The organism is Rickettsia endosymbiont of Urophora cardui (assembly GCF_964030725.1).
In the GTDB taxonomy this organism is placed as follows: Bacteria; Pseudomonadota; Alphaproteobacteria; order Rickettsiales; family Rickettsiaceae; genus Rickettsia.
Genome location: NZ_CAXIPY010000004.1, coordinates 403,701 through 461,371, shown reverse-complemented (window position 1 = coordinate 461,371; position 57,671 = coordinate 403,701). Strand labels below are relative to the sequence as shown.

The window sequence follows — 57,671 nt, the reverse complement described above, 5'->3', positions numbered from 1 at the left end:
TTTCCAACTTACCGTGTTTATTACTTTTGCGTATTACTGGTGCAAATGGTTTGACCTGATGATTATTTCTAATATTTCTATGATCTGGTATCCCTCTGGATACAGACTTTTCTAATATTTCTTCAAGGGCAATTTGTGGCATAGATCTATAAACTTCACTTGGAGACAACATATTGCTATTGATTTTTTTATCCCATGCCCTTACTTTTCTTGCCTTAACTGAAGATTGTGCATGATACAATATGTTGTACGCTAGCATTACGAATAACATATAATCCTCATCTTTATTTGGATCATTCGTTTGAAATTTATCCATCAATAATTTTGACTTACCAAATTTAAAAAAATGCTCAATATCAAACCTTTGTCTATAGTATTCATATACTTCTTTACCACTGATTTTATCTTTTTGTTGGCCAGAAACACATAACCATAAATCTCTGTTATATTTCCTATTTCCTGATGCATCTAACACCTTAACCTGAATAAAATTCAGCGGTTTATCAGACATGATATGCTGTTTCTTACCCTTGATTAGATAATTCTTAAATAGTGAAATACTAATTGATATGTCACCATTTTTTGTAGCCTTTACTACAGTTTCTTCTGTATCTGGAATCAGTAAATTATCAGAACTACTACAAGAAATCTTAGCTCCATAAGATCTTTTACGACCTCTTGTTTTTTGCTCCTCTATATATATTTTGTAAATACTGCGAATGATGCTCCTCGCAGCAGAGCTACGAGGTATCTAAAAAAGTTTTAGTTGTTTCTTATGATATCACGAAGCAGAGCTTCGGGGAATTAAACCCTGAGAGATTAATTCTTTGGCGGGTTATTGTTACCGTATTTGCTTCATTGTGCAGCGGGTGAATAAAAGATAGAGCGCTATAACCTGCATCACCTACTGTTATATTTAGAGCCTTTTGTGGTATTTGCTTAACAATTTTCATTATTTGTTTGCTACCTTTGCTATACTTATTCTCATCTGATTTTACTCTATTTATAGATATTGGTACAGACCATTTAGGCTGAGCACCGATGCAAACTACACTATATTCATAACCCGCAACTGGTCGGTTATTAGCATTCTGTCTAATATATGTACGATCAATTGCTTTCTTGGAATCTTTCTTGCTACTCACTGTAGTATCTATTTGCAGTAAGTTTTTACCCTCATTAATCAGTTTACTTATTAAGTATTTTTCTATATCTTCTCGAGTCTTAAAACGTTGCTCATCTCTTATATTTAATGATTCATCACGAGCACAGTAAAAATTCTCTATAGCTCTGTATACACTTGACCAACTACGCTGAAAATATTTATTAGTTGTTAATTCAACAACAGATCTTGCTTTAACGCTATCATTAGTTACTAGTGATAGTATTAATTCTAAAACCACATCTTGATTATAGGGGGAAATTTTTTATTTCTTGCAACATTTCTTGCATAATCATACACACTAAAAACCATTTTGTATTTGAGCGTATTTATATCATACTTTATAAGTTTGGTTATCTTTTTGTCAAAACTTCAGATTCCTCGCATTCTCAGTTTCAGCTCTATCATACTTGCTATAACCTAAATGTTCTGACATCTCAGCATGCAGTGCTCGCTCTAAAATACCCTTGGTTAATTCCTTAATTAATCCATTCTGACTTAGTACTGTTTTTAAATCTACTCCACCTTCTATCAGCAAATCTATTGCTTCATTTATTTTTTTATTCTTCTCTATTTGCATTTCTGTTACCTATATTTTTAATTACTTCTAATATAGGCTCAACAAAAATTTACACAATCATTGCAAAAGACTCCTATTTTTGGAAATTAGTGACACAAGTGATATTTTTTAGAGTTTTGGCGGAGGGACTAACTATTATCTTTTGATAATATTTGTTGTGATTCGTCTGATAAAACTTGTTCCTCTTCTTCATCTATTCTTGCGTTTGCTATACTGCCTGTTGCTACAGATTCAGAATATGAAGATTCATCAGATTCGGAAGACGAGTGAGATGCTACTTCCCAGTCTAAAATATCCGAATGACTTACACCTGCACCAAGCACAAACAAATCATCAGTACTAGTACTAATCTCTACTTGTCTTGCTTGCTCACTATCACTTTCTGTTTGCGAAAAACTATCGCTTAATTGAGTTGGTACAGTTTGAACTTCCGCATTACTACTTAATATATGTGTCTGCGTAGCTACTTCAGTAACAGGTATTACTAGGCTATCTGTTTGAACAGATACTACAGACATGTTACTTGAAGCCTGCACACCAGCGTCCCGCGTGCTGCTCTCTGTTTGCGTGCCTTGTGTATTTCGCTTGAGTATTTCTGCAGCTTCTTCGTATCTACCTAATACCTCTAAACAATATCCTTTGTTTAAGTACGCTTCGCCAAACTCTTCGTCTAACTTTGTTGCTTGGGTGAACTCTTCTAACGCCTCCTGAAATTTTCCTATTGAGGCTAAACTCCTGCCTAAGCTGTTGTAAATTTTTGCGTCTTCTGGCTTTAGTGCTTTTGCTATTTGGCTATCGGTGACGGTAGTACCTTTCTGATGCAAAGCGTCTGCAAAATCAGGTCTTTTCTTAATACTGAAGTTTTGACAAAAAGATAACCAAACTTATAAAGTATGATATAAATACGCTCAAATACAAAATGGTTTTTAGTGTGTATGATTATGCAAGAAATGTTGCAAGAAATAAAAAATTTTCCCCTATAATCAAGATGTGGTTTTAGAATTAATACTATCACTAGTAACTAATGATAGCGTTAAAGCAAGATCTGTTGTTGAATTAACAACTAATAAATATTTTCAGCGTAGTTGGTCAAGTGTATACAGAGCTATAGAGAATTTTTACTGTGCTCGTGATGAATCATTAAATATAAGAGATGAGCAACGTTTTAAGACTCGAGAAGATATAGAAAAATACTTAATAAGTAAACTGATTAATGAGGGTAAAAACTTACTGCAAATATAGCTAACGCGGAAAGGTTTTTACCATAGTTTTTGTATTTACTCACATATTCACCAGATCTAAATCCTATTAAACATTGCTGGACTAACTTTAAAAACTGTTTACGTAAAATTATTGATCAATGCCTAAGTTTTTCCTAATCTGTGGTAGAAACATTTCCGTGTTAGCTATAGATACTACAGTGAGTAGCAAGAAAGATTCCAAGAAAGCAATTGATCGTACATATATTAGACAGAATGCTAATAACCGACCAGTTGCGGGTTATGAATATAGTGTAGTTTGCATCGGTGCTCAGCCTAAATGGTCTGTACCAATATCTATAAATAGAGTAAAATCAGATGAGAATAAGTATAGCAAAGGTAGCAAACAAATAATGAAAATTGTTAAGCAAATACCACAAAAGGCTCTAAATATAACAGTAGGTGATGCAGGTTATAGCGCTCTATCTTTCATTCACCCGCTGCACAATGAAGCCAATACGGTAACAATAACCCGCCAAAGAATTAATCGCAGTATTTACAAAATATAATAGAGGAGCAAAAAACAAGAGGTCGTAAAAGATCTTATGGAGCTAAGATTTCTTGTAGTAGTTCTGATAATTTACTGATTCCAGATACAGAAGAAACTGTAGTAAAGGCTACAAAAAATGGTGACATATCAATTAGTATTTCACTATTTAAGAATTATCTAATCAAGGGCAAGAAACAGCATATCATGTCTGATAAACCGCTGAATTTTATTCAGGTTAAGGTGTTAGATGCATCAGGAAATAGGAAATATAACAGAGATTTATGGTTATGTGTTTCTGGCCAACAAAACGATAAAATCAGTGGTAAAGAAGTATATGAATACTATAGACAAAGGTTTGATATTGAGCATTTTTTTAAATTTGGTAAGCCAAAATTATTGATGGATAAATTTCAAACGAATGATCCAAATAAAGATGAGGATTATATGTTATTCGTAATGCTAGCGTACAACATATTGTATCATGCACAATCTTCAGTTAAGGCAAGAAAAGTAAGGGCATGGGATAAAAAAATCAATAGCAATATGTTGTCTCCAAGTGAAGTTTATAGATCTATGCCACAAATTGCCCTTGAAGAAATATTAGAAAAGTCTATATCCAGAGGGATACCAGATCATAGAAATATTAGAAATAATCATCAGGTCAAACCATTTGCACCAGTAATACGCAAAAGTAATAAACACGGTAAGTTGGAAATTACAATAAAATCAAGTTTTGATGGAAGTAACCAAATTACCAAAACCTCATTTAATAAAAAGCTAGAATTACCAAATAATATTAGTAAGTATAAACCAGCAATATTAGACAAAATTGCTACAGTTTTTGACACATTATGTACCCAAATAGAATAAATAAATTTTGTTATTAGATAGTGGACTAATGGTATGGACCTCCTGATATAGAGAATGAAAAGCAGTTGCTAATCTTCTAGGGTTAATATTTAACATATTAAAACAACAATTAAGGAGGTCCATATGGAGGTTACTACAATTGGTATAGATATTGCAAAAAGAATTTTTCAAATTCATGGTGTAGATAAAAATGGCAAGACAGTATTAAAGAAAAAATTGATGAGAGATCAGGTTTTGACATTTATGGCTAATTTACCACAATGTTTAGTAGGGATGGAAGCTTGTGGTGGTTCTAGTTATTGGGCAAGAGAAATAACTAAATTAGGGCATGAAGTAAAACTAATGGCACCGCAATTTGTCAAACCATATGTTAAAACTAATAAAAATGATCAAGCAGATGCTGAAGCGATATGTGAAGCCGTGACAAGACCTAATATGAGATTTGTTGCAATTAAAACTATAGAGCAACAAGAAATTTTATCAATACATAGGGTAAGAGAGAGATTGGTAAAAAATCGTACAGCACTTGCTAATGAAATTAGGGGGCTACTACATGAGTTTGGTTTTATTGTTCCTCAAGGCATTAATAAGGTTATCACAAAATTAATTGAGATTTTAGATGCAGGGAAATTAAGCCAGTTAAGTTATCAAACATTTAGTGAACTAAAAGAAGAATTCTTAGATAATAACAGAAAAATAAAAGAGATAGAAAAACGATTAACAATGATAGCAAGTAACCTAACTCAATATCAACGATTAAGAGCTATACCTGGTCTTGGTTTAATTACTGCTACTGCTTTAATAGCATCAATAGGTAATGCTACAAGTTTTGAGAATGGCAGGCAATTATCGGCATGGCTAGGATTAGTGCCAAGACAACATTCAAGTGGTGGGAAGGATAAGCTGCTGGGAATTAGCAAGCGAGGTGATGTATACTTACGCACTTTATTAATTCAAGGGGCTAGAGCTGTACTAAATGCCAAGATAAGATTTACATCGGAAGAACAGAAATCTAAAAAAGATTTTAGCCAATTTACGAAATGGATGTTTAATTTATCTGAGCGAAGTAGCCATAATAAAACGACAGTTGCCATAGCTAATAAGTTGGCAAGAGTGGTGTTTGCTGTACTAAGATCAGGAGATGATTATGTAGAGAGTAAAGTTTGTAGCTAAAGAGTGTGTAGCATAGCACTTATAAGTAAAATAAATGGTGATTTATATAATGAATAGGTAAAAGCAAAACAATATGTAAGAGATTCCAACCCGAAATATGCTTGAGATAATTAATATTGATGGTAAATAAGACAAACCTTAGCTTACAAAAAAACTGCGTTTTTCAGTGGCTCTTTTAGAAGCCGATGGACTGATAAGTATATAGTTTGTAAGCCAGCGAATTCCATCAGGGCTGTAGAATAAATTAGGTTGATTTATCAGCTATAAGCCGGATACATGACTGCATTTGTTTGTTTTTATTATTGATGTTATTTTTTTCTTGCATTCTACAGGAGGTCCATACATGAAAAATCAAGACAAAAAAATGAGTAGTATGTTTTCCTAATTTTTCGATTATCAGGCAGCAATTTGCTGATAATTTTGCATATAATTCAGATATACATTCATAGGCTTTTTATAACCAATACTTGAATGAAATCTGTGATAATTATATTTATTCAGATAATGATCAATCCCCTCTTTTAACTCTTTAACATTGTTAAAATCATTAATAAAGATACAATTATATTTTAAAGTTCTAAAAAACCTTTCTATTACTATATTATCAATACTTCTACCTTGGCCATTCATTGAAATTTGGATATCATGCTCCTTGAGAATATTTATGTGGTCATAACTGGTATATTGGCTACCTTGATCACTATTAAATATCTGTGGAGCGTTATACTTACTGAGAGCTTGTTTCAAGACATCAGTTACAAGAGATGCATCCATAGAATTTGACAGTTTATAGCTCAATATGGCCTTGCTATGCCAATCTATAATAGCTGCCATATACATAAAGCCACCATTAGTTCTAATGTAAGTAATGTCACCACTCCAAACCTCATTCACATTAGGCACATACACTTGCTTTGTTGAGCCAGATTTAGTCCAATATTGATCAAGTAAGTAGCTATAGATCTTATGCTCACTATCGTTTCGAGAAGTAGATTTTTTCTTATGTGGGTAAATAGCTTCTATACCCATCATCCTCATATATTTCAGTACTCGATCTTTACCGACAATAAAACCATCTTCTAGTAACTGTTGATGAATATAGCGATAACCAAATTCAGGATTATCTGTATATATTTCATCTATTCTATTTAAAATACTTAATTTATTTATACTCATCTCCTTGGATTTATAGTAGGCTGTAGATCGACTAATCTTTAATAGTTCACACTGTCTTGATTTTGAGAGTTGATTTAGCTTGGAGTGTACAAGACTCTTTTTATTTGATAAATCCAAGCTTTTGAGCTTTCCCACGGCCCAGTCCCTCTCAACTGTGATTCTACCAAGAGCTTTAGCAAGCTCATCATTTTGCTCTTGTAAATGATTTATTTGTTCTTGATATTCACTCAAAACTTTAGCTGGTTCAAAAGCTAATGCCGCATTACCTAAAAACTGTTTTTTCCAATTTTGAATTGTTTTAACACTTATTGCATATTTTGAAGCTAACTGACCAAGTGTCGACTCCTCTTTTATTAATTCTAATACTATCCCCGTTTTTTCTGAAGCACTGAAAATTTTTACTTTATTTTTCTTCATCTTTCCTCTTAAGTTTATTGCTATTTATTCTAACTTATTGCGGAAACACACTCCTTCATTTTTTTGTCCAATTTTTTTAGTCCATTATACCCATCGCTTTACATGCTGATGATATACTACCAAGGCTCTTAGCTAATTCAAGTAAACCTCATTTTGGTTTTATTATTTTTTGATTTAAGTTCATTCTTTATCTCCATTTAATAATTAATTTATTTTACTAAATGTAAGATATAATCTTGTATCTTAGTATTGTCTTTAGTAAACAACTATAAGATACTTAAGGGCACTTAAGTAAGAAGACTAATATGCCGTATTAAATCTTAGGGCTATGTAACCCTGTAGTTGAGATCAAACAATTAGTCTTCACATACTCATTAAAGATCGGACGGTATTCTTAGGTCTTGAAATTAATCAATGAACCTGTATTTACAAGGTTGATCTTTGGGTATTCTACTTATTATTAACATAGAAGGTCAAATATGAGTAGCATTATTTTGGGTATAGATATTTCTAAAGCAACATTTGACGTAGCTTTATTAAATGATAATAAAATCAAAACCAAAAAGTTTAATAATACTGCAAAAGGCTTTGCTGCACTAAAACAATGGTTAGAAAAAAAGGGAATAGATACTGCTCACGCTTGTATGGAATCAACAGGTGGTTACGAAGTTAGGTTAGCTCAATATCTTTATGATAATACATTTAAAGTTAGTGTCGTAAATCCAGCTCGCATCAAGGGCTTTGCAATGAGCAAGCTTTCAAGAGTTAAAACTGACAAATCTGATTGTGAATTGATAGCTTCTTTTTGCAAGGCTATGCAACCTGATCTTTGGCAACCAACCCCTATACATATTAAAGAATTACAACAATGGGTAAGACGCTTGGATAGTTTGATTGCTAATAAAAATCAAGAAAATAATAGATTGAGCGGAGCAAGTAAAGCAGTTGCCATTAACATTATGATTCATATTGAATTTCTGGATAAGCAAATTAAGGAAGTAGAAGAACTTATCTCTAATCATATTAAAGGACACAAAGACTTACATGATAAAAGTAAACTTCTTGATTCAATCCCTGGTATAGGAGAAAAAACAATAGGAGTGATACTTGCTTTTCTTGTTGTAGAAAATTTTAATTCTGCAAAACAACTAGCTGCGTTTGTTGGTCTTAACCCAAAGCCAAAACAATCAGGCACTTCTGTCCATGGAATAGGAAAAATATCAAAAACAGGAGATGCTAATTTACGTAAAGCTTTTTATATGCCTGCCATAGTTGCTATAAAACATAATCCGATTATTAAGGATTTTAGTCAACGTTTGAGCAATGTTGGAAAATCTAAAATGGTTATAGTGATTGCTGCTATGCGTAAGTTGCTTCACATAATTTATGGTGTTCTTAATAACAAAACATCTTTTAGTGCAAATATAAAAACCCTGTAAAATAAAATTGAGGTAAAATAATGAAAAAGTTGTTGACACTCAAGACGGTATCTCAACTATTACAAATAAGCATCTGATCTTCAAACACTGTAATATAGCGTGATCACTATAGCGTCTAGGTCTTCCTCGTTTCATTTCCTCTCTGTAATCAGCATACCAGCCAATCGCCAAATCACTGGCAATCATAAAATCTATGCGACCCCTATTGCGTAAAAAATTATTATATTCTGACCAATTCGTTATTTTATATTTAGAATACTTGCGTGATTTACTAAAAGGGGCTTTCTTCCGAGATCTCATATAATCTGGATTATTTTTAATTCAGGACATCTTACCAGATTATCACCACTCTTGCTCTACAAATCTTATTTATGCAACAAAGCCAATACTATCCCCGTTTTTTCTGAAGCACTGAAAATTTTTACTTTATTTTTCTTCATCTTTCCTCTTAAGTTTATTGCTATTTATTCTAACTTATTGCGGAAACACACTCCTTCATTTTTTTGTCCAATTTTTTCATGTATGGACCTCCTGTAGAATGCAAGAAAAAAATAACATCAATAATAAAAACAAACAAATGCAGTCATGTATCCGGCTTATAGCTGATAAATCAACCTAATTTATTCTACAGCCCTGATGGAATTCGCTGGCTTACAAACTATATACTTATCAGTCCATCGGCTTCTAAAAGAGCCACTGAAAAACGCAGTTTTTTTGTAAGCTAAGGTTTGTCTTATTTACCATCAATATTAATTATCTCAAGCATATTTCGGGTTGGAATCTCTTACATATTGTTTTGCTTTTACCTATTCATTATATAAATCACCATTTATTTTACTTATAAGTGCTATGCTACACACTCTTTAGCTACAAACTTTACTCTCTACATAATCATCTCCTGATCTTAGTACAGCAAACACCACTCTTGCCAACTTATTAGCTATGGCAACTGTCGTTTTATTATGGCTACTTCGCTCAGATAAATTAAACATCCATTTCGTAAATTGGCTAAAATCTTTTTTAGATTTCTGTTCTTCCGATGTAAATCTTATCTTGGCATTTAGTACAGCTCTAGCCCCTTGAATTAATAAAGTGCGTAAGTATACATCACCTCGCTTGCTAATTCCCAGCAGCTTATCCTTCCCACCACTTGAATGTTGTCTTGGCACTAATCCTAGCCATGCCGATAATTGCCTGCCATTCTCAAAACTTGTAGCATTACCTATTGATGCTATTAAAGCAGTAGCAGTAATTAAACCAAGACCAGGTATAGCTCTTAATCGTTGATATTGAGTTAGGTTACTTGCTATCATTGTTAATCGTTTTTCTATCTCTTTTATTTTTCTGTTATTATCTAAGAATTCTTCTTTTAGTTCACTAAATGTTTGATAACTTAACTGGCTTAATTTCCCTGCATCTAAAATCTCAATTAATTTTGTGATAACCTTATTAATGCCTTGAGGAACAATAAAACCAAACTCATGTAGTAGCCCCCTAATTTCATTAGCAAGTGCTGTACGATTTTTTACCAATCTCTCTCTTACCCTATGTATTGATAAAATTTCTTGTTGCTCTATAGTTTTAATTGCAACAAATCTCATATTAGGTCTTGTCACGGCTTCACATATCGCTTCAGCATCTGCTTGATCATTTTTATTAGTTTTAACATATGGTTTGACAAATTGCGGTGCCATTAGTTTTACTTCATGCCCTAATTTAGTTATTTCTCTTGCCCAATAACTAGAACCACCACAAGCTTCCATCCCTACTAAACATTGTGGTAAATTAGCCATAAATGTCAAAACCTGATCTCTCATCAATTTTTTCTTTAATACTGTCTTGCCATTTTTATCTACACCATGAATTTGAAAAATTCTTTTTGCAATATCTATACCAATTGTAGTAACCTCCATATGGACCTCCTTAATTGTTGTTTTAATATGTTAAATATTAACCCTAGAAGATTAGCAACTGCTTTTCATTCTCTATATCAGGAGGTCCATACCATTAGTCCATTATATTTTTGATACATTATGTACCCAAATAGAATAAATAAATTTTGTTATTACTGAAGTTTTGACAAAAAGATAACCAAACTTATAAAGTATGATATAAATACGCTCAAATACAAAATGGTTTTTAGTGTGTATGATTATGCAAGAAATGTTGCAAGAAATAAAAAATTTTCCCCTATAATCAAGATGTGGTTTTAGAATTAATACTATCACTAGTAACTAATGATAGCGTTAAAGCAAGATCTGTTGTTGAATTAACAACTAATAAATATTTTCAGCGTAGTTGGTCAAGTGTATACAGAGCTATAGAGAATTTTTACTGTGCTCGTGATGAATCATTAAATATAAGAGATGAGCAACGTTTTAAGACTCGAGAAGATATAGAAAAATACTTAATAAGTAAACTGATTAATGAGGGTAAAAACTTACTGCAAATAGATACTACAGTGAGTAGCAAGAAAGATTCCAAGAAAGCAATTGATCGTACATATATTAGACAGAATGCTAATAACCGACCAGTTGCGGGTTATGAATATAGTGTAGTTTGCATCGGTGCTCAGCCTAAATGGTCTGTACCAATATCTATAAATAGAGTAAAATCAGATGAGAATAAGTATAGCAAAGGTAGCAAACAAATAATGAAAATTGTTAAGCAAATACCACAAAAGGCTCTAAATATAACAGTAGGTGATGCAGGTTATAGCGCTCTATCTTTCATTCACCCGCTGCACAATGAAGCAAATACGGTAACAATAACCCGCCAAAGAATTAATCGCAGTATTTACAAAATATATATAGAGGAGCAAAAAACAAGAGGTCGTAAAAGATCTTATGGAGCTAAGATTTCTTGTAGTAGTTCTGATAATTTACTGATTCCAGATACAGAAGAAACTGTAGTAAAGGCTACAAAAAATGGTGACATATCAATTAGTATTTCACTATTTAAGAATTATCTAATCAAGGGCAAGAAACAGCATATCATGTCTGATAAACCGCTGAATTTTATTCAGGTTAAGGTGTTAGATGCATCAGGAAATGGGAAATATAACAGAGATTTATGGTTATGTGTTTCTGGCCAACAAAAAGATAAAATCAGTGGTAAAGAAGTATATGAATACTATAGACAAAGGTTTGATATTGAGCATTTTTTTAAATTTGGTAAGTCAAAATTATTGATGGATAAATTTCAAACGAATGATCCAAATAAAGATGAGGATTATATGTTATTCGTAATGCTAGCGTACAACATATTGTATCATGCACAATCTTCAGTTAAGGCAAGAAAAGTAAGGGCATGGGATAAAAAAATCAATAGCAATATGTTGTCTCCAAGTGAAGTTTATAGATCTATGCCACAAATTGCCCTTGAAGAAATATTAGAAAAGTCTATATCCAGAGGGATACCAGATCATAGAAATATTAGAAATAATCATCAGGTCAAACCATTTGCACCAGTAATACGCAAAAGTAATAAACACGGTAAGTTGGAAATTACAATAAAATCAAGTTTTGATGGAAGTAACCAAATTACCAAAACCTCATTTAATAAAAAGCTAGAATTACCAAATAATATTAGTAAGTATAAACCAGCAATATTAGACAAAATTGCTACAGTTTTTGACACATTATGTACCCAAATAGAATAAATAAATTTTGTTATTACTAAAAAAGTATAAAAAAATTGGAATACATTTCTCCTTATGGAAAGGATTTTGTCAAAACTTCAGTATTACTAAAAAAGTATAAAAAAATTGGAATACATTTCTCCTTATTGAAAGGATTTGTAATAGTTGAGATTATATCTTACATTTAGTAAAATAAATTAATTATTAAATGGAGATAAAGAATGAACTTAAATCAAAAAATAATAAAACCAAAATTAGGTTTACTTGAATTAGCTAAGAGCCTTGGTAGTATATCATCAGCATGTAAAGCGATGGGATATAGTAGAGATAGTTATTACAGATTTAAAGAACTGTATGAAACTGGTGGCGAAGAAGCGTTGTATGAAATTAGTCGAAGAAAGCCAATAATAGCGAATAGAGTTGATCCTGCTGTAGAGAAAGCAGTACTAGATATGGCAATAGAATATCCAGCATATGGTCAGCTAAGAGTATCAAATGAGCTTAAAAAGACAGGTGTACTTGTATCACCTGGGGGAGTAAGATCAATTTGGTTACGTAATGATTTAAACAACATCAGTAAAAGACTTAAAGCATTAGAAGCAAAAATGGCTCAAGATGGTATTGTGCTTACTGAGGCACAATTACAAGTGCTAGAGAAGCGTCGTAATGAAAAAGAAGCTCATGGAGAAATTGAGACACAGCATCCAGGGTATCTAGGATGCCAAGATACATATTATGTAGGCAACTTTAAGGGTATAGGTAAGGTTTATTCTCAGGTATTTATTGATAGCTACAGCAGAGTAGCTGATGTTAAACTATATACTGATAAAACAGCTTTAACTGCTGCTGATATGCTTAATGACCGAGTGTTACCATGGTATGAGACTCAAGGGATACCAATACTTCGTATTCTGACAGATCGTGGGTCAGAATATAAGGGGAATATAGAGCATCATGCTTTTGAATTATTTCTAAGTATCGAAGGTATAGAGCATACTACTACTAAAGCATATTCTCCTCAAACAAACGGTATGTGTGAGCGTTTTAATAAAACCATGAAACAAGAATTCTTTGATACAGCTATGCGGAAAAAGATTTATACAGCTCTTGATGACCTACAATTAGATCTTGATATCTGGCTAGAGTATTTCAATAATGAAAGACCTCATTCTGGTAAATATTGTTATGGAAAAACTCCTATGCAAACTTTTAAGGATAGTAAGAAATTAGCTGTTGAAAAGAATAATGAAATCTTGTATCTTGAATATGTATCTGACAGTCAAAATTTAACTGACAATCAGGGGCAAAATTTATAGTGTCTGTAAGATCAAATCTTAACTTCTACAAAGGATTTTGTCAAAACTTCAGTAAACTGGAATAGTCACATTTTGTCTAGACCGCCTTTACAAGACGCTTACTTTAAAGATTTACTTTTAGTTTTAACACTCCTTGATGAGACTTAAATCGCTTCTGCCTTGTATGGTCATATAGAAGCTCTAGCTTGATATTCTTGAGGCTTGCGATTAATCCAATCCCAGTATTAAAACTTGTCTTTTGGTGCTGCGGGTTAATAGACAAAGTACTAGCACCTATCTCTTGACCTACTCCGCCATTGCCTTGATATGTTAAATGATATGGACTATTTACTCCTCTGCTGCCTATTCTTCTCTCTACTGAAAAATGTGCAGTTGGTGTTATTGATATTGTTGATGCTGTAGTTTTAGATAGTGTGATGTTAGACGTACCATTTGCATCTAGCTTAATGGGAGCAAATATTACTCTGCTGCCTATTTCACCGCTTATGGCTTGATAGCTCTTCTTAGCACGCGCTATGGAAACATTGCCACCAATTTGCTCTTGATAGGTTTTTGATCTCTCATACTCATACTTAAAGCCTATGTGAGGTATTAATGTAACGTTTTGTGGTAATGCTATTTTGTAGTGCAAGTGTGACTCAAGACTTAATAGCTTTGATCTTGGTTTAGGACTGAACCCAGCTGAGCCTATTACTCCAAAAGTTAGATTTCCCTTAACCAGACTAGAGCCGTAAAAGCTTGCTATATAGGTATTAAGCTTTTTAGTTACTTTTTGACTTGCATGCTTAATGTTACTTCTGATCTTGCTAAAACTGCTACCGACAAGCAAATCATTCTCAAAATTAATATCCGCTCCAATAGTACCTCCTAATATTTTGCTCCTGTAACCATGCAAGGTGTTACTTGCTTTTTGTTTTGCCGAGCCAAATGCTCCGCTGCTCCATACGCTGTAACCTAATATTTGAGACTGATCTGATTCGCTTTCGTCACCGCTAGCAACCGCAACAAGCATGTCCCGCACAAACATACGCTGTTTGATATGATTACTTGCTATTTTACTTGCCTGACGTGCTTGAGTGCTACTTGATGCTATAGTAGATGCTTTTTTAAGTAGCTCTTCTTGGTCTCTAGCAGTCGATTGTTCTTGTGGCTCGATGATTGCAGTATTCCTTAAGTTAGCAGATATATCTTGAGGTAAGTTATCTTCTTCTGTGTTTTTCTGATCTAGTATCTCAAGAACGCTTGCTGCAGTACTTTCATCTTGTGTATCTTCTGTAATATCTTTGATGTCTGCTACAACGCTGACTTCTTTGGTCATTTTTTGATTAGTAAAGCTTAAAGGTATATCTGATGCTTCTAAAATATCTGTAGCTTCTGCTTCATCAGGATTTGATACCTTGGAATACGCACTTAGCTCTGTAGGTTCTGTAGTATTGTCTAGCTCAACAAGTGCCCCTAGTGCTGCCCACTCCTCTTCTGGTGGAGGAGTCGGTAACTCATCCTTGTCGCTCCTATCGTCAGAAAAGTCCGTGTCCCATTCTGAGTTATCATCGTTAGAATATTCGCTGCTGCTACTCGTATATACAGTGTCATAACCGTTAGTGGTGGTAGCACTTTCCTCATCGCTACATTCTTCAGAGAAATCTGTATCGCTCTGTAACGATGCTAAACCTTGTTCTATATCGCGGTAGCTATATCTTGCTCCTGCTCCTACTGAGCTTGCATTCCTTGCATTGCGTGTTCTTAGTGTTTTAGATTGTGATGCTAAAGGTACATTCTCATAGCTTCTTATTTCTGCTTCTGTATCATACAGGAGTTTCGCACTTAGCAAATAATATGCTAATCTAGAGAAAAATAGTTTTAGATAAAAATGACAAGATCAAAATGTAGCAAAGATTTATATAAATCATTCTTACAAGCAAGTAGTGTAAGATATACTAGCAAAGCATTATCTGAAGTAAGTCCATTAGATCTATCGCACGATAGTGCAAGTCGATGGTTAAAGAGTAAGGATTTTCGCCCTAGCGAAATCTATAGCAAAGTGTCAAAATATATTGATCTGGAAGATCCTTGTTTATTAGTGGGAGATGACACCTTATAGCTAACACGGAAATGTTTCTACCACAGATTAGGAAAAACTTAGGCATTGATCAATAATTTTATGTAAACAGTTTTTAAAGTTAGTCCAGCAATGTTTAATAGGATTTAGATCTGGTGAATATGTGAGTAAATACAACAACTATGGTAAAAACCTTTTCGCGTTAGCTATATTGTCAAAGCAATACAGTAAGAGGATCGAGCTTGTAAATTATCAATATTCTGGGGCTGTACATGATGTTATACCTGGTATAGGAATGGTAAACTTACTGCATTACAATACTCAAATTGATCAATCTACTCCTGTAGATTATAGAATATATGATAAAGAAACTGATGGTAAAACAAAGAACGAGCATTTTTGTGATATGCTTACTTTAGCTAAAGAAAGAGGTATCAAGCCTGATGCTATAGTTATGGATGCTTGGTATAGTGGTTTGGATAATTTAAAACATATACGTAATTTAGGTTGGATATGGGTTACCAACCTAAGAAAAAATAGAAAAGTTAATCGTAATGTTAGCTTGGAAACTTTAGAGATTCCCGATGAAGGGCTAAAAATTCACCTACGTGGATACGGTTGGGTTACGGTATTTAAGTTTGTGGCAAAAAATGGTCGCATTGATTACATAACAACTAATTTAGAGAATCCTACACGTGAGCAAATAGAGAAAATTGTTAAGGCGCGTTGGTCTATAGAAGTTTATCATCGAGAATTGAAACAAACTTGTGGTATTGAATGCTGTCAGGCACGCACGGGTCGAGCTCAAAGAAATCATATTTGCCTTGCTGTATTGGCCTGGCTTGATATGAACAAAAGGAGGATAAATGAAAACATTACTTTATATCAACAAACTTGGGAAGTTATAAAAACATCAATTCAGAACAACATTAAATGGCTTCTAACTAATACACAATTTTGCTAAGTGCGAAACTCCTGTCATATTCTGTGCTACTGGTATCAGAGCTTAAACAATTACTAATATCTGTGTCATCTCCTCCACGAAACCCTACTTCATTAGTAGGACTGTTAGAGATAGAATTACTATATCCGCTATCTTCTATTGCCTGATCTATCAGCTCTATTGCTTCTAGCTCTTCTTGTCTGAGCTTAATATCTCTTCTCTCTATCCTTTCGCCTGATGAAAAACTAGAGTACGCCGATAGTGGTGGTGCTGATGGCTCAAATCTCTGTTGCTTCTTTGATGTGCTAAATTCAATCTCAAAAGCTTCACCTATCAGAGCATCTGGATCTTGCCATGGCTCTTCATACTGCGTACTACTACTTGCTATACTAATAGCATCTATTGGCTTGCTGTATATAGACTCTTTAGAAAAAATATCCTCGGCTCTTCTGCTCTCTAATATCTTCTCTCTTAACGCTAGTGATTTCCTTAATGCTTCAGCAAGTCCTGATGTCTTGTCTCCTCCAGTAGCTCCTCTCCCAATAGTTGCATCCATAGACTCACCATATTCAGCAGTGTATAGCTCTTTCCACTCTTCCATGCTGATCTCAGCTTGCTTATGATATGGTGATTCTGTTGTTTGCGTATATGGGCTTGTACTTGTATTAGAATTTGGCTTGCCGCTGCTAAATCCTAAACGCTTTGCTGTCTTGTGTGCTGCTCTTGTAAGTAACGACTTTTTCTTTGGTTGTTGCTGTGATGATTGGAAGCGTACCTGCTGCTGGAGCGGTGATTGCACCGCGAATGATGATGTTGGTGTTGAAGTACCAAGACTAGGTTGCGCTCTAACTTCCACAGCTGTTGCAAGAAATCCAAATGATAGCAACATTACTGATGCTACTCGAGATATCTTGCTAGACTTTGATTGGTAGATAGGTCTAATGCCTGCGATAGTATTAGCGGCGTGGTGATGGTTTATGGTATTAGTGGTATGATTGCCGCTATACTGCTTGCTGTAATAACTCTCACTATGACCAGTTGGTAAAAAGTAGTCGGGGGTTATGTATTGTGATTGATTTGCTACATGAGCAGCAACTAATGTAGCTCTATTGCTATCACTAGGATAGTGTGATATATTCATTATATGACCTCATATTGATTTATGGGTTTTGTCATTTACCAGTAAACCTGAATTCTGGATTAATCTAGGTTTGGAAGTAAGTATTTACAAGGGATAGAAGATACTCTATATAATTTTTAGCAAAAAAACAAGAGTATCCCCATGAAGAAAGATATTACTGCATTATTTTGTTTTGTCGATGATTTTTGTAACATTAGCGAGCAGTGGATTAATCTCTCAGGGTTTAATTCCCCGAAGCTCTGCTTCGTGATATCATAAGAAACAACTAAAACTTTTTTAGATACCTCGTAGCTCTGCTGCGAGGAGCATCATTTCTATAGCTAACGCGAAAAGGTTTTTACCATAGTTTTTGTATTTACTCACATATTCACCAGATCTAAATCCTATTAAACATTGCTGGACTAACTTTAAAAACTGTTTACATAAAATTATTGATCAATGCCTAAGTTTTTCCTAATCTGTGGTAGAAACATTTCCGTGTTAGCTATACCATTCATTAATAAAAATCCTACAAGAAAGCCTGAAATAAGCTATTCTGAGCTGTTAACAATAGTGCTTTTATACCATCAATCACCTTGTAAAAACTTTAAATATTTTTATATGTCCTATCTACAATTATATAAATCAGACTTTGTAACTCTTCCATCATATACTCGTTTTATAGCTCTAAAACCAAGAGTTCTGAATTATTTAGTTTTATTACTTGAATCTGAAGTTTTGACAAAATCCTTTCCATAAGGAGAAATGTATTCCAATTTTTTTATACTTTTTTAGTAATAACAAAATTTATTTATTCTATTTGGGTACATAATGTATCAAAAACTGTAGCAATTTTGTCTAATATTGCTGGTTTATACTCACTAATATTATTGGGTAATTCTAGCTTTTTAATTAATGGTAGAAATGATTTATTAATCCACTGCTCGCTAATTTTACAAAAATCATCGACAAAACAAAATAATGCAGTAATATCTTTCTTCATGGGGATACTCTTGTTTTTTTGCTAAAAATTATATAGAGTATCTTCTATCCCTTGTAAATACTTACTTCCAAACCTAGATTAATCCAGAATTCAGGTTTATGCCCATCACTAAAACCTGGACAATGTGTAATAATGGATAATGCGAGTATTCATAAGTCACCGTTGGTAAAGGAATTAATAGAAAAAGCGGGTTGTACTCTTATTTATCGAGTCTTTTGCAATGATTGTGTAAATTTTTGTTGAGCCTATATTAGAAGTAATTAAAAATATAGGTAACAGAAATGCAAATAGAGAAGAATAAAAAAATAAATGAAGCAATAGATTTGCTGATAGAAGGTGGAGTAGATTTAAAAACAGTACTAAGTCAGAATGGATTAATTAAGGAAATGATGCTCCTCGCAGCAGAGCTACGAGGTATCTAAAAAAGTTTTAGTTGTTTCTTATGATATCACGAAGCAGAGCTTCGGGGAATTAAACCCTGAGAGATTAAAAAAATCTATCATAACTCAACATTAATCTCCTTTAAACCCTTTATCTATAAGCTTTCTATCTATCCCTTATCCTAAATTAGTCTATCCGCCAAAAACACTTCAAATCCTGATCATTTGTAATGGGATAGAGTTTTGACAACAAATTGCTAAGATTTTCAATAAAAATTAATAAGTTATGTTAATTTTTACTGATACATTTCTGTGTTGGTCTAATTTTGATATGGAGCTATTGTTAACGATTTTTTATCGTTCATCTAGTTTTTGCATGATGATATTTTTGATTTATGTGGAGTTAGACACGATTTGTAAATGATTTGCAATGCATCGTAAATTCAAACCAATAGCAGAGATTATTGGATTGATAATATCTCCTATCATACCTTTCAAGAAGTTTCTACCCATCCGACCATATTGCTTTAAGTGACCTATTATTGGTTCTATGGCACTGCGTCTCTTGATCATAGACTTGTCCTCTTGTAACAACTTCTTCCGCGTTTTTGGGGTATATACCTTACTCTTCTCCTTTACATTGCTACCACTATACCCAAGATCAACAAATGATTTCTTTATCTTGATTCCAGTGACACTCTCTACTGCTTCAAAGCTCTGATGCAATGTATGACCATCATAAGGATTATTATGAAACGATTTTGCGGATAAAACAAAATTTCTACGACCACTTACTACTACCGCTACTTTATTGCCAAACTCATATGGCTTGTTGCGTTTTCCCTTTCCTATACACTCTACTTCAGGGGCATGAAAACTATATAATACTTTGTTATCTTCTTTATATTGCTTTTTAGCTTCTCTTTTTAAAACAGATTGGTTATGTATTTGTTTTATTTTTTGCAATACTTCTTGATTTTTGAGAGACAAGTTTAATTGCTTATTTTTGATCTCACGCTCACATACTCTAATCAAACGACCCAGTAATATTTTTAAATGCTTCATTATTTTCCAACGCTTCTTGGCTTTACTATGTTCTTTATATTTCCATAGCTTTACTATATCGCGTTTATAGGTTCTAGCGTATGTTTCATTCAAATGTATACCCAAACTGTTGCAAAGCTTTACTATGCTAAGCCTAGCTTTATCCATTAAATAAACATCGTGTGGGTGTTTGATATTCTTAATTTGTACAGTCGTATCAGCGATGATTAATTCCAAATCTTTTTTTTTAATTGTGTTAGTTTTTATCCCAACCCTGATCAACTCCGATAATATCTCATTATATCCAGCTTCACCTAATACACTACGAAACCGTCGTATACTAGTTTCCGAGATAGCTATGTCTTTTTCTATATATTCCCACCCGCAGAAATACTGCCAATACATATTCTCTTTTAGCTCTTCCTCTGATAATGAATCTGAAAAATTATACATTGCTTGTAGCATCGTTATGCCAAGCATCACTCTATGACATTTTCTATTTCTACCAAATTTCTTAATACAAACATTTTTTGATAACCACTCTTCGAGCCTAGACCAATTTATTAATTCTCTTAATTTATATAGCTTATTATTTGGGTTTAATTCTTCTTTTAATTTATAACCAAACAGTTTCCCTTGTTCTTGCGATTTGATAATGTTGTCTATTGGCATTGACTGAAATCCATAAGGTTTATGACCATATTTTATCATTTTCTTACGGATTGTTGTATTACTTCTTGTCTTAAAACCATATTATCTATAAGGCTTATAGAGTTTTGGCGGACGGACTAAATTAGCGTTATTAGTATTTTTTATTATTTTTCTAGATGCCTCAGGTACAAGCAACTAGATGACAGCTTTAAAGCGAATGGCAATTTAATTCCGCTTCTTCCGTTCTTGTAAAATAATTGTATGTATTTGTTGAAGAGTATCGTTAAAATCATCGTTAGTAATTATATGATCATACTCGTTAGCATGAGATATTTCTGCTTGTGCTGAAGCCATACGTAGCTGGATTGCTTCTTCATTATCAGCAGCTCTATTTCTTAAACGTTGCTCCAGTACTTCAAGGTTAGGAGGTAAAATAAATATAGAAACGGCATTAACTGCATTTTGTTTTATACTCCTTGCACCTTGCCAATCAATATCGAATAAAACATCTAGCCCTTGATTTAGCAAATTTTCGACATGTTTTTTAGGAGTGCCATAATAATGATCATATATTTTAGCATATTCAAGAAATTGATTTTGTTTAACTAATTTCTCAAACTCAACTTTAGTTTTAAAATAGTAATTTACTCCATCTTGCTCATTTGGTCGTGGTTTTCTAGTAGTTGCCGAAATTGATAAGCGTAGATTATTATCGATTTCTAATAATGCCTTTGCTAAGCTTGATTTACCTGCACCAGATGGGGAAGATAAAATTATGATCAACCCTTTATTTTTTGTCATATTTACTAACTATTCGTATTAGGTACAGTTCTCTTTATTACCTCATCCGTAGTACAACGAAAATATTTTGCTATTTTTAAAATTGTATCTATTTCAGGATTAAATTCACGATTTACTTCCGCTCTCATAATTCTGCTAATGGTAGTGTAAGGGACATCGGTAACCTCAGCGAGATATTTACGGTCTATTGTTTCTTGTTTTAACTTTTCTTCTAAAAATTCTTTTACTTTAGTAGCAAGTGCCATATTGTTATGCTCCAAATAGTTGGATTAAATATTTGTATCACGATGAAAACTATCTTCGGTGTTATCCCAGCGTGGTATTGTTGCGTGGATTCTTTCCTCCCAAGCCACGGGAAGCATTGTTGCGTGGATCGAAAAACACCCTCGGGGTCATACCGTGGCTTGGGAACTAGATCCAGAAAATAATAAAAAATACTAATTTTATTAGTATTTTTAACTGGATCCCGTGAATAAATCACGGGATCCAGGGGAAGAATGATCCACGCAACAATGTCTATGCGGGGATGACATATGAGCCATTTACCAGCAGTCCTTTATAATTATAGGAAATTTATACGGACTGACAATAACTAAATCAAAGCGAATATTATAATTATTTGTATTAGTTGACATTTGATCCTACATTTAATAAAAATAATGATAGTGGACTAAAAAATCAAGACAAAAAAATGAGTAGTATGTTTTCCTAATTTTTCGATTATCAGGCAGCAATTTGCTGATAATTTTGCATATAATTCAGATATACATTCATGGCTTTGTTGCATAAATAAAATTTGTAGAGCAAGAGTGGTGATAATCTGGTAAGATGTCCTGAATTAAAAAATAATCCAGATTATATGAGATCTCGGAAGAAAGCCCCTTTTAGTAAATCACGCAAGTATTCTAAATATAAAATAACGAATTGGTCAGAATATAATAATTTTTTACGCAATAGGGGTCGCATAGATTTTATGATTGCCAGTGATTTGGCGATTGGCTGGTATGCTGATTACAGAGAGGAAATGAAACGAGGAAGACCTAGACGCTATAGTGATCACGCTATATTACAGTGTTTGAAGATCAGATGCTTATTCGGTCTTAAGTTACGCCAAACCCAAGGCTTTATAAACTGGCTCTTTGAAATATCGGGTTTATCTATTAGATGTCCAGACTATACAACATTAAGTAAGCGTATGAAGTCATTAGATCTTAGGTATTTACATGGAAATCAAGATAAAGAATTTAGTTGTATTTCAATGGATAGTACAGGGATACAAGCCTACACAGGGAACGAATGGCTAGAAAATAAGCATGGTAAGCAATATAAGCGTCGCATATGGAAAAAGCTACATATCGTTATAGAAGATCAAGGTATGATACTTGCCGATAGTACCACAGAGCATACTATAGATGATAGATCACAGATTGGACTACTAATAGCTAATGTCAGAGCCAAGGATTTTCTGGGAGATCGAGGGTATGACGGTGAATCTACATATCAATTGTTGAGAAAGAAGAAGATAAAACCAGTTATTAGACCCCCAAACTCTTCAGTAAAAGTTCAATCGCTTAGGGATAAAACTGAGAGAGATGCAGCTGTTATATATCAACAAAACAAAGGATACCAAGCATGGAGGGTAAAGAATAATTACGGTAGAAGGGAGCGTGTAGAGAACACGTTCTTTCGATTTAAAACTTCTTTTGGTAGTAAGTTTCTATCAAGACATGATCAAAATATGACAAAAGAAATGTCTATTAAATGCCACTTATTAAACAAAATGTTTGAAATTGGTAAACCTATCTCTGTGCCTGTTGGCTAGGCTAGCATTGCGGGGTTAGGGGCAGTATATTCAAAAGCTTATTTATGCAACAAAGCCATGTATGACCATCATAAGGATTATTATGAAACGATTTTGCGGATAAAACAAAATTTCTACGACCACTTACTACTACCGCTACTTTATTGCCAAACTCATATGGCTTGTTGCGTTTTCCCTTTCCTATACACTCTACTTCAGGGGCATGAAAACTATATAATACTTTGTTATCTTCTTTATATTGCTTTTTAGCTTCTCTTTTTAAAACAGATTGGTTATGTATTTGTTTTATTTTTTGCAATACTTCTTGATTTTTGAGAGACAAGTTTAATTGCTTATTTTTGATCTCACGCTCACATACTCTAATCAAACGACCCAGTAATATTTTTAAATGCTTCATTATTTTCCAACGCTTCTTGGCTTTACTATGTTCTTTATATTTCCATAGCTTTACTATATCGCGTTTATAGGTTCTAGCGTATGTTTCATTCAAATGTATACCCAAACTGTTGCAAAGCTTTACTATGCTAAGCCTAGCTTTATCCATTAAATAAACATCGTGTGGGTGTTTGATATTCTTAATTTGTACAGTCGTATCAGCGATGATTAATTCCAAATCTTTTTTTTTAATTGTGTTAGTTTTTATCCCAACCCTGATCAACTCCGATAATATCTCATTATATCCAGCTTCACCTAATACACTACGAAACCGTCGTATACTAGTTTCCGAGATAGCTATGTCTTTTTCTATATATTCCCACCCGCAGAAATACTGCCAATACATATTCTCTTTTAGCTCTTCCTCTGATAATGAATCTGAAAAATTATACATTGCTTGTAGCATCGTTATGCCAAGCATCACTCTATGACATTTTCTATTTCTACCAAATTTCTTAATACAAACATTTTTTGATAACCACTCTTCGAGCCTAGACCAATTTATTAATTCTCTTAATTTATATAGCTTATTATTTGGGTTTAATTCTTCTTTTAATTTATAACCAAACAGTTTCCCTTGTTCTTGCGATTTGATAATGTTGTCTATTGGCATTGACTGAAATCCATAAGGTTTATGACCATATTTTATCATTTTCTTACGGATTGTTGTATTACTTCTTGTCTTAAAACCATATTATCTATAAGGCTTGTAGAGTTTTGGCGGACGGACTACCAATCACATCTTGTGTTCTTTTTGAACGGTTTAAAGTGAGAAACACTTTTTGTGTTCTGATATCCACAAGAGCGCCTATATTACGACTTTGATTACCTTTGTTAAAAGTTAAATCACCTTCTAAATGACCTATTGCTGCTATCTTTCTATTTATCTCTGGTCTTTCAGTAATGGAAACTCGATTTGGTATTGTAATTCTTTTGTTTCTGATTCTTGTACCATGATGCAACCTATTTTTCCTTTTTCTTGCTAAAGATAAATATAATTTTTGCCTTTGTGCTATAGGAGATGTATAAATAAACTGGTATATACTCTCTGTAGAAATATTGACAGTATCTCGTGATAGTTTACGTCTACCTGAAATTATATCTGGTGAAATACCCTGTGTTAACTGCTTTATTATTTCTGCTCGTAAATTATTATCAATATCTAATTTTCTTTTTCTCTTACCTTGCCTTAAACTGCAAGCAAGTGTGTTAGCCCTATCTGGTCTATAATTATGCCTCATTCTCTTGAGTTCATAACATATAGTGCTTTTATCACGGCCAATCTTTGTCCCTATATATCGCGAGCTATAACCACTCTTATTCATTTCGTATATTTTAAATCTTTCATCTATCGTTAAATGAGCCATGATATATCTATATTTAAATGATGCTCCTCGCAGCAGAGCTACGAGGTATCTAAAAAAGTTTTAGTTGTTTCTTATGATATCACGAAGCAGAGCTTCGGGGAATTAAACCCTGAGAGATTAAAAATTGATTATATCTGGCTTAATTAATTATAGAACTTTCCATTCATTGAAATTTGGATATCATGCTCCTTGAGAATATTTATGTGGTCATAACTGGTATATTGGCTACCTTGATCACTATTAAATATCTGTGGAGCGTTATACTTACTGAGAGCTTGTTTCAAGACATCAGTTACAAGAGATGCATCCATAGAATTTGACAGTTTATAGCTCAATATGGCCTTGCTATGCCAATCTATAATAGCTGCCATATACATAAAGCCACCATTAGTTCTAATGTAAGTAATGTCACCACTCCAAACCTCATTCACATTAGGCACATACACTTGCTTTGTTGAGCCAGATTTAGTCCAATATTGATCAAGTAAGTAGCTATAGATCTTATGCTCACTATCGTTTCGAGAAGTAGACAGGAGTTTCGCACTTAGCAAAATTGTGTATTAGTTAGAAGCCATTTAATGTTGTTCTGAATTGATGTTTTTATAACTTCCCAAGTTTGTTGATATAAAGTAATGTTTTCATTTATCCTCCTTTTGTTCATATCAAGCCAGGCCAATACAGCAAGGCAAATATGATTTCTTTGAGCTCGACCCGTGCGTGCCTGACAGCATTCAATACCACAAGTTTGTTTCAATTCTCGATGATAAACTTCTATAGACCAACGCGCCTTAACAATTTTCTCTATTTGCTCACGTGTAGGATTCTCTAAATTAGTTGTTATGTAATCAATGCGACCATTTTTTGCCACAAACTTAAATACCGTAACCCAACCGTATCCACGTAGGTGAATTTTTAGCCCTTCATCGGGAATCTCTAAAGTTTCCAAGCTAACATTACGATTAACTTTTCTATTTTTTCTTAGGTTGGTAACCCATATCCAACCTAAATTACGTATATGTTTTAAATTATCCAAACCACTATACCAAGCATCCATAACTATAGCATCAGGCTTGATACCTCTTTCTTTAGCTAAAGTAAGCATATCACAAAAATGCTCGTTCTTTGTTTTACCATCAGTTTCTTTATCATATATTCTATAATCTACAGGAGTAGATTGATCAATTTGAGTATTGTAATGCAGTAAGTTTACCATTCCTATACCAGGTATAACATCATGTACAGCCCCAGAATATTGATAATTTACAAGCTCGATCCTCTTACTGTATTGCTTTGACAATAAGGTGTCATCTCCCACTAATAAACAAGGATCTTCCAGATCAATATATTTTGACACTTTGCTATAGATTTCGCTAGGGCGAAAATCCTTACTCTTTAACCATCGACTTGCACTATCGTGCGATAGATCTAATGGACTTACTTTAGATAATGCTTTGCTAGTATATCTTACACTACTTGCTTGTAAGAATGATTTATATAAATCTTTGCTACATTTTGATCTTGTCATTTTTATCTAAAACTATTTTTCTCTAGATTAGCATATTATTTGCTAAGTGCGAAACTCCTGGTAGATTTTTTCTTATGTGGGTAAATAGCTTCTATACCCATCATCCTCATATATTTCAGTACTCGATCTTTACCGACAATAAAACCATCTTCTAGTAACTGTTGATGAATATAGCGATAACCAAATTCAGGATTATCTGTATATATTTCATCTATTCTATTTAAAATACTTAATTTATTTATACTCATCTCCTTGGATTTATAGTAGGCTGTAGATCGACTAATCTTTAATAGTTCACACTGTCTTGATTTTGAGAGTTGATTTAGCTTGGAGTGTACAAGACTCTTTTTATTTGATAAATCCAAGCTTTTGAGCTTTCCCACGGCCCAGTCCCTCTCAACTGTGATTCTACCAAGAGCTTTAGCAAGTTCATCATTTTGCTCTTGTAAATGATTTATTTGTGCTTGATATTCACTCAAAACTTTAGCTGGTTCAAAAGCTAATGCCGCATGGCTTTGTTGCATAAATAAGCTTTTGAATATACTGCCCCTAACCCCGCAATGCTAGCCTAGCCAACAGGCACAGAGATAGGTTTACCAATTTCAAACATTTTGTTTAATAAGTGGCATTTAATAGACATTTCTTTTGTCATATTTTGATCATGTCTTGATAGAAACTTACTACCAAAAGAAGTTTTAAATCGAAAGAACGTGTTCTCTACACGCTCCCTTCTACCATAATTATTCTTTACCCTCCATGCTTGGTATCCTTTGTTTTGTTGATATATAACAGCTGCATCTCTCTCAGTTTTATCCCTAAGCGATTGAACTTTTACTGAAGAGTTTGGGGGTCTAATAACTGGTTTTATCTTCTTCTTTCTCAACAATTGATATGTAGATTCACCGTCATACCCTCGATCTCCCAGAAAATCCTTGGCTCTGACATTAGCTATTAGTAGTCCAATCTGTGATCTATCATCTATAGTATGCTCTGTGGTACTATCGGCAAGTATCATACCTTGATCTTCTATAACGATATGTAGCTTTTTCCATATGCGACGCTTATATTGCTTACCATGCTTATTTTCTAGCCATTCGTTCCCTGTGTAGGCTTGTATCCCTGTACTATCCATTGAAATACAACTAAATTCTTTATCTTGATTTCCATGTAAATACCTAAGATCTAATGACTTCATACGCTTACTTAATGTTGTATAGTCTGGACATCTAATAGATAAACCCGATATTTCAAAGAGCCAGTTTATAAAGCCTTGGGTTTGGCGTAACTTAAGACCGAATAAGCATCTGATCTTCAAACACTGTAATATAGCGTGATCACTATAGCGTCTAGGTCTTCCTCGTTTCATTTCCTCTCTGTACAGCATACCAGCCAATCGCCAAATCACTGGCAATCATAAAATCTATGCGACCCCTATTGCGTAAAAAATTATTATATTCTGACCAATTCGTTATTTTATATTTAGAATACTTGCGTGATTTACTAAAAGGGGCTTTCTTCCGAGATCTCATATAATCTGGATTATTTTTAATTCAGGACATCTTACCAGATTATCACCACTCTTGCTCTACAAATCTTATTTATGCAACAAAGCCATTTGGAATGCCTTTGTACATATCTTATCCGCCCTAATTGCATACTGTATGAAACCTAACAAACCTGCTATATCTCAAAATTAGCTAATCCAGAATTCAGGTTAAGAAATAATTTAGAACTTTTGAACAAAATGAAAAAATTTTACTTCATAGCAGGTGAGGCGTCGGGGGATTTTGCTGGTGGTCGGATAATTCGAAATCTAAAAGATGATAAAGAATTAAAGATTATCGGAATAGGTGGACGAAATATGGAAGAAGCTGGCAATTTTGAAAGCCTATTTCCAATATCTGAAATAAATTTGATGGGTTTTTTTGAAGTAATACCTCATATTTTTAGGATAAAAAAATTAATTAATAAAACAGTTGAAGATATAATAAATCATAAACCTGATATATTAATTACCATTGATTCGCCAGGATTTACTTACCGTGTGGCAGCTAAGGTAAGAGAGCGTTTGCCAGAACTTAAGATGATTCATATTGTTGCACCATCAGTTTGGGCTTATAAAGAGGGCAGGGCAGCGAAATATGCAAAAATCTATAATTGCTTGTTTGCTTTATTGCCTTTTGAGCCACCATATTTTACTAAAGTTGGGCTTGATTGCAGGTATATAGGTCACCCGATAATGGAGCAGGAATTTTATAGTGATAAGGTGGCTTTGCGACAAGAACTTAAAATAGATGAGGATACAAAAATTTTATGCGTTACACTTGGAAGTAGAAAAGGGGAAATCTTAAGACATCTACCAATTTTTATCCCTGCTATTGAAAAAGTTTATGATGACCATAAAAACCTTATGGTGATATTTCCGCTTGCAAATCCTGATCATGAAAGAATCATAAAGCCTTTTTTAGAAAATGTTAGGTTTGATTATATATTCTCATATGAAAGATTGAAAAGCTATGCTGTATCTGATTTAGCATTAGCCAAATCTGGTACTAATACTTTAGAGATAGCAGCGTCTGGTACTCCTATGATTGTAGCGTACAAAGTTAATATTTTTAGTTTTATTATTATTAGGTTATTGATAAAAATCAAATATGTTACTTTGATTAATATAATAGGGAATAGAGAAATAATTCCGGAATTTATTCAATTTAATTGTGAAGCTAATCTTATTAGTGATAAATTAAAAGAATTATTGTTAAATCCTCAGGAAGTTGATAAGCAAATAACGGAAAGTCACAAGATTTTACAAGAGTTAGGGTTTAAATCAAACATATATCCATCTTATTTGGCTACAGAAATCATTAGACAAGAATTCTTAAACTGAAGTTTTGACAAAAAATTTTTAATGATGCTCCTCGCAGCAGAGCTACGAGGTATCTAAAAAAGTTTTAGTTGTTTCTTATGATATCACGAAGCAGAGCTTCGGGGAATTAAACCCTGAGAGATTAATTTTTTGGAGGTGTATTGATATCTTAAGTTATAACCGTATTCAAATTCCTACCTTATTTTATGATTTCAGAATTGATTTTAACGGCACTAAATCAACGAAAAAAAGAGCTATCGGTAGTAATTCGTCGAGAATTAAGCAAAGAAACAAAAACCTTGCTTGATAGTTTATTTGCTAAAAAGGATGAAGGACGATACGCTAGATATAAATTAACATTGTTAAAAAAGTTATCACAATCTACAAAGCCTACACAAATCAAAGCACGTACTGCCGATTTGCTATATATTAAAGAACTGTACAATAATGGGTAATATGACAAGTGTGGGCCAAATCCGATATCATAGGGTAATTTTTAACATCTATCACGCCTATAGAGCTGTATAACTCTTATCATTTTGCGTCACAGCGCAAGTTCCTTAGCTGCAGGCCTATTAATGAAATATCTGATGCAGAGTCAGCAAAAGAACTAGAAAACACGCGTCCAAGCGACATAGCTTTAACATTGACCTGAAACTTAAATATTAACACTAAAAATGAGGAATCAATATGAAAAAAGAATCAAATAATCAAAACCAAGATTTAGAAGAAAAACAATATATAGCAGAGGAAAATGCTAACAATAGCGTCAATAGTTTAGTATCATCACAATTAGCCACTTCTATCAATACAGAACCTAGTATTGATGATGAAACAGTGAACAAATTAAAGAATCAATTAAGTTTTTCTACTAAAGCACTGGAAAAGCAGCAGCAAGAATTGAGCAAAGTGTTATCTAGTAGTGCAGAACAACTTAATGATGCAATCAAAACGTTTAACCGCACTATTGCTACCCAAAAAGATCAATATGAGATACTGCAAAATGAAGTTGGAGTTTTAACGGTATTGCCGGAAAAAACAAAGGAAGAAATAAAACAAATAGTGCCTATTGTAGTGCATGAGATTAATACTGCATATCATGACAAAGTACAATCTATGAATGATATGCTTAATAATACTATATCTGCTCATCAAGAGTTTAAAAGCAGTGTCGACCAAAAACTAGATGAATATAGTAAAAAACTATCTGCTAGTGCTGCTTATGTTGTCGAGTGTAGCAATTATAGTTTTTTGAAGAACATGTGTTTAGTGGTATTATTTTCAGCGATAATATAGCTAACACGGAAATGTTTCTACCACAGATTAGGAAAAACTTAGGCATTGATCAATAATTTTACGTAAACAGTTTTTAAAGTTAGTCCAGCAATGTTTAATAGGATTGAGATCTGGTGAATATGTGAGTAAATACAAAAACTATGGTAAAAACCTTTCCGCGTTAGCTATAGCAGGAGGTACTGCGTATTTAGTAACTACTAAATTCCCAAGATATTTGACTGTCACAGGGGCAAATGACGTTACAATACAAGATTGTAATGTCAGTGTTTTAGGCAAAGCTAAAGATCCTGATAATCTGATGGACAAAATGACAAAAAAGAAATAGATTTAAAAAGACTCTAGCCCGGATATTGCATGAGAAGTAGGAGACAAAATCCTCGCGAAGCTGTATAATGCTGGTTATGCAACGACAGTTTTTTTTGCCGAGAGGTGACAGTTTTTTGTAAATTATCAAATAAATACTTTTGCAACTAATAGACTAATTGAGATAGCAAATGAGACCAGTGTATAGGATATACTCCAATTGTGATATAAAATGGGGAATTAATATCTAATTATGAAGGGCTTGCTGCCCCTCAAACTCCCCGCTATCTCTGTAAACAATATTAATTAAAACTATATCCCTAGTATGAATGTTCAAGTATTTAAGCAAGGATACTAATAATTGAAAACAAAAACTGTCACCCCTCGGCAAAGAAAACTGTCATTACATAGCTGGTATTTCATAAATATAATACAAAGGATTTTGTCATGACAAATTGTATACCATTAAATTACCAGTTTTCCAAAGTAAAAAATCGGACAATAGAGATAAATTTTACTGGAGGTGATATTAGTAGCGATGGAGGTGTGTTGTTATTAAGAGAAGCAGATAATAGTTATCACAAAAAGGTTAAATTACTCCTATCGTTTGATTTAATGATGCTCCTCGCAGCAGAGCTACGAGGTATCTAAAAAAGTTTTAGTTGTTTCTTATGATATCACGAAGCAGAGCTTCGGGGAATTAAACCCTGAGAGATTAAAAATTGATTATATCTGGCTTAATTAATTATAGAACTTTCCAAATACTAAAAGATAAATCTTAATGGTAATAATATTATATATTAATTATGGACTGAAATGTAACAGTTAATATTTGCTCCCAATGATCTTTTATGTTAAGAGCCTTGATCACAACTATTTTAAAAATTAGATATGTCTAAGAAACCTCCTAAGGGAAATATTATACCGTTTGCTAATAAGAGCCAAAAAGATGATATGATGGATATATTAAGCTCAATGGCATACGAAGATATTGAGTTGCAGACAAGTGATTATTTTGCAGAGCAAATAGTAAATATTTTACCTAAAGTCATGAGTACAGCTATTGATATGACAAAATTAGTTATTGAGAATAGAGTACGCAATGCTGAAAAAATGACCGATGAAGATATTTATCAAATTTATAATACATCATTTAAGCGTATGCATAAGGTATTGTCCGAAGAGTAGAGGAAAAACAATCGGACAAATCAGAACTAAAGCTGTAGAAGTTAAGATTTAAGGAGATCGTTAATTTCAGCGATAGACAAACCGGTAATACGAGAAACCTCAGGAATAGAGTAATTATTAGCAAGCATATTTTTAGCTACTTCATATTTTCCTTTAGCTTCTCCGATCTGCATGCCTTGGACCATTCCTTTTTGAACGCCCTCATCAATATATTTATCAGCAATAGTTCTCATAAGTCCCTCTTGATCTTCTTTTTTTAAGTAGCTAGCTATGATTTTAGCAAGCTCCACTTGTTTATCTTCAGCTATTTTAGCATCACTATACCATAATAACCATTTAATGTAAATGTAGCCATTTTCCTTATCTATTTCAATACTACTTTCAAACTTCTCAAGTAGACTTTGCCATAGATTTAAGATATCACGAGCTTTGATATGTTTGAGCATATACTCCATCATACCAAGATGCTTCTTTTGCTCTATCTCATTATCACTTTGTTGTTGTAAATCTACGAGTAAGTATTCATCTGACATTAGAGCTTTAGCAGTCTTAGTATCTTCAAATAATTCCCAAAAGCTCCTTGGAGCATTATAAGGTTTATCATTTGCATATACTACGATAGGACATATTAGAGGCAACTTACTTTTTTCTTTTGTATTATCCTTATGTCTTTCACATAAAAGAAGCATATACTGCCAAAGTCTAAAAGAGATCCAGTAATCGCTACTAGACTGATGTTCTATAAGTACGTAGACATAAGCTTTATTATGTTCTATATCTTCTATATTATTAATGTTTTTGTTGGTACTGTCTGTATTACCAGCTGCGACATTATCTTGTTTTAAAGAAACAGAGTAAACAACATCACTTAATCTTTTCCTTAAATCTTCAGTAACAAAGCTTTCTTTTTCTATTTTAACACTATTTAGATTAATCTTGTTCTTGAATGACACTGGCAAATAATGCTCTAGAAACTCACGAGCAGCGACCGGCTCACTCATAACCTTTTTAAATAATTCATCATGCCTTGGACGCTCGGAAGCAGTATCATTAGCGTCGCTATTTGTACTTACTTCTGTTTGCTGTCGCCTCTGATTATGCTCTTCATTAGTCATGCCTGCAAACCCTTATAATCTCATCGTCATTGTATGTTCTAACTCTCTCTCTAGACGTAGCTCTTTAACTTCTGCTTTTACTTTTGCAAAGGTGCTAGAGACGTACCTCTCATCTACGAAGCCTGGTATATCATTCTGCATCTCATGCTTCATATATTTAAGCGGACATGTATATTTCTTAAGTCCGACCATTACATGCTCATCATCTAATAGATGCTTAATATTCTCATTATGATAATCCATATAATATTTTTCACATGTCTTACTTAAATTATTAAGCACGTTTCGACTATCATTAGCGTTAAATTGATTTAGTATCTCTTGATCATTTAATATACCATGTTTCTTAGCATATACTACCATATTATGCATATTTATAATTAGCGTGTCTTGCTCTATGGTCTTAGCATTTGAGATCGCAGATAACATACTACTATCATACTTCTCTGCATATTTAAGATTGCCATCAAGAGACTTAAAGAACTCATGTTCACGACTAATTGCAGTTAACATCTCATCGATAGTTTTGGCATCTACTTTATCTTGTCTGATCTGCTGATGCTGAGTCTCTAACTGATGACGCTCTAAATTGCTATCAAAATGCTTATAAGTCTCTTCTAAGTCCTGACTATCTTTCAGCTCTGCTAATATATCTGAAGTGGCGAAGACGTTATTACGCTCTACTGCTGCCACTACATCTTTTAATTTAGGTAAAAGTTCTTGTTCCCTGTATTCAAGAGCTTGTTCCACTAGATCCACAAATTCATAGTTAAAGGTTGTGTATTTGATATTGCCATTTTGTGCTACTAAAAACTTCTGATCTTTCTCTAAAGCACTAAATACCTCGGATACTGTTTTTGCTACCAAGATCTCATTTTTAATTTGATCCGTATGTGCCACTAAGGTCTTACGTTCTGTTACTCTTTCAATATCGGCGAATCTTGTCTGTTCTAGGCGTTGTTGACGTTCCGAATAAACCTTATAGCCTATTACAACTTGCTCATATGATTTTTGCTGCCAAGCTTTAAGCACGCAATGTTCTTCATACCTGAATTCTGGATTAATCTAGGTTTGGAAGTAAGTATTTACAAGGGATAGAAGATACTCTATATAATTTTTAGCAAAAAAACAAGAGTATCCCCATGAAGAAAGATATTACTGCATTATTTGAGTCTTTTGCAATGATTGTGTAAATTTTTGTTGAGCCTATATTAGAAGTAATTAAAAATATAGGTAACAGAAATGCAAATAGAGAAGAATAAAAAAATAAATGAAGCAATAGATTTGCTGATAGAAGGCAGAGTAGATTTAAAAACAGTACTAAGTCAGAATGGATTAATTAAGGAATTAACCAAGGGTATTTTAGAGCGAGCACTGCATGCTGAGATGTCAGAACATTTAGGTTATAGCAAGTATGATAGAGCTGAAACTGAGAATGCGAGGAATGGTAGTTTTAGTAAGAATCTGATTAGTGAGAATGGTACTATAGAGATAAATGTTCCAAGAGACAGACAAGGTAAATTTGAACCTATAATAGTCTCAAAGAAACAAACAAGAATAGATGGCTTAGACCAAAAGATAATATCCTTATATGCGAAGGGTATGAGTGTGTCTGATATTAAAACACAATTGCAAGAATTATATGGAGCTGAGATCAGTGAGAGCCTAATCAGCAGGATTACAGATGAAGTAATAGATGAGGTCAAGATTTGGCAGAGTAGACCTCTTGAGTCAGTATACCCTATAGTATATTTTGACTGTTTAGTAGTGAAAGTAAGACAAGATAAACTTATTATTTGTAGAAGTTAAGATTTGATCTTACAGACACTATAAATTTTGCCCCTGATTGTCAGTTAAATTTTGACTGTCAGATACATATTCAAGATACAAGATTTCATTATTCTTTTCAACAGCTAATTTCTTACTATCCTTAAAAGTTTGCATAGGAGTTTTTCCATAACAATATTTACCAGAATGAGGTCTTTCATTATTGAAATACTCTAGCCAGATATCAAGATCTAATTGTAGGTCATCAAGAGCTGTATAAATCTTTTTCCGCATAGCTGTATCAAAGAATTCTTGTTTCATGGTTTTATTAAAACGCTCACACATACCGTTTGTTTGAGGAGAATATGCTTTAGTAGTAGTATGCTCTATACCTTCGATACTTAGAAATAATTCAAAAGCATGATGCTCTATATTCCCCTTATATTCTGACCCACGATCTGTCAGAATACGAAGTATTGGTATCCCTTGAGTCTCATACCATGGTAACACTCGGTCATTAAGCATATCAGCAGCAGTTAAAGCTGTTTTATCAGTATATAGTTTAACATCAGCTACTCTGCTGTAGCTATCAATAAATACCTGAGAATAAACCTTACCTATACCCTTAAAGTTGCCTACATAATATGTATCTTGGCATCCTAGATACCCTGGATGCTGTGTCTCAATTTCTCCATGAGCTTCTTTTTCATTACGACGCTTCTCTAGCACTTGTAATTGTGCCTCAGTAAGCACAATACCATCTTGAGCCATTTTTGCTTCTAATGCTTTAAGTCTTTTACTGATGTTGTTTAAATCATTACGTAACCAAATTGATCTTACTCCCCCAGGTGATACAAGTACACCTGTCTTTTTAAGCTCATTTGATACTCTTAGCTGACCATATGCTGGATATTCTATTGCCATATCTAGTACTGCTTTCTCTACAGCAGGATCAACTCTATTCGCTATTATTGGCTTTCTTCGACTAATTTCATACAACGCTTCTTCGCCACCAGTTTCATACAGTTCTTTAAATCTGTAATAACTATCTCTACTATATCCCATCGCTTTACATGCTGATGATATACTACCAAGGCTCTTAGCTAATTCAAGTAAACCTAATTTTGGTTTTATTATTTTTTGATTTAAGTTCATTCTTTATCTCCATTTAATAATTAATCTCTCAGGGTTTAATTCCCCGAAGCTCTGCTTCGTGATATCATAAGAAACAACTAAAACTTTTTTAGATACCTCGTAGCTCTGCTGCGAGGAGCATCATTTTATTTTACTAAATGTAAGATATAATCTTGTATCTTAGTATTGTCTTTAGTAAACAACTATAAGATACTTAAGGGCACTTAAGTAAGAAGACTAATATGCCGTATTAAATCTTAGGGCTATGTAACCCTGTAGTTGAGATCAAACAATTAGTCTTCACATACTCATTAAAGATCGGACGGTATTCTTAGGTCTTGAAATTAATCAATGAACCTGTATTTACAAGGTTGATCTTTGGGTATTCTACTTATTATTAACATAGAAGGTCAAATATGAGTAGCATTATTTTGGGTATAGATATTTCTAAAGCAACATTTGACGTAGCTTTATTAAATGATAATAAAATCAAAACCAAAAAGTTTAATAATACTGCAAAAGGCTTTGCTGCACTAAAACAATGGTTAGAAAAAAAGGGAATAGATACTGCTCACGCTTGTATGGAATCAACAGGTGGTTACGAAGTTAGGTTAGCTCAATATCTTTATGATAATACATTTAAAGTTAGTGTCGTAAATCCAGCTCGCATCAAGGGCTTTGCAATGAGCAAGCTTTCAAGAGTTAAAACTGACAAATCTGATTGTGAATTGATAGCTTCTTTTTGCAAGGCTATGCAACCTGGTCTTTGGCAACCAACCCCTATACATATTAAAGAATTACAACAATGGGTAAGACGCTTGGATAGTTTGATTGCTAATAAAAATCAAGAAAATAATAGATTGAGCGGAGCAAGTAAAGCAGTTGCCATTAACATTATGATTCATATTGAATTTCTGGATAAGCAAATTAAGGAAGTAGAAGAACTTATCTCTAATCATATTAAAGGACACAAAGACTTACATGATAAAAGTAAACTTCTTGATTCAATCCCTGGTATAGGAGAAAAAACAATAGGAGTGATACTTGCTTTTCTTGTTGTAGAAAATTTTAATTCTGCAAAACAACTAGCTGCGTTTGTTGGTCTTAACCCAAAGCCAAAACAATCAGGCACTTCTGTCCATGGAATAGGAAAAATATCAAAAACAGGAGATGCTAATTTACGTAAAGCTTTTTATATGCCTGCCATAGTTGCTATAAAACATAATCCGATTATTAAGGATTTTAGTCAACGTTTGAGCAATGTTGGAAAATCTAAAATGGTTATAGTGATTGCTGCTATGCGTAAGTTGCTTCACATAATTTATGGTGTTCTTAATAACAAAACATCTTTTAGTGCAAATATAAAAACCCTGTAAAATAAAATTGAGGTAAAATAATGAAAAAGTTGTTGACACTCAAGACGGTATCTCAACTATTACATATTATTAATCTCTCAGGGTTTAATTCCCCGAAGCTCTGCTTCGTGATATCATAAGAAACGGTAAATTCCAGTATTAATTAAGCCAGATTTATATTTTCTTCCCATACCTCATTGGGTGTTTTATAACCGAGCACTTTTCTTGGTAAATTATTTAAAAAATCCTCAATTTCTTGTAATGGCTTTATTGTTAATTTTTTTATATCTAAAGATTTAGAGTATACTCTGTGCACCATTGAGTTAATCTTCTCTATCAATGGTTTTTGCCATGGAGAATAAGGATTGCAAAAATATACTTTTCGTTCAGATTTTGGCAATAGTTGTTCATGATTGGTAAATTCTTTGCCATTATCTAACGTTATGCTTTTGATTATATGCGACAATTGTTTAAGTTTTTTATTCATGTTACCAATCACATCTTGTGTTCTTTTTGAACGGTTTAAAGTGAGAAACACTTTTTGTGTTCTGATATCCACAAGAGCGCCTATATTACGACTTTGATTACCTTTGTTAAAAGTTAAATCACCTTCTAAATGACCTATTGCTGCTATCTTTCTATTTATCTCTGGTCTTTCAGTAATGGAAACTCGATTTGGTATTGTAATTCTTTTGTTTCTGATTCTTGTACCATGATGCAACCTATTTTTCCTTTTTCTTGCTAAAGATAAATATAATTTTTGCCTTTGTGCTATAGGAGATGTATAAATAAACTGGTATATGCTCTCTGTAGAAATATTGACAGTATCTCGTGATAGTTTACGTCTACCTGAAATTATATCTGGTGAAATACCCTGTGTTAACTGCTTTATTATTTCTGCTCGTAAATTATTATCAATATCTAATTTTCTTTTTCTCTTACCTTGCCTTAAACTGCAAGCAAGTGTGTTAGCCCTATCTGGTCTATAATTATGCCTCATTCTCTTGAGTTCATAACATATAGTGCTTTTATCACGGCCAATCTTTGTCCCTATATATCGCGAGCTATAACCACTCTTATTCATTTCGTATATTTTAAATCTTTCATCTATCGTTAAATGAGCCATGATATATCTATATTTAATGATGCTCCTCGCAGCAGAGCTACGAGGTATCTAAAAAAGTTTTAGTTGTTTCTTATGATATCACGAAGCAGAGCTTCGGGGAATTAAACCCTGAGAGATTAAAAATTGATTATATCTGGCTTAATTAATTATAGAACTTTCCACCTATACTAAGATGACTTTTGCCAGTGCCAGGATTACCAAAAATAAGTATACAGGAGTTTCGCACTTAGCAAAATTGTGTATTAGTTAGAAGCCATTTAATGTTGTTCTGAATTGATGTTTTTATAACTTCCCAAGTTTGTTGATATAAAGTAATGTTTTCATTTATCCTCCTTTTGTTCATATCAAGCCAGGCCAATACAGCAAGGCAAATATGATTTCTTTGAGCTCGACCCGTGCGTGCCTGACAGCATTCAATACCACAAGTTTGTTTCAATTCTCGATGATAAACTTCTATAGACCAACGCGCCTTAACAATTTTCTCTATTTGCTCACGTGTAGGATTCTCTAAATTAGTTGTTATGTAATCAATGCGACCATTTTTTGCCACAAACTTAAATACCGTAACCCAACCGTATCCACGTAGGTGAATTTTTAGCCCTTCATCGGGAATCTCTAAAGTTTCCAAGCTAACATTACGATTAACTTTTCTATTTTTTCTTAGGTTGGTAACCCATATCCAACCTAAATTACGTATATGTTTTAAATTATCCAAACCACTATACCAAGCATCCATAACTATAGCATCAGGCTTGATACCTCTTTCTTTAGCTAAAGTAAGCATATCACAAAAATGCTCGTTCTTTGTTTTACCATCAGTTTCTTTATCATATATTCTATAATCTACAGGAGTAGATTGATCAATTTGAGTATTGTAATGCAGTAAGTTTACCATTCCTATACCAGGTATAACATCATGTACAGCCCCAGAATATTGATAATTTACAAGCTCGATCCTCTTACTGTATTGCTTTGACAATAAGGTGTCATCTCCTACTAATAAACAAGGATCTTCCAGATCAATATATTTTGACACTTTGCTATAGATTTCGCTAGGGCGAAAATCCTTACTCTTTAACCATCGACTTGCACTATCGTGCGATAGATCTAATGGACTTACTTCAGATAATGCTTTGCTAGTATATCTTACACTACTTGCTTGTAAGAATGATTTATATAAATCTTTGCTACATTTTGATCTTGTCATTTTTATCTAAAACTATTTTTCTCTAGATTAGCATATTATTTGCTAAGTGCGAAACTCCTGAGTATATTTTCATAGCGATCCATAAATTCTCCTTGTGCAAGATATTGGATCTTAGTTGGCGATAATCCTGGGATACGCTTAATATCAAAGTTGCTTAATAACTTATCTCGAGAGAGTTTTGCTTGCTTCAGCAATCTGGCAATACGTTGTTGTTGTCTATGTTCTAACTCACGTATGGCTAACTCCTGTAGATAATCTATATATGTTTTCTTTTCTTGCTCAAAGCTTTCTGCAACTGATTTATAGCACGATGCAAAAGTAGGTAAGCAAAGGTTCTTGAGTAAATTATTTAGCGGTTGCGGAGTTATTATCTGTTTACTCATGCAACCTCCATTGTTTTAAAGCAATGTAATTGATCATATTCAGACAGTATTGGTTGATTAATTTTTACTGAACAAATAGTTTGAGTCTGGCTATTTAGTAAATCTGTAATATGATCAATTATTGGCTCAATCTTCTTTTCTAATAGCACTTCTAATGCAGTAACTACATTCAATTCTCCATACATGTTTGCTAATTGTAATATTTTAAGATATATTTTATGCCCTTTATATGGATATATAGAGATAAGCTGGTCATATACCTGACGAAATATAGCACTTGGGAATAAAGCTTCATAATATTGATATTGAACAAATGCTCCAGGTTTACGTACTAAACTATCAATAATATGTCTATAATCAATAACATAGCCATTGCTGATTCTAGACATTTTTTGTAAACATTTGTTACCATAGTAAAGCTCTATTTCTTCAGAATCTGAAGTTTTGACAAAATCCTTTCCATAAGGAGAAATGTATTCCAATTTTTTTATACTTTTTTAGTAATAACAAAATTTATTTATTCTATTTGGGTACATAATGTGTCAAAAACTGTAGCAATTTTGTCTAATATTGCTGGTTTATACTTACTAATATTATTTGGTAATTCTAGCTTTTTATTAAATGAGGTTTTGGTAATTTGGTTACTTCCATCAAAACTTGATTTTATTGTAATTTCCAACTTACCGTGTTTATTACTTTTGCGTATTACTGGTGCAAATGGTTTGACCTGATGATTATTTCTAATATTTCTATGATCTGGTATCCCTCTGGATATAGACTTTTCTAATATTTCTTCAAGGGCAATTTGTGGCATAGATCTATAAACTTCACTTGGAGACAACATATTGCTATTGATTTTTTTATCCCATGCCCTTACTTTTCTTGCCTTAACTGAAGATTGTGCATGATACAATATGTTGTACGCTAGCATTACGAATAACATATAATCCTCATCTTTATTTGGATCATTCGTTTGAAATTTATCCATCAATAATTTTGACTTACCAAATTTAAAAAAATGCTCAATATCAAACCTTTGTCTATAGTATTCATATACTTCTTTACCACTGATTTTATCTTTTTGTTGGCCAGAAACACATAACCATAAATCTCTGTTATATTTCCTATTTCCTGATGCATCTAACACCTTAACCTGAATAAAATTCAGCGGTTTATCAGACATGATATGCTGTTTCTTGCCCTTGATTAGATAATTCTTAAATAGTGAAATACTAATTGATATGTCACCATTTTTTGTAGCCTTTACTACAGTTTCTTCTGTATCTGGAATCAGTAAATTATCAGAACTACTACAAGAAATCTTAGCTCCATAAGATCTTTTACGACCTCTTGTTTTTTGCTCCTCTATATATATTTTGTAAATACTGCGATTAATTCTTTGGCGGGTTATTGTTACCGTATTTGCTTCATTGTGCAGCGGGTGAATGAAAGATAGAGCGCTATAACCTGCATCACCTACTGTTATATTTAGAGCCTTTTGTGGTATTTGCTTAACAATTTTCATTATTTGTTTGCTACCTTTGCTATACTTATTCTCATCTGATTTTACTCTATTTATAGATATTGGTACAGACCATTTAGGCTGAGCACCGATGCAAACTACACTATATTCATAACCCGCAACTGGTCGGTTATTAGCATTCTGTCTAATATATGTACGATCAATTGCTTTCTTGGAATCTTGTAGAAGTTAAGATTTGATCTTACAGACACTATAAATTTTGCCCCTGATTGTCAGTTAAATTTTGACTGTCAGATACATATTCAAGATACAAGATTTCATTATTCTTTTCAACAGCTAATTTCTTACTATCCTTAAAAGTTTGCATAGGAGTTTTTCCATAACAATATTTACCAGAATGAGGTCTTTCATTATTGAAATACTCTAGCCAGATATCAAGATCTAATTGTAGGTCATCAAGAGCTGTATAAATCTTTTTCCGCATAGCTGTATCAAAGAATTCTTGTTTCATGGTTTTATTAAAACGCTCACACATACCGTTTGTTTGAGGAGAATATGCTTTAGTAGTAGTATGCTCTATACCTTCGATACTTAGAAATAATTCAAAAGCATGATGCTCTATATTCCCCTTATATTCTGACCCACGATCTGTCAGAATACGAAGTATTGGTATCCCTTGAGTCTCATACCATGGTAACACTCGGTCATTAAGCATATCAGCAGCAGTTAAAGCTGTTTTATCAGTATATAGTTTAACATCAGCTACTCTGCTGTAGCTATCAATAAATACCTGAGAATAAACCTTACCTATACCCTTAAAGTTGCCTACATAATATGTATCTTGGCATCCTAGATACCCTGGATGCTGTGTCTCAATTTCTCCATGAGCTTCTTTTTCATTACGACGCTTCTCTAGCACTTGTAATTGTGCCTCAGTAAGCACAATACCATCTTGAGCCATTTTTGCTTCTAATGCTTTAAGTCTTTTACTGATGTTGTTTAAATCATTACGTAACCAAATTGATCTTACTCCCCCAGGTGATACAAGTACACCTGTCTTTTTAAGCTCATTTGATACTCTTAGCTGACCATATGCTGGATATTCTATTGCCATATCTAGTACTGCTTTCTCTACAGCAGGATCAACTCTATTCGCTATTATTGGCTTTCTTCGACTAATTTCATACAACGCTTCTTCGCCACCAGTTTCATACAGTTCTTTAAATCTGTAATAACTATCTCTACTATATCCCATCGCTTTACATGCTGATGATATACTACCAAGGCTCTTAGCTAATTCAAGTAAACCTAATTTTGGTTTTATTATTTTTTGATTTAAGTTCATTCTTTATCTCCATTTAATAATTAATTTATTTTACTAAATGTAAGATATAATCTCAACTATTACAGCTGAAGGGTGCTTTCGAGATCGAACATACAAGACATAGATCAATTTGGAATGCCTTTGTACATATCTTATCCGCCCTAATTGCATACTGTATGAAACCTAACAAACCTGCTATATCTCAAAATTAGCTAATCCAGAATTCAGGTTCTTATCCTTACCATGTGCAGCTCTCCATTGTTTCAACCTTTTCTGCAAACAGCGTAATTGCTTCCCATTATAATTCCCATGATACTTTTCTGTCAAATATGCTAATATGGTAGTTGCTTGCAACTCCGGTGCTGATTCTAGCATTGATTCTATTTCATCCCAGTGCTTCACAAATGGATCCTTACGTGTCCTATATTGACGTATTGTGCGTAATGCGCTTGGATACTTATTAATACGTAAATACTTACGTGCCGTTTTTACACTCATACCTGCTTTTGCAGCAGAAATTATCTGATTATATTTTTTGATCTTTTGCATTAAAATACCTACTTGGTTATTTGTACATGTCATCAGTAATTCTCGAATAATATTTAAATATTTAAAAATAAATTTTTATTCGATTTTACTGTCCATAGTTACTTCTTTTTTATAGGTAATTTTAATGTTCGTTGAGGGTAATTCTAATATTCGTTAGTCACTAATTTTACAAAAATCATCGACAAAACAAAATAATGCAGTAATATCTTTCTTCATGGGGATACTCTTGTTTTTTTGCTAAAAATTATATAGAGTATCTTCTATCCCTTGTAAATACTTACTTCCAAACCTAGATTAATCCAGAATTCAGGTTTTAAGATTTGGATATTTCTCAAACATTTTCTTAGAAGTAATACTTTTTATGATTTGAGTTATTTTTGTTGGGCTATACATTGGTATTGACTGTAATAAAAAATGTACGTGATCTTTATCTACTCCTATTTCTAAAAATCTAATTTCATAACGATCTTCTATGTGCTCACAAATTTTACACAAATAATCATCTAGTTCTTGATTGAATATTACTCTTCTATACTTTGCCGGCGTTACTAAATGATATATTAGTACTGTGACATTATGACTCTTATGTATATAACTGCTTTCTTCCATTCAAGTAGTATATCACGAAGCAGAGCTTCGGGGAATTAAACCCTGAGAGATTAAAAAAAGTGGCGAGTGTATCAATCTATAATTTGTATTATATATCAAATAATTTACTTTAAATTGTATAAATATCGCTTTTAAGCTGATAAAAGCACTAAATATTTAACTTTAAATATAAATTTTTACTTTAGTCAGAGAAATTAGAATTTTTGTCAAAACTTCAGTAATACCGAAACAAGCAAAAACAGCCTATAATTTAGGTGGCGGAATTATAGGAAGTGTTAAGAATACGATTATTTCGTTGGATTATAACTATTATTTGAATAAACGTTATCATAGCCATCAAGGTATAGCTTAATCCATTAAGATACTGACACTAAATTTGTGGGATGCCTTATTATATGAAATATTAAACATTACCACCATGTAAGGACCTTAGTGAAATAAGCTATAGTATTAAACTTAAAGTAAATCTATAATTTTGCTTGCAATACTTAAAAAGATATTGTATAAAACCTTTGAAGTTATTGTAATTAAAGTACATTGTTATATTATCTGTCACCCCGTAAGGCTTGCTTAAGTGGATCGGTTTTTCCTCTGTCATCCCGCGACTTGATCGCGGCATCCAGAAAAAATAATGAAAAATACTAAAATTAGTATTTTTAACTGGATTCCGCTACAAGCTCATGGGATGACAAAGATAGGGCTAATACACGCAGGCGATGCCTTGCGGGAATGACAGATTATAATAACGTTTCTTAAAGGCCCCTTCGTCTAGCGGTTAGGACACCACCCTTTCACGGTGGGAACACGGGTTCGAGTCCCGTAGGGGTCACCGTCCTTATTTCTCGATTATTCCTTACTAAAAATACTATTGTGCGACTCAAGAGTCGTTATTGTGAAAAAGTATTGTTGCGTGTATCGAAAAACGCTCTCGGCGTCATCCCGTGGCGGCATTTTTCAAGTCATACAACAACGTCATTTTTTCCTTGCACTGACGATTTAAGTATCCATACAACTGAAGTTTTGACAAAAAATTTTTAATGATGCTCCTCGCAGCAGAGCTACGAGGTATCTATCCAAAAAGCTTTAACTGTTTTTGTTGAAATGCTTTATAAGAAGGTTTGCCTGAACCTTGATTCTGTACATAATTACGTAATTTCTGCTCATCACCATGTTTACCTACTGTGCTCATAAAATATCCTTTACTCCAAAACTCACTTCCCCATAATTTTTCTTTAAGATTTGGATATTTCTCAAACATTTTCTTAGAAGTAATACTTTTTATGATTTGAGTTATTTTTGTTGGGCTATACATTGGTATTGACTGTAATAAAAAATGTACGTGATCTTTATCTACTCCTATTTCTAAAAATCTAATTTCATAACGATCTTCTATGTGCTCACAAATTTTACACAAATAATCATCTAGTTCTTGATTGAATATTACTCTTCTATACTTTGCCGGCGTTACTAAATGATATATGAGTACTGTGACATTATGACTCTTATGTATATAACTGCTTTCTTCCATTCAAGTAGTATATCACGAAGCAGAGCTTCGGGGAATTAAACCCTGAGAGATTAAAAAAAGTGGCGAGTGTATCAATCTATAATTTGTATTATATATCAAATAATTTACTTTAAATTGTATAAATATCGCTTTTAAGCTGATAAAAGCACTAAATATTTAACTTTAAATATAAATTTTTACTTTAGTCAGAAAAATTAGAATTTTTGTCAAAACTTCAGTTTCTAGTATGATGTCATCCCGTGGTGGCTTGTTCGTGTGCATCGGTTTCCCTGTCATTGCGAGGAGATACAAAGTATCGACGTGGCAATCTTGTCAAGCATCCTAAGATTGCGTACGTACAAGTTACTTCGTAATTTCCTCGCAATGACGGGAAAATTGATCCATACGGCATGACACATACGTAATAAAAAAACGGAAAGTTCTATAATTAATTAAGCCAGATATAATCAATTTTTAATCTCTCAGGGTTTAATTCCCCGAAGCTCTGCTTCGTGATATCATAAGAAACAACTAAAACTTTTTTAGATACCTCGTAGCTCTGCTGCGAGGAGCATCATTTAAATATAGATATATCATGGCTCATTTAACGATAGATGAAAGATTTAAAATATACGAAATGAATAAGAGTGGTTATAGCTCGCGATATATAGGGACAAAGATTGGCCGTGATAAAAGCACTATATGTTATGAACTCAAGAGAATGAGGCATAATTATAGACCAGATAGGGCTAACACACTTGCTTGCAGTTTAAGGCAAGGTAAGAGAAAAAGAAAATTAGATATTGATAATAATTTACGAGCAGAAATAATAAAGCAGTTAACACAGGGTATTTCACCAGATATAATTTCAGGTAGACGTAAACTATCACGAGATACTGTCAATATTTCTACAGAGAGTATATACCAGTTTATTTATACATCTCCTATAGCACAAAGGCAAAAATTATATTTATCTTTAGCAAGAAAAAGGAAAAATAGGTTGCATCATGGTACAAGAATCAGAAACAAAAGAATTACAATACCAAATCGAGTTTCCATTACTGAAAGACCAGAGATAAATAGAAAGATAGCAGCAATAGGTCATTTAGAAGGTGATTTAACTTTTAACAAAGGTAATCAAAGTCGTAATATAGGCGCTCTTGTGGATATCAGAACACAAAAAGTGTTTCTCACTTTAAACCGTTCAAAAAGAACACAAGATGTGATTGGTAACATGAATAAAAAACTTAAACAATTGTCGCATATAATCAAAAGCATAACGTTAGATAATGGCAAAGAATTTACCAATCATGAACAACTATTGCCAAAATCTGAACGAAAAGTATATTTTTGCAATCCTTATTCTCCATGGCAAAAACCATTGATAGAGAAGATTAACTCAATGGTGCACAGAGTATACTCTAAATCTTTAGATATAAAAAAATTAACAATAAAGCAATTACAAGAAATTGAGGATTTTTTAAATAATTTACCAAGAAAAGTGCTCGGTTATAAAACACCCAATGAGGTATGGGAAGAAAATATAAATCTGGCTTAATTAATACTAGAATTTACCAACTATATAGTTTGACTATGTAGGTTTTTTTGCTTTATAATGTACAAGATGACACTAAGAACGCTAATTTAGGATAAGGGATAGATAGAAAGCTTATAGATAAAGGGTTTAAAGGAGATTAATGTTGAGTTATGATAGATTTTTTTAATAAAAGATCAGTAACTCAACATGAAAAGATGTATCATAACTGTATATTATTTAGTAGATAATTTTTGTAAAATATATGAAGAATGGATAGAACACCGTCTATTATCAACAAATCAGCAAAGGCATAGGATAGGAAAATTAAGTCTTGCAGAATTGATGACAATAGTCATATATTTTTATCTATCGCCTTGCAAGGACTTTAAAAACTATTATTTATACTACTTACCGCATAAATATAAGGGTTACTTTAATTTACCATGTTATAGTAGAATAGTGCAATTATGGCCAAGGTTAATATTGCCATTGTCAATAATGTTGCAATTACTACGAGGTGAAGATACAGGAATATATTTTATTGATTCAACAAAACTATCTATTTGTCATGCTAAGCGCACTTCTAGTAATAGAGTTTTTGGTAAAATTGCCAAAGTTGGGATGAGTAGTTATGGTTGGTTTATGGGATTTAAATTACATTTAATCATTAATCATAAAGCAGAGATTATAGCTGTTAAAATAACAAAAGCAAATAGAGCTGATTTATCTGTTCTTGAATCTATAACTCAGAAGATAACAGGTAAGGTATTTGGTGATAAAGCATATATTTGTAAAGAGTTATGGTTTAAACTCTATTCTAGAAATTTAAGAATGATAACTAATATTCGCAAGGATATGAAGAATTATTGACTAGAATTAGAAGATAAAGCTATGTTACGTAAACGATCATTAATCTATCATGGTTTAATTCCCCGAAGCTCTGCTTCGTTATATACTACTTGAATGGCAGAAAGCAGTTATATACATAAGAGTCATAATGTCACAGTACTAATATATCATTTAGTAACGCCGGCAAAGTATAGAAGAGTAATATTCAATCAAGAACTAGATGATTATTTGTGTAAAATTTGTGAGCACATAGAAGATCGTTATGAAATTAGATTTTTAGAAATAGGAGTAGATAAAGATCACGTACATTTTTTATTACAGTCAATACCAATGTATAGCCCAACAAAAATAACTCAAATCATAAAAAGTATTACTTACTAAGAAAATGTTTGAGAAATATCCAAATCTTAAAGAAAAATTATGGGGAAGTGAGTTTTGGAGTAAAGGATATTTTATGAGCACAGTAGGTAAACATGGTGATGAGCAGAAATTACGTAATTATGTACAGAATCAAGGTTCAGGCAAACCTTCTTATAAAGCGTTTCAACAAAAACAGTTAAAGCTGTTTGGATAGATACCTCGTAGCTCTGCTGCGAGGAGCATCATTTTTGAATCAGTATTTAATATACTAAAAAATAGAATGAACCTAGAGCATACAAGGCATAGATCTCCTGTTAATTTCTTGGTGCATATTCTAGCTTGTGTTACTTCTTATGCTATCACTAAATCTCGTATAAAACTTGATGCTTTAGCTCCAGAACAACTTCTCTTATCCTAAATTGGCGTTAAGAATTTTAAATAAAAAATTATGTTAAATAATATTAGAAAAACTGCCGATAGTTTTATAATGCGGGTTTTATTCGCAATGATCGTTTTTGCCTTTGTTGGCTTTGGCATTAAAGATGTATTACATGGAAGAGGAGGTGGGGGCGATATCGTAACTTTTTCTCATGCGAAAAACATATCGCAAGAAGATTTCCTGCGGGCAAAATCTTTAGAAATTAACGCTATATCTAAACAAGTAGGAGTGAGCCTAACGGAAGAAGAAATAGCACAATTAAATATAGATAATAGAATCTTAAAAAGGCTTGTTTTTGAGAATATCTTAGATTATCTAGTTAGCTATTATGATTTTGATATAAGTGATGATACTGTAAAAAATTTAGTAAAAGAATCACCAGTTTTTAAAAATGATCAAGGAATTTTCGATATAAAACTTTTTAAAACTTATTTTAGAAATTCTTATACAGATGAAGAAAAATATTTAGTACATTTTAAAGAAAAAGCCTTAAAAAATATTTTTGCTGGTACTTTTTTAGATAGCTTTTATGTTCCGAAAGCCATGACTGATAATATAGTAAATTATATGGCTGAAAAAAGAGAAGTAGAATTAGTACAAATGAATCTACAAAACAAGCCAAAAGATTTACAAATCCCAGTTCCTTCTGATCAAGAATTAAAGGATTTTTATCAAAATAACAAATCTTCATTTGAAATACCAGAGAAGCGTAGCTTTTCATATATAAAAGTTACTACTGAAAACTTACAAAAGAAAATCCAAGTTACTAAAGAAGAATTATTAGAATTTTATAATGAGAATAAAGAGGAATTGGGAGAACAAAGTTTTGAGGATGTACAAAAGCAATTATATGAACAAATAGAATCTCAAAAAATTGATATACTAAATATGGAGCTTGCTAAAAACTTAGAAGATGATGTTGCAGCTGGTTCTAGCTTAGTTGAAATCGCAGAAAAATATGAGCTGCCTATTAACAATATCAATAATATAAGCTATGCCGATTTGATCGAAGACAAAATAATTGCCGAAAATGCCGATAGTATTTTTGAGCTTAGTGAGGGAGAATTATCTTATCCGATTGAGGCAGAAGATAAAAGCTATCTAGTACTTGTTGAATTAAAATCTATAAATCCAGCAAAAATACCTGAATTTGATAGTATTAAAGAACAGATAAATAGCACTTGGATAAAGCAATATCTTGCCGATCTGAATATAAAAATTATGAAAGATTTAGCAAAAGAAGATAATTTTGATACAGAAGATAAAGCATCAAATGCTAAAATACGTAACAAAACTTATATAAGATCAGAAATGGAAAATGATCAGATGCTAACTCCTGAAATATTATTATCCATTTTTAACACTAAAATAGGTGCTAATACTCCTGTATTTCAAGTAGGTGATGACTTATATTTTGCCCATATTAAATCTACAAATATAGATGAGCAGGTGGCTAAAAATATTAGAACTAACTCAGAAAAAAATATAGTACACACTATTAAAAATTCTATAATTGATGAATTGATTAACTATACGATCAAGCAAAATGATATGAAAGTGAAGACATAACTCGCTTCTAAAGGTAATTTGGACGTCAAGAAGGTAACTTCGTATCCTCACGTACTTTTGGTACTGCGTGCCGTGTTTCCTACAAATTCCTCTTTATTAGCTTCGCTATGTAAGAACCCCTTATTTACTTATGAATAAAATATGAGCTTTAGAGATTTACCCGAGTTTTTGAAATTGTTAGAAAAAAACGTTGAATTAAAGCGTATTTCTGTTGAAGTTAAAACCGATCTAGAAATTACTGAAATCAGCAGAAGAGCATTGGAGCAAAATGGTCCTGCTTTACTTTTTGAGAATGTTATAAAATCTGACGGCAGTAAATCTACAATACCTGTTTTAACCAACCTTTATGCTAGTATCAATCGTATTTATATGGGGCTTAAGCTTCAGAATATTCAGGAATTAAGAGAGCTAGGAGTTTTACTTGCATTTCTTAAACAACCGCAACCACCATCATCTTTTAAAGAAACATTATCGATGTTACCGCTAGCAAAGCGTATCTTTGCTATGTCGCCTAAAACAGTTTCAAAAGCCGCTTGCCATGAGATTATTATCGACAAGCCTGACCTTAATATATTACCAATCCAAAAATGTTGGTCTCTTGATGTTTCACCTTTAATTACTTGGCCTATAGTTGTAACTAAAGGACCAACCGATGAAAAGGTTGATAATTATAATCTCGGCATATATAGAATGCAGGTTATTTCGGAAAATAAATTATTGATGCGATGGCTTAAGCTGCGGGGTGGTGCAGAGCATCATAAACGTTGGAAAGGAGTAAAAAGAGAGCCTTTTCCAGCTGCTATCGTTATTGGGGCAAATCCGGCAGTAACTATGGCAGCAGTAATGCCGATACCGGAAAATATTTCGGAATATAATTTTGCTGGATTACTTGGTAATGAAAAAATAGAATTGGTAAAGTGTAAAACCATTGATTTAAAAGTTCCAGCACATAGCGAAATAGTGCTTGAGGGGTATGTTAGTCTAGATGAGTATTTACCCGAAGGTCCTTTTGGCGACCATACCGGATATTACAATGATGTTGAAGAATTCCCAGTATTTACTGTAACAGCAATAACGATGAAAAAAAATCCTGTATATTTGAGTACTTATACAGGCAAACCGCCAGATGAGCCATCAATACTTGGTGAAGCATTAAATGAGATTTTTATCCCTCTTATTCAGCAACAATATCCAGAAATTGTTGATTTTTGGCTGCCCCCTGAAGGTTGTTCATATAGGGTGGCGGTAGTATCAATTAAAAAATCTTATCCTGGTCATGCTAAAAGAATAATGCTTGGTGTTTGGTCTTATTTACGGCAATTCATGTATAGCAAATTTATTATTGTTGTCGATGATGATATCGATATTCGTAACTGGCAGGAAGTAATTTGGGCAATCTCAACAAGAGTTGATCCAAAGCGTGATACAACGTTCATAGAAAACTCTCCAATAGATTATTTAGATTTTGCATCACCAGAGTCAGGACTTGGCAGCAAAATGGGAATAGATGCAACAGATAAAATATACCCTGAGACAAACAGAAAATGGGGTAAAAAAATCGAAATGGATCAGGAAGTTATCGACAAAATAAATGATATGTGGGATAGTCTAGAGATATAATATGTCATTGCGAGCGACTGCAAGGAGCGTGGCAATCTCATGAAATAGAGTTATAAGATTCCTGAGATTGCTTCGTCGAAACTTACAGTTTCTCCTCGCAATGACGTAGTAACATCACCGGAACTGAACTATGTACAACATACCACACGAAACGATTATCAATAATTTCAAAGAAATAGCTGATAAATATCAAGAGCTGATCGTGCATTTAATGCAGGGCAAGGGTAGTATAATACCACAAAATTTAATTAATAGTGATAAGAACCTGAAGTTTTGACAAAAATTCTAATTTTTCTGACTAAAGTAAAATTTATATTTAACCGCATAGCGAAAATCTAGGGAGCTTGCTCCCTAGATGGATAGCGTTATAATATAAGCGTTGGCATATTATAATTTAGTAGAATGGAATTGAGGCGTAATAGTCATCATGTTTTTAGAATAATGTATCACTTTGTGTGGATACCAAAATCAACTAAACGCAATGGATAAAATTGAAAAAGAAACAAAGCAGTTTAACCTGTTTTGAAACTCGGTCGCTTGCGGCCGAGTTCTTCATAGTTAAATATTTAGTGCTTTTATCAGCTTAAAAGCGATATTTCTACAATTGAAAGTAAATTATTTGATATATAATACAAATTATAGATTGATACACTCGCCACTTTTTTTAATAAAAATTTTTTGTCAAAACTTCAGTTAAAAGTAAAAAAACTAGATTGTACTAATAGTGCTACGTTCTTTACCATCTTGCTTGATTATACTAGCCCTGGTGAGCTTGGAGTATTTTTTAATGAAAATACGATGAAGTATATTAAAGAGGATATGGATTTGAAAGGATATTTTGATGGAAAATATTTATCAAATACCTTTAGTTTACTAAGAGCTAACGATTTAATTTGGACATTTTTTGTAAATAATTATTTACTTGGCAAAAATCCTATGCCGTTTGATTTGTTATATTGGAATGCTGATTCTACAAATTTACCGGCAAAAATGTATCAAGAATATTTACAAAACACTTATTATAGTAATTTACTAAAAGAGCCTAATATTTTAGAAGTATTAGGAACTAAGATAGATCTTGGTAAAGTTGATTGTAATTCTTTCTTTGTGGCAGCTAAGGAGGATCATATCGCACCTTGGCGTTCAATATATGATGGAATGAAATTAATAAATGGTGATAAGATTTTTTGCTTAACTGATTCAGGGCATGTAGCAGGAGTTGTTAATCCTCCAAAAACTACTAAATATAATTATAGACTTAATTAAGTTTAAATAGTAGAGAATGGCTTTTGAAAGCTACACAATATAAAGGCTCATGGTGGGAATGCTGGCTTGATTGGCTTATCAAAAATAATACTGAACTAGTAAAATCTTTAGATTATAAAAATTTAATAGCAATTGAAGCAGCACCAGGAAGTTACGTTAAAAAATAAAAAAGTTTGTGAAGAGAAAAAATAAAAAATTTACGGAAATATTTATTGCCTTTATTTTAGGCATAGCAATAGGTGTTCTAGGATATTCAGATTATGGAACTGATTTAATAAATCAGTTCAAAATATCGCATACACCGCCTCCAAAAATAAAGCATTACAATATTTCGCAGCTTTCTAGAAGTAAAGTTAGTACATGTTTTACTCCCCCATCAGGTTGCACTAAATTTATAGCAGATCAGATTGATACAGCTAGAGAGTCGATTTATATGCATGCATATGGTATGAGCGATTCGTTAATTACTGCGGCTTTAATTGATGCTCAAGCACGTGGTGTAAAGGTTAAAATCTTACTTGATCGTAGTAATTTAAAGCAAAAATTTTCTAAATTACACGAATTACAACGAGCCACAATTGAAGTAGGAATAGATAAAGTTCCGGGTATTGCTCATAATAAAGTTATAATTATCGATAAAAAGAAAGTTATAACCGGCTCATTTAATTTTACTGCTGCTGCTGATAAACGTAATGCAGAAAATGTAATCGTTATAGAAGATACTGAGCTTGCAGATTCTTATCTACAAAACTGGCTCAGTAGAAAAGCGAGGAATGGATAGGATTGTTATGTAGCGACTGGATCCCGTGGACAAGCCACGGGATGACAAGGTCGGAGTTGATCCGCATGGTTTGGGATAGACTGCCAAGACCTAAACGGTTTTCTTATTAAATACGTTTTTTTGTGCTTGTTGTGCCATATTTTGCATATTAGAAGAAGCTTGATGAACATTTTCAGAAATATTCTTATTTACTGCTTCTAACCTGAATTCTGGATTAATCTAGGTTTGGAAGTAAGTATTTACAAGGGATAGAAGATACTCTATATAGTCCGTCCGCCAAAACTCTACAAGCCTTATAGATAATATGGTTTTAAGACAAGAAGTAATACAACAATCCGTAAGAAAATGATAAAATATGGTCATAAACCTTATGGATTTCAGTTAATGCCAATAGACAACATTATCAAATCGCAAGAACAAGGGAAACTGTTTGGTTATAAATTAAAAGAAGAATTAAACCCAAATAATAAGCTATATAAATTAAGAGAATTAATAAATTGGTCTAGGCTCGAAGAGTGGTTATCAAAAAATGTTTGTATTAAGAAATTTGGTAGAAATAGAAAATGTCATAGAGTGATGCTTGGCATAACGATGCTACAAGCAATGTATAATTTTTCAGATTCATTATCAGAGGAAGAGCTAAAAGAGAATATGTATTGGCAGTATTTCTGCGGGTGGGAATATATAGAAAAAGACATAGCTATCTCGGAAACTAGTATACGACGGTTTCGTAGTGTATTAGGTGAAGCTGGATATAATGAGATATTATCGGAGTTGATCAGGGTTGGGATAAAAACTAACACAATTAAAAAAAAAGATTTGGAATTAATCATCGCTGATACGACTGTACAAATTAAGAATATCAAACACCCACACGATGTTTATTTAATGGATAAAGCTAGGCTTAGCATAGTAAAGCTTTGCAACAGTTTGGGTATACATTTGAATGAAACATACGCTAGAACCTATAAACGCGATATAGTAAAGCTATGGAAATATAAAGAACATAGTAAAGCCAAGAAGCGTTGGAAAATAATGAAGCATTTAAAAATATTACTGGGTCGTTTGATTAGAGTATGTGAGCGTGAGATCAAAAATAAGCAATTAAACTTGTCGCTCAAAAATCAAGAAGTATTGCAAAAAATAAAACAAATACATAACCAATCTGTTTTAAAAAGAGAAGCTAAAAAGCAATATAAAGAAGATAACAAAGTATTATATAGTTTTCATGCCCCTGAAGTAGAGTGTATAGGAAAGGGAAAACGCAACAAGCCATATGAGTTTGGCAATAAAGTAGCGGTAGTAGTAAGTGGTCGTAGAAATTTTGTTTTATCCGCAAAATCGTTTCATAATAATCCTTATGATGGTCATACATTGCATCAGAGCTTTGAAGCAGTAGAGAGTGTCACTGGAATCAAGATAAAGAAATCATTTGTTGATCTTGGGTATAGTGGTAGCAATGTAAAGGAGAAGAGTAAGGTATATACCCCAAAAACGCGGAAGAAGTTGTTACAAGAGGACAAGTCTATGATCAAGAGACGCAGTGCCATAGAACCAATAATAGGTCACTTAAAGCAATATGGTCGGATGGGTAGAAACTTCTTGAAAGGTATGATAGGAGATATTATCAATCCAATAATCTCTGCTATTGGTTTGAATTTACGATGCATTGCAAATCATTTACAAATCGTGTCTAACTCCACATAAATCAAAAATATCATCATGCAAAAACTAGATGAACGATAAAAAATCGTTAACAATAGCTCCATATCAAAATTAGACCAACACAGAAATGTATCAGTAAAAATTAACATAACTTATTAATTTTTATTGAAAATCTTAGCAATTTGTTGTCAAAACTCTATCCCATTACAAATGATCAGGATTTGAAGTGTTTTTGGCGGATAGACTATATAATTTTTAGCAAAAAAACAAGAGTATCCCCATGAAGAAAGATATTACTGCATTATTTTGTTTTGTCGATGATTTTTGTAAAATTAGCGAGCAGTGGATTAATAAATCATTTCTACCATTAATTAATAAAAACCCTACAAGAAAGCCTGAAATAAGCTATTCTGAGCTGTTAACAATAGTGCTTTTATACCATCAATCACCTTGTAAAAACTTTAAATATTTTTATATGTCCTATCTACAATTATATAAATCAGACTTTGTAACTCTTCCATCATATACTCGTTTTATAGCTCTAAAACCAAGAGTTCTGAGTTATTTAGTTTTATTACTTGAATGGTATATGCAGGCAGCTGACTAACGAATATTAGAATTACCCTCAACGAACATTAAAATTACCTATAAAAAAGAAGTAACTATGGACAGTAAAATCGAATAAAAATTTATTTTTAAATATTTAAATATTATTCGAGAATTACTGATGACATGTACAAATAACCAGGTAGGTATTTTAATGCAAAAGATCAAAAAATATAATCAGATAATTTCTGCTGCAAAAGCAGGTATGAGTGTAAAAACGGCACGTAAGTATTGACATTAATAAGTATCCAAGCGAATTACGCACAATACGTAAATATAGCAGGAGTTTCGCACTTAGCAAAAAGTATGTTAATCTAGAGAAAAATAGTTTTAGATAAAAATGACAAGAACAAAATGTAGCAAGGACTTATATAAATCATTTTTACAAGCAAGTAGTGTCAGATATACTAGCAAGGCATTATCTGAAGTGAGTCCAGTAGATCTATCTCACGATAGTGCAAGTCGATGGTTAAAGAGTAAGGATTTTCGTCCTAGCGAAATCTATAAGGAAGTGTCAAAATATATAGATTGGGAAGCACCGTGTTTATTAGTGGGGGATGACACCTTATTATCAAAGCAATACAGTCAGAAGATTGAGCTTGTACGTTATCAATATTCTGGAGCTGTACATGATGTTATACCTGGTATAGGAATGGTAAACTTACTACATTACAATACTAAAATTGCTCAATCTACTCCCGTAGATTATAGAATATATGATAAAGACACTGATGGTAAAACAAAGAATGAGCATTTTTGTGATATGCTTACTTTAGCTAAAGAAAGAGGTCTCAATCCTGATGCCATAGTCATGGATGCTTGGTATAGCGGGTTGGAGAATTTAAAACATATACGTAATTTAGGCTGGCTATGGGTTACGGCTTTGTTGCATAAATAAGCTTTTGAATATACTGCCCCTAACCCCGCAATGCTAGCCTAGCCAACAGGCACAGAGATAGGTTTACCAATTTCAAACATTTTGTTTAATAAGTGGCATTTAATAGACATTTCTTTTGTCATATTTTGATCATGTCTTGATAGAAACTTACTACCAAAAGAAGTTTTAAATCGAAAGAACGTGTTCTCTACACGCTC

52 protein-coding genes, 1 tRNA gene and 16 pseudogenes (2 of these 69 cut by a window edge) are annotated in these 57,671 nt (G+C 32.9%); 36 read left to right on the top strand and 33 right to left on the bottom strand.

Annotated elements, in window-relative coordinates:
* From AAHI98_RS05665 to AAHI98_RS05650, 4 genes and pseudogenes are all read right to left on the bottom strand, one after another.
* Positions 1-511, bottom strand: partial view of a transposase gene (locus AAHI98_RS05665; protein WP_342225284.1) — the 5' portion only. Its footprint begins 155 nt before the window's first position; only the first 511 of its 666 coding nucleotides appear in the window; it begins with the start codon at positions 509-511; its stop codon lies off the left edge, out of view.
* Positions 512-773: 262 nt separating this feature from the next.
* Entirely contained in the window at positions 774-1,403 is a 630-nt protein-coding gene (locus AAHI98_RS05660; protein ID WP_342225283.1) for a hypothetical protein, read from the bottom strand.
* 126 nt (positions 1,404-1,529) lie between these two features.
* Positions 1,530-1,742: pseudogene (locus AAHI98_RS05655) on the bottom strand (transposase); the annotation flags it as partial.
* 128 nt (positions 1,743-1,870) lie between these two features.
* Positions 1,871-2,566 carry a tetratricopeptide repeat protein gene (locus tag AAHI98_RS05650; protein WP_342225281.1) on the bottom strand — a complete coding sequence of 232 codons (696 nt, stop codon included), beginning with the start codon at positions 2,564-2,566 and terminating at the stop codon, positions 1,871-1,873.
* A 166-nt stretch (positions 2,567-2,732) separates the two neighbouring features.
* Between AAHI98_RS05650 and AAHI98_RS05645 the strand changes: the two genes are divergently transcribed.
* From AAHI98_RS05645 to AAHI98_RS05630, 4 genes are all read left to right on the top strand, one after another.
* Entirely contained in the window at positions 2,733-2,984 is a 252-nt protein-coding gene (locus AAHI98_RS05645; RefSeq protein ID WP_342225280.1) for a hypothetical protein, read from the top strand.
* Positions 2,985-3,162: 178 nt separating this feature from the next.
* Entirely contained in the window at positions 3,163-3,510 is a 348-nt protein-coding gene (locus tag AAHI98_RS05640; RefSeq protein WP_342225279.1) for a hypothetical protein, read from the top strand.
* 185 nt (positions 3,511-3,695) lie between these two features.
* On the top strand, positions 3,696-4,361 hold the full coding sequence (locus AAHI98_RS05635; protein ID WP_342225278.1) for a transposase: 666 nt from the start codon (positions 3,696-3,698) through the stop codon (positions 4,359-4,361).
* Between the two features lie 123 nt (positions 4,362-4,484).
* Entirely contained in the window at positions 4,485-5,534 is a 1,050-nt protein-coding gene (locus tag AAHI98_RS05630; RefSeq protein ID WP_342224642.1) for an IS110 family RNA-guided transposase, read from the top strand.
* A gap of 396 nt (positions 5,535-5,930) precedes the next feature.
* Here AAHI98_RS05630 and AAHI98_RS05625 read toward each other — a convergent pair whose 3' ends face one another.
* Complete coding sequence (locus tag AAHI98_RS05625) at positions 5,931-7,127, bottom strand: IS3 family transposase (protein WP_342224752.1); 1,197 nt, start codon at positions 7,125-7,127, stop codon at positions 5,931-5,933.
* A gap of 479 nt (positions 7,128-7,606) precedes the next feature.
* Between AAHI98_RS05625 and AAHI98_RS05620 the strand changes: the two genes are divergently transcribed.
* Positions 7,607-8,566, top strand: coding sequence for a transposase (locus tag AAHI98_RS05620; RefSeq protein WP_342224639.1), 960 nt, complete (start codon positions 7,607-7,609; stop codon positions 8,564-8,566).
* Positions 8,567-8,605: 39 nt separating this feature from the next.
* On the opposite strand, the gene AAHI98_RS05615 is transcribed toward AAHI98_RS05620, so the two are convergent.
* The gene (locus tag AAHI98_RS05615) at positions 8,606-8,866 is read right to left on the bottom strand and encodes a transposase (RefSeq protein ID WP_342225277.1); all 261 of its coding nucleotides are present in this window, start codon (positions 8,864-8,866) and stop codon (positions 8,606-8,608) included.
* A 563-nt stretch (positions 8,867-9,429) separates the two neighbouring features.
* Positions 9,430-10,479: an IS110 family RNA-guided transposase gene (locus AAHI98_RS05610; RefSeq protein ID WP_342224642.1), complete on the bottom strand. Its 1,050-nt coding sequence runs from the start codon at positions 10,477-10,479 to the stop codon at positions 9,430-9,432.
* 290 nt (positions 10,480-10,769) lie between these two features.
* Here AAHI98_RS05610 and AAHI98_RS05605 point away from each other — a divergent pair, with 290 nt between their 5' ends.
* Positions 10,770-12,227, top strand: coding sequence for a transposase (locus tag AAHI98_RS05605; RefSeq protein ID WP_342225276.1), 1,458 nt, complete (start codon positions 10,770-10,772; stop codon positions 12,225-12,227).
* Between the two features lie 200 nt (positions 12,228-12,427).
* Entirely contained in the window at positions 12,428-13,522 is a 1,095-nt protein-coding gene (locus AAHI98_RS05600) for an IS481 family transposase (RefSeq protein WP_342224693.1), read from the top strand.
* A 103-nt stretch (positions 13,523-13,625) separates the two neighbouring features.
* Here the strand turns inward: AAHI98_RS05600 and AAHI98_RS05595 are convergent, their stop codons facing one another.
* On the bottom strand, positions 13,626-15,353 hold the full coding sequence (locus AAHI98_RS05595; protein WP_342225275.1) for an autotransporter outer membrane beta-barrel domain-containing protein: 1,728 nt from the start codon (positions 15,351-15,353) through the stop codon (positions 13,626-13,628).
* 39 nt (positions 15,354-15,392) lie between these two features.
* Between AAHI98_RS05595 and AAHI98_RS05590 the strand changes: the two are divergent.
* Positions 15,393-15,620 (top strand): annotated as a pseudogene (locus tag AAHI98_RS05590) (IS701 family transposase); the annotation flags it as partial.
* A 172-nt stretch (positions 15,621-15,792) separates the two neighbouring features.
* Positions 15,793-16,545 (top strand): annotated as a pseudogene (locus tag AAHI98_RS05580) (IS701 family transposase); the annotation flags it as partial.
* Here the strand turns inward: AAHI98_RS05580 and AAHI98_RS05575 are convergent.
* Positions 16,526-17,665 (bottom strand): hypothetical protein, encoded by a 1,140-nt coding sequence (locus AAHI98_RS05575; protein WP_342225273.1) that lies wholly within the window; start codon positions 17,663-17,665, stop codon positions 16,526-16,528. The pseudogene AAHI98_RS05580 and the gene AAHI98_RS05575 overlap by 20 nt on opposite strands.
* Before the next feature lie 501 nt (positions 17,666-18,166).
* Between AAHI98_RS05575 and AAHI98_RS05565 the strand changes: the two are divergent.
* A pseudogene (locus AAHI98_RS05565) lies at positions 18,167-18,373 on the top strand (IS982 family transposase); the annotation flags it as partial.
* Positions 18,374-18,548: 175 nt separating this feature from the next.
* Here the strand turns inward: AAHI98_RS05565 and AAHI98_RS18540 are convergent.
* A pseudogene (locus AAHI98_RS18540) lies at positions 18,549-18,647 on the bottom strand (IS982 family transposase); the annotation flags it as partial.
* 57 nt (positions 18,648-18,704) lie between these two features.
* Here AAHI98_RS18540 and AAHI98_RS05555 point away from each other — a divergent pair.
* Entirely contained in the window at positions 18,705-18,890 is a 186-nt protein-coding gene (locus AAHI98_RS05555) for a transposase (protein WP_410526213.1), read from the top strand.
* A gap of 38 nt (positions 18,891-18,928) precedes the next feature.
* On the top strand, positions 18,929-19,069 hold the full coding sequence (locus AAHI98_RS05550; RefSeq protein WP_342225272.1) for a hypothetical protein: 141 nt from the start codon (positions 18,929-18,931) through the stop codon (positions 19,067-19,069).
* 351 nt (positions 19,070-19,420) lie between these two features.
* Here the strand turns inward: AAHI98_RS05550 and AAHI98_RS05545 are convergent, their stop codons facing one another.
* The 3 genes from AAHI98_RS05545 to AAHI98_RS05535 form a co-directional block, all read right to left on the bottom strand.
* A complete protein-coding gene (locus AAHI98_RS05545; RefSeq protein WP_342224717.1) occupies positions 19,421-20,782 on the bottom strand; it encodes an IS5 family transposase in 1,362 nt (453 codons plus the stop codon).
* Positions 20,783-20,947: 165 nt separating this feature from the next.
* On the bottom strand, positions 20,948-21,523 hold the full coding sequence (gene gmk / locus AAHI98_RS05540; protein WP_342225271.1) for a guanylate kinase: 576 nt from the start codon (positions 21,521-21,523) through the stop codon (positions 20,948-20,950).
* A 5-nt stretch (positions 21,524-21,528) separates the two neighbouring features.
* Complete coding sequence (locus AAHI98_RS05535) at positions 21,529-21,768, bottom strand: helix-turn-helix transcriptional regulator (RefSeq protein WP_342225386.1); 240 nt, start codon at positions 21,766-21,768, stop codon at positions 21,529-21,531.
* Between the two features lie 614 nt (positions 21,769-22,382).
* On the opposite strand from AAHI98_RS05535, the gene AAHI98_RS05530 reads away from it, so the two are divergent.
* Complete coding sequence (locus tag AAHI98_RS05530) at positions 22,383-23,345, top strand: IS5 family transposase (protein WP_342224734.1); 963 nt, start codon at positions 22,383-22,385, stop codon at positions 23,343-23,345.
* A gap of 1 nt (position 23,346) precedes the next feature.
* On the opposite strand, the gene AAHI98_RS05525 is transcribed toward AAHI98_RS05530, so the two are convergent.
* From AAHI98_RS05525 to AAHI98_RS05495, 7 genes and pseudogenes are all read right to left on the bottom strand, one after another.
* Positions 23,347-24,432 (bottom strand): IS5 family transposase, encoded by a 1,086-nt coding sequence (locus AAHI98_RS05525; RefSeq protein WP_342225270.1) that lies wholly within the window; start codon positions 24,430-24,432, stop codon positions 23,347-23,349.
* Positions 24,433-24,487: 55 nt separating this feature from the next.
* A pseudogene (locus tag AAHI98_RS05520) lies at positions 24,488-25,147 on the bottom strand (IS30 family transposase); the annotation flags it as partial.
* Positions 25,148-25,302: 155 nt separating this feature from the next.
* Positions 25,303-25,674: pseudogene (locus AAHI98_RS05515) on the bottom strand (transposase); the annotation flags it as partial.
* 17 nt (positions 25,675-25,691) lie between these two features.
* Positions 25,692-26,672: an IS701 family transposase gene (locus AAHI98_RS05510; RefSeq protein WP_342225110.1), complete on the bottom strand. Its 981-nt coding sequence runs from the start codon at positions 26,670-26,672 to the stop codon at positions 25,692-25,694.
* A gap of 35 nt (positions 26,673-26,707) precedes the next feature.
* On the bottom strand, positions 26,708-27,196 hold the full coding sequence (locus tag AAHI98_RS05505; RefSeq protein ID WP_342225268.1) for an IS3 family transposase: 489 nt from the start codon (positions 27,194-27,196) through the stop codon (positions 26,708-26,710).
* A 44-nt stretch (positions 27,197-27,240) separates the two neighbouring features.
* Positions 27,241-28,056, bottom strand: coding sequence for an IS5 family transposase (locus AAHI98_RS05500; RefSeq protein WP_342225244.1), 816 nt, complete (start codon positions 28,054-28,056; stop codon positions 27,241-27,243).
* A complete protein-coding gene (locus AAHI98_RS05495; protein ID WP_342225243.1) occupies positions 28,019-28,201 on the bottom strand; it encodes a hypothetical protein in 183 nt (60 codons plus the stop codon). The genes AAHI98_RS05500 and AAHI98_RS05495 overlap by 38 nt, the downstream gene beginning before the upstream one ends.
* Before the next feature lie 75 nt (positions 28,202-28,276).
* On the opposite strand from AAHI98_RS05495, the pseudogene AAHI98_RS18535 reads away from it, so the two are divergent.
* The 6 genes and pseudogenes from AAHI98_RS18535 to AAHI98_RS05470 all read left to right on the top strand — a co-directional run.
* Positions 28,277-28,369, top strand: a pseudogene (locus tag AAHI98_RS18535) (IS982 family transposase); the annotation flags it as partial.
* A 47-nt stretch (positions 28,370-28,416) separates the two neighbouring features.
* Positions 28,417-29,559, top strand: a complete 1,143-nt coding sequence (lpxB, locus tag AAHI98_RS05490) for a lipid-A-disaccharide synthase (RefSeq protein ID WP_342225267.1) — start codon at positions 28,417-28,419, stop codon at positions 29,557-29,559.
* Positions 29,560-29,744: 185 nt separating this feature from the next.
* A complete protein-coding gene (locus tag AAHI98_RS05485) occupies positions 29,745-29,993 on the top strand; it encodes a hypothetical protein (protein ID WP_342225266.1) in 249 nt (82 codons plus the stop codon).
* 235 nt (positions 29,994-30,228) lie between these two features.
* Entirely contained in the window at positions 30,229-30,834 is a 606-nt protein-coding gene (locus AAHI98_RS05480) for a viral A-type inclusion protein (RefSeq protein ID WP_342225265.1), read from the top strand.
* Between the two features lie 121 nt (positions 30,835-30,955).
* On the top strand, positions 30,956-31,159 hold the full coding sequence (locus AAHI98_RS05475; RefSeq protein WP_342225264.1) for a hypothetical protein: 204 nt from the start codon (positions 30,956-30,958) through the stop codon (positions 31,157-31,159).
* Between the two features lie 869 nt (positions 31,160-32,028).
* The gene (locus AAHI98_RS05470) at positions 32,029-32,325 is read left to right on the top strand and encodes a hypothetical protein (protein WP_342225263.1); all 297 of its coding nucleotides are present in this window, start codon (positions 32,029-32,031) and stop codon (positions 32,323-32,325) included.
* Between the two features lie 41 nt (positions 32,326-32,366).
* Here the strand turns inward: AAHI98_RS05470 and AAHI98_RS05465 are convergent, their stop codons facing one another.
* Both AAHI98_RS05465 and AAHI98_RS05460 read right to left on the bottom strand, forming a co-directional pair.
* Positions 32,367-33,440 carry an Rpn family recombination-promoting nuclease/putative transposase gene (locus tag AAHI98_RS05465; RefSeq protein WP_342225262.1) on the bottom strand — a complete coding sequence of 358 codons (1,074 nt, stop codon included), beginning with the start codon at positions 33,438-33,440 and terminating at the stop codon, positions 32,367-32,369.
* Between the two features lie 12 nt (positions 33,441-33,452).
* A complete protein-coding gene (locus tag AAHI98_RS05460) occupies positions 33,453-34,472 on the bottom strand; it encodes a hypothetical protein (RefSeq protein WP_342225261.1) in 1,020 nt (339 codons plus the stop codon).
* A 210-nt stretch (positions 34,473-34,682) separates the two neighbouring features.
* On the opposite strand from AAHI98_RS05460, the pseudogene AAHI98_RS05455 reads away from it, so the two are divergent.
* Positions 34,683-35,246, top strand: a pseudogene (locus AAHI98_RS05455) (IS256 family transposase); the annotation flags it as partial.
* 21 nt (positions 35,247-35,267) lie between these two features.
* On the opposite strand, the gene AAHI98_RS05450 reads toward AAHI98_RS05455, so the two are convergent.
* The gene (locus AAHI98_RS05450) at positions 35,268-36,362 is read right to left on the bottom strand and encodes an IS481 family transposase (RefSeq protein WP_342224693.1); all 1,095 of its coding nucleotides are present in this window, start codon (positions 36,360-36,362) and stop codon (positions 35,268-35,270) included.
* Between the two features lie 395 nt (positions 36,363-36,757).
* Here AAHI98_RS05450 and AAHI98_RS05445 point away from each other — a divergent pair, with 395 nt between their 5' ends.
* The gene (locus tag AAHI98_RS05445; protein WP_342225259.1) at positions 36,758-37,717 is read left to right on the top strand and encodes a transposase; all 960 of its coding nucleotides are present in this window, start codon (positions 36,758-36,760) and stop codon (positions 37,715-37,717) included.
* 142 nt (positions 37,718-37,859) lie between these two features.
* On the opposite strand, the gene AAHI98_RS05440 is transcribed toward AAHI98_RS05445, so the two are convergent.
* From AAHI98_RS05440 to AAHI98_RS05415, 6 genes are all read right to left on the bottom strand, one after another.
* Positions 37,860-38,822 carry an IS30 family transposase gene (locus AAHI98_RS05440; RefSeq protein WP_342225258.1) on the bottom strand — a complete coding sequence of 321 codons (963 nt, stop codon included), beginning with the start codon at positions 38,820-38,822 and terminating at the stop codon, positions 37,860-37,862.
* 226 nt (positions 38,823-39,048) lie between these two features.
* Positions 39,049-40,029: an IS701 family transposase gene (locus AAHI98_RS05435; protein ID WP_342224656.1), complete on the bottom strand. Its 981-nt coding sequence runs from the start codon at positions 40,027-40,029 to the stop codon at positions 39,049-39,051.
* 35 nt (positions 40,030-40,064) lie between these two features.
* The gene (locus AAHI98_RS05430) at positions 40,065-40,412 is read right to left on the bottom strand and encodes an ATP-binding protein (RefSeq protein WP_342225257.1); all 348 of its coding nucleotides are present in this window, start codon (positions 40,410-40,412) and stop codon (positions 40,065-40,067) included.
* Complete coding sequence (locus AAHI98_RS05425; protein WP_342225256.1) at positions 40,409-40,894, bottom strand: integrase; 486 nt, start codon at positions 40,892-40,894, stop codon at positions 40,409-40,411. The genes AAHI98_RS05430 and AAHI98_RS05425 overlap by 4 nt, the downstream gene beginning before the upstream one ends.
* Before the next feature lie 35 nt (positions 40,895-40,929).
* Entirely contained in the window at positions 40,930-41,937 is a 1,008-nt protein-coding gene (locus AAHI98_RS05420) for a transposase (RefSeq protein ID WP_342225255.1), read from the bottom strand.
* Between the two features lie 208 nt (positions 41,938-42,145).
* Positions 42,146-43,240, bottom strand: a complete 1,095-nt coding sequence (locus AAHI98_RS05415) for an IS481 family transposase (RefSeq protein WP_342224693.1) — start codon at positions 43,238-43,240, stop codon at positions 42,146-42,148.
* A 65-nt stretch (positions 43,241-43,305) separates the two neighbouring features.
* Here AAHI98_RS05415 and AAHI98_RS18530 point away from each other — a divergent pair.
* Positions 43,306-43,431: pseudogene (locus AAHI98_RS18530) on the top strand (IS982 family transposase); the annotation flags it as partial.
* On the opposite strand, the gene AAHI98_RS05410 reads toward AAHI98_RS18530, so the two are convergent.
* A complete protein-coding gene (locus AAHI98_RS05410) occupies positions 43,415-43,801 on the bottom strand; it encodes a hypothetical protein (RefSeq protein WP_342225254.1) in 387 nt (128 codons plus the stop codon). The pseudogene AAHI98_RS18530 and the gene AAHI98_RS05410 sit on opposite strands and share 17 nt — an antisense overlap.
* A 273-nt stretch (positions 43,802-44,074) precedes the next feature.
* Positions 44,075-44,377 carry an IS200/IS605 family transposase gene (tnpA, locus tag AAHI98_RS05405; RefSeq protein WP_342225253.1) on the bottom strand — a complete coding sequence of 101 codons (303 nt, stop codon included), beginning with the start codon at positions 44,375-44,377 and terminating at the stop codon, positions 44,075-44,077.
* Between the two features lie 757 nt (positions 44,378-45,134).
* Here tnpA (AAHI98_RS05405) and AAHI98_RS05400 point away from each other — a divergent pair.
* Positions 45,135-45,206 (top strand) — tRNA-Glu (locus AAHI98_RS05400).
* A gap of 240 nt (positions 45,207-45,446) precedes the next feature.
* Here AAHI98_RS05400 and tnpA (AAHI98_RS05395) read toward each other — a convergent pair.
* Positions 45,447-45,905 carry an IS200/IS605 family transposase gene (tnpA, locus tag AAHI98_RS05395; RefSeq protein WP_342224823.1) on the bottom strand — a complete coding sequence of 153 codons (459 nt, stop codon included), beginning with the start codon at positions 45,903-45,905 and terminating at the stop codon, positions 45,447-45,449.
* Positions 45,906-46,479: 574 nt separating this feature from the next.
* Here tnpA (AAHI98_RS05395) and AAHI98_RS05390 point away from each other — a divergent pair.
* The 13 genes and pseudogenes from AAHI98_RS05390 to AAHI98_RS05335 all read left to right on the top strand — a co-directional run.
* Positions 46,480-47,442: an IS30 family transposase gene (locus tag AAHI98_RS05390; RefSeq protein WP_342224646.1), complete on the top strand. Its 963-nt coding sequence runs from the start codon at positions 46,480-46,482 to the stop codon at positions 47,440-47,442.
* 186 nt (positions 47,443-47,628) lie between these two features.
* Positions 47,629-48,288 (top strand): annotated as a pseudogene (locus tag AAHI98_RS05385) (IS982 family transposase); the annotation flags it as partial.
* A gap of 96 nt (positions 48,289-48,384) precedes the next feature.
* Positions 48,385-48,844 (top strand): annotated as a pseudogene (gene tnpA / locus AAHI98_RS05380) (IS200/IS605 family transposase).
* Positions 48,845-48,865: 21 nt separating this feature from the next.
* Positions 48,866-49,048: pseudogene (locus tag AAHI98_RS18525) on the top strand (IS982 family transposase); the annotation flags it as partial.
* Positions 49,049-49,078: 30 nt separating this feature from the next.
* On the top strand, positions 49,079-50,638 hold the full coding sequence (locus AAHI98_RS05375; RefSeq protein ID WP_342225251.1) for a SurA N-terminal domain-containing protein: 1,560 nt from the start codon (positions 49,079-49,081) through the stop codon (positions 50,636-50,638).
* Between the two features lie 141 nt (positions 50,639-50,779).
* Positions 50,780-52,258 (top strand): UbiD family decarboxylase, encoded by a 1,479-nt coding sequence (locus AAHI98_RS05370; RefSeq protein WP_342225250.1) that lies wholly within the window; start codon positions 50,780-50,782, stop codon positions 52,256-52,258.
* A 130-nt stretch (positions 52,259-52,388) separates the two neighbouring features.
* Positions 52,389-52,526 (top strand): annotated as a pseudogene (locus AAHI98_RS05365) (poly(3-hydroxyalkanoate) synthetase); the annotation flags it as partial.
* A 410-nt stretch (positions 52,527-52,936) separates the two neighbouring features.
* Complete coding sequence (locus AAHI98_RS05360) at positions 52,937-53,524, top strand: alpha/beta fold hydrolase (protein ID WP_342225249.1); 588 nt, start codon at positions 52,937-52,939, stop codon at positions 53,522-53,524.
* A 23-nt stretch (positions 53,525-53,547) separates the two neighbouring features.
* Complete coding sequence (locus AAHI98_RS05355; protein WP_342225248.1) at positions 53,548-53,691, top strand: hypothetical protein; 144 nt, start codon at positions 53,548-53,550, stop codon at positions 53,689-53,691.
* 8 nt (positions 53,692-53,699) lie between these two features.
* Entirely contained in the window at positions 53,700-54,305 is a 606-nt protein-coding gene (locus tag AAHI98_RS05350; protein WP_342225247.1) for a phospholipase D family nuclease, read from the top strand.
* Between the two features lie 345 nt (positions 54,306-54,650).
* Positions 54,651-56,012 carry an IS5 family transposase gene (locus AAHI98_RS05345; RefSeq protein WP_342225246.1) on the top strand — a complete coding sequence of 454 codons (1,362 nt, stop codon included), beginning with the start codon at positions 54,651-54,653 and terminating at the stop codon, positions 56,010-56,012.
* 238 nt (positions 56,013-56,250) lie between these two features.
* Positions 56,251-56,571 (top strand): annotated as a pseudogene (locus AAHI98_RS05340) (IS982 family transposase); the annotation flags it as partial.
* Between the two features lie 345 nt (positions 56,572-56,916).
* Positions 56,917-57,462: pseudogene (locus tag AAHI98_RS05335) on the top strand (transposase); the annotation flags it as partial.
* A gap of 50 nt (positions 57,463-57,512) precedes the next feature.
* Here the strand turns inward: AAHI98_RS05335 and AAHI98_RS05330 are convergent.
* Positions 57,513-57,671, bottom strand: partial view of an IS5 family transposase gene (locus tag AAHI98_RS05330; protein ID WP_342225244.1) — the 3' end only. The gene runs 657 nt beyond the window's last position; 159 of the gene's 816 nt are visible here — the last part of the coding sequence; the start codon falls outside the window, past its right edge; the stop codon is at positions 57,513-57,515.

Excerpts from the sequence above, each read along its gene's own strand:
- AAHI98_RS05635 (WP_342225278.1), top strand. The coding sequence starts at position 3,696 with ATGTCTGATAAACCGCTGAATTTTATTCAGGTTAAGGTGTTAGATGCA.
- AAHI98_RS05630 (WP_342224642.1), top strand. The coding sequence starts at position 4,485 with ATGGAGGTTACTACAATTGGTATAGATATTGCAAAAAGAATTTTTCAA.
- AAHI98_RS05625 (WP_342224752.1), bottom strand. The coding sequence starts at position 7,127 with ATGAAGAAAAATAAAGTAAAAATTTTCAGTGCTTCAGAAAAAACGGGG.
- AAHI98_RS05620 (WP_342224639.1), top strand. The coding sequence starts at position 7,607 with ATGAGTAGCATTATTTTGGGTATAGATATTTCTAAAGCAACATTTGAC.
- AAHI98_RS05615 (WP_342225277.1), bottom strand. The coding sequence starts at position 8,866 with ATGAGATCTCGGAAGAAAGCCCCTTTTAGTAAATCACGCAAGTATTCT.
- AAHI98_RS05610 (WP_342224642.1), bottom strand. The coding sequence starts at position 10,479 with ATGGAGGTTACTACAATTGGTATAGATATTGCAAAAAGAATTTTTCAA.
- AAHI98_RS05600 (WP_342224693.1), top strand. The coding sequence starts at position 12,428 with ATGAACTTAAATCAAAAAATAATAAAACCAAAATTAGGTTTACTTGAA.
- AAHI98_RS05575 (WP_342225273.1), bottom strand. The coding sequence starts at position 17,665 with ATGAATATATCACACTATCCTAGTGATAGCAATAGAGCTACATTAGTT.
- AAHI98_RS05550 (WP_342225272.1), top strand. The coding sequence starts at position 18,929 with ATGCAAATAGAGAAGAATAAAAAAATAAATGAAGCAATAGATTTGCTG.
- AAHI98_RS05545 (WP_342224717.1), bottom strand. The coding sequence starts at position 20,782 with ATGATAAAATATGGTCATAAACCTTATGGATTTCAGTCAATGCCAATA.
- gmk (WP_342225271.1), bottom strand. The coding sequence starts at position 21,523 with ATGACAAAAAATAAAGGGTTGATCATAATTTTATCTTCCCCATCTGGT.
- AAHI98_RS05535 (WP_342225386.1), bottom strand. The coding sequence starts at position 21,768 with ATGGCACTTGCTACTAAAGTAAAAGAATTTTTAGAAGAAAAGTTAAAA.
- AAHI98_RS05530 (WP_342224734.1), top strand. The coding sequence starts at position 22,383 with ATGAGATCTCGGAAGAAAGCCCCTTTTAGTAAATCACGCAAGTATTCT.
- AAHI98_RS05525 (WP_342225270.1), bottom strand. The coding sequence starts at position 24,432 with ATGATAAAATATGGTCATAAACCTTATGGATTTCAGTCAATGCCAATA.
- AAHI98_RS05510 (WP_342225110.1), bottom strand. The coding sequence starts at position 26,672 with ATGACAAGATCAAAATGTAGCAAAGATTTATATAAATCATTCTTACAA.
- AAHI98_RS05505 (WP_342225268.1), bottom strand. The coding sequence starts at position 27,196 with ATGCAACAAAGCCATGCGGCATTAGCTTTTGAACCAGCTAAAGTTTTG.
- AAHI98_RS05500 (WP_342225244.1), bottom strand. The coding sequence starts at position 28,056 with ATGCTGTACAGAGAGGAAATGAAACGAGGAAGACCTAGACGCTATAGT.
- AAHI98_RS05495 (WP_342225243.1), bottom strand. The coding sequence starts at position 28,201 with ATGAGATCTCGGAAGAAAGCCCCTTTTAGTAAATCACGCAAGTATTCT.
- lpxB (WP_342225267.1), top strand. The coding sequence starts at position 28,417 with ATGAAAAAATTTTACTTCATAGCAGGTGAGGCGTCGGGGGATTTTGCT.
- AAHI98_RS05485 (WP_342225266.1), top strand. The coding sequence starts at position 29,745 with ATGATTTCAGAATTGATTTTAACGGCACTAAATCAACGAAAAAAAGAG.
- AAHI98_RS05480 (WP_342225265.1), top strand. The coding sequence starts at position 30,229 with ATGAAAAAAGAATCAAATAATCAAAACCAAGATTTAGAAGAAAAACAA.
- AAHI98_RS05470 (WP_342225263.1), top strand. The coding sequence starts at position 32,029 with ATGTCTAAGAAACCTCCTAAGGGAAATATTATACCGTTTGCTAATAAG.
- AAHI98_RS05465 (WP_342225262.1), bottom strand. The coding sequence starts at position 33,440 with ATGACTAATGAAGAGCATAATCAGAGGCGACAGCAAACAGAAGTAAGT.
- AAHI98_RS05450 (WP_342224693.1), bottom strand. The coding sequence starts at position 36,362 with ATGAACTTAAATCAAAAAATAATAAAACCAAAATTAGGTTTACTTGAA.
- AAHI98_RS05445 (WP_342225259.1), top strand. The coding sequence starts at position 36,758 with ATGAGTAGCATTATTTTGGGTATAGATATTTCTAAAGCAACATTTGAC.
- AAHI98_RS05440 (WP_342225258.1), bottom strand. The coding sequence starts at position 38,822 with ATGGCTCATTTAACGATAGATGAAAGATTTAAAATATACGAAATGAAT.
- AAHI98_RS05435 (WP_342224656.1), bottom strand. The coding sequence starts at position 40,029 with ATGACAAGATCAAAATGTAGCAAAGATTTATATAAATCATTCTTACAA.
- AAHI98_RS05430 (WP_342225257.1), bottom strand. The coding sequence starts at position 40,412 with ATGAGTAAACAGATAATAACTCCGCAACCGCTAAATAATTTACTCAAG.
- AAHI98_RS05420 (WP_342225255.1), bottom strand. The coding sequence starts at position 41,937 with ATGAAAATTGTTAAGCAAATACCACAAAAGGCTCTAAATATAACAGTA.
- AAHI98_RS05415 (WP_342224693.1), bottom strand. The coding sequence starts at position 43,240 with ATGAACTTAAATCAAAAAATAATAAAACCAAAATTAGGTTTACTTGAA.
- AAHI98_RS05410 (WP_342225254.1), bottom strand. The coding sequence starts at position 43,801 with ATGACATGTACAAATAACCAAGTAGGTATTTTAATGCAAAAGATCAAA.
- tnpA (WP_342225253.1), bottom strand. The coding sequence starts at position 44,377 with ATGGAAGAAAGCAGTTATATACATAAGAGTCATAATGTCACAGTACTA.
- tnpA (WP_342224823.1), bottom strand. The coding sequence starts at position 45,905 with ATGGAAGAAAGCAGTTATATACATAAGAGTCATAATGTCACAGTACTC.
- AAHI98_RS05390 (WP_342224646.1), top strand. The coding sequence starts at position 46,480 with ATGGCTCATTTAACGATAGATGAAAGATTTAAAATATACGAAATGAAT.
- AAHI98_RS05375 (WP_342225251.1), top strand. The coding sequence starts at position 49,079 with ATGTTAAATAATATTAGAAAAACTGCCGATAGTTTTATAATGCGGGTT.
- AAHI98_RS05370 (WP_342225250.1), top strand. The coding sequence starts at position 50,780 with ATGAGCTTTAGAGATTTACCCGAGTTTTTGAAATTGTTAGAAAAAAAC.
- AAHI98_RS05345 (WP_342225246.1), top strand. The coding sequence starts at position 54,651 with ATGATAAAATATGGTCATAAACCTTATGGATTTCAGTTAATGCCAATA.